This window comes from Pontibacter sp. CAU 1760 (genome assembly GCF_054482735.1).
This window is the reverse complement of sequence record NZ_JBTLRL010000020.1, coordinates 1-57,671: the sequence shown is the minus strand read 5'-3', so window position 1 is coordinate 57,671 and position 57,671 is coordinate 1. Positions and strand designations below refer to the sequence as shown.

Below are 57,671 nucleotides of genomic sequence, written 5' to 3'. Positions count from 1 at the left end.
CCTGCTCGACTTTTTCTACCAGGTGGCAACAGCCAGTCAATTGGCGCGGGTGCACCATGAGAAAAAGGGAGTATACCTGCAGGTAGTGCCGGAGCAATTGGAAAAGTATGATTTGATGACATACACCGAGCGCTACTTCCTGCTGCTGGAGACGCTATGGTGCCGCATGAGTTGGGCGGAACTGACGGGCACGCGGAATTTATACTTTGCAGAAACGGTACTGAAAGTGCTGGAACTGGTGGCGCTGAGCGACCCCGGGCAGGCGCTGGAGGTGCAGGATAGATCTATCCGGTTGCAGGCCGGTAAGCCACCGCTCCACCTCATGAGCCGGAAAGCATACGAAATATTGTGGTTTCTGGGCTTTTTTGAGCTAGTGCCGGATACTACCCTGACGAAAAGGCCGGAGAGCCATGAATTTCCCTATGTGAAGTTCATCGCAAATGAACGAAGCCAGCACTTGGTGCCGGTGCTGCTGGAGCAAAGGCCGCTGGAAGTATGGAACTTGCCGGCAAGCCAGGAAACGGATGCGTTTAAGAAATGGAATATTTACTGAACAAGCTGGCGGGCAAGCCGGAAACGCCTGAACCTACAAAGGCAGATGCAGAAAAGCCCAATGAGCCTTACATCGAAGCATTTAAACCGTTGTTTGCACCAGAAGAACTAGCAGAGGATTTTTATACACAGGAGGCAGCGTTTGTTGGCGGGCGCTATACTATTAAAGTGTCGCTGTCTAAAAAGCTGTACCGGGTTATTGCCATCGGCGCCTCGGCTACTTTAGAAGATTTGCACCTGGTCATACAAGAAGCCTATAAATTCGAAAATGACCATCTTTATGCATTTTTTATGGATGGCAATGCCTGGTCTGACTTTGGGATATATGACCCTGACGGTGAAAGACCGCCTTTCACTGACGAGGCAAAGCTAGGCGAACTGGACCTGTACGAGGGCAAACGCTTTGTATATTTATTCGATTACGGCGACTGCTGGCTGTTTGAGCTGGTGGTGCAGAAGATAGAACCAAAGGTTCCAGAGCCGTCTAAAGGCTTAGTGGTAGAAGAAAAAGGAGAGGCACCGGCACAATATTGGGAAGAAGATGAGGATGATAACTGGTAAGATGGCAAATGGGATCGCTGCTATACTTTGATATTACAATTCATGGCAAATAAGAAAACCCCAGTAATGTGGTTATCCACATCTCAAAAAAATGGAAAGCCAAAGGTTACGGAGGCAGAGAAGCAGCAGGTAGATTCGGCATGCCAGGCCTTCATCGAGGAGAAGAAACCGCAATGGGTACAGCCTCCGAATGAAAGGTGGGGCTACGTGAGCGACATATATGGCAAGTGGTTCCGAAATTACTATTACTTATGCGCCGCTTACCGCTACAATGACCCTAAGGCGATTGTGCCGGAGCGTGAGGTAAAGTTCATACGATTGGAATATGCCGGGCCGAACAGGTTTCATGTGGCTTACTTCCGCCACACGGGGCAATGGTGTCAGGTGTTTGAGAACTTGACGCTGCAGCAGTGTCTGGAACAAGTAGCGCAAAACGAGATTTTTTGGCCGTAACGAAACAACTCTCTGAGAATACTGGGCTGAATGCGGCTTAAGTGAGCATATTGAAGAGAACTCCATTGATTGGTTTGGGTAGAGATCAAGTAGTGGTTTTGCGTCTTCTCCACGAAAACACAAAACCACTACACGATGCACCGGCGCCACCCGCTCCTCCTTCGCCACCAGTAGCCGAGTAGGTACAAATGCCTTTGCCAGCTGCTTTCTATACATGCTGCAATAGCAACTCAAGTATCTTTCCTGCTCCCGCAGTACGCTCAAAGTTTTTTACGGGGGCTAGTCCCACCCACTCACTGCGCACCTGGTTAACTAGCTGCACGTCGAAAGTTGCCGTGTTTTGCCGTTGGCTAGCCATTACCACGGCGATAGCGGTTTTGAGCGCGGCCGCTTTCACCCGAATGGTATAGGCAGCGTACCGGGCCGGGTGGAGGTGCACATACCTATCAGCTAGTACACCCCACTGCAGAACCCAATCGGCCTTGTCGGAAAGCGTGATGCAGCGGTAATGCGGCGCTGTGCCCAAGAGGTACTGCCTGAAGCGCTCGGGCGTGAGCAGTGCCCGCTCCTGTAAATGGGCAATAACTTCCTGGGCCAGTTGCGCCGGGGCCAAAGGGCCAACGTACAGGTCCATTTGGGAGGTGCCAAGGGTGAGCAGGTCTTGCCGGATACAAGGAATCGGGGTTGCACAGTTTGCTTTAATGTAGGCCACAATGTGGCCCAGGTGGTGCTTGAGCGGGTGGAAGAGAATCGGTTTGGGGAGCTCTTGGGAAAACATACCTACTAGCCTGACGTGGTATACCTGCTTTTTATCCTGCTTCGCTTGCTCGCATACTACCCAAAAAGATGCAAACAGGCTGGGTTAGGGTATACTGGTTTCCGGCGCGTGAGGATTAGGCAACAGTGGTATGGCTTAATTTTAGCGCTAGCCGGCCAGAAGCTTTCGTGCAAGCAAATAGTATCCTAACTTTGCCCTTTCTCTTATATCAAGCATCCCATGGCACAGCATTACAACACTCCGTCCGCTATTCAAATCGTAGATTTTAATCCGTTTTACGCCAAGGCGTTTTATGACCTGAATCACGAGTGGATCTCGAAGTATTTTGTGATGGAAGATGCCGATGTCAAATCGCTGAGCGACCCGCAAGGCTATATCATCCACAAGGGCGGTCACATCCTGATCGCGCTTTTTAACGGAGAGCCGGTAGGCGCCTGTGCTTTGCTAAATGATGGTGAAGGTGTGTTTGAGTTGGCTAAAATGGCTGTGGCACCCAAAATGCAGGGAATGAAGATCGGGAAGATGCTCGGCGAGGCTGCTATTGACAGGGCCAAGCGTGCTGGCGCAAAGATGGTATACCTGGTCTCGAACCGCCGCCTTACGACTGCCCTCAGCCTATATACCCGCCTGGGCTTTGTGGAAGTGCCCCTGCCACCTAGTATTTACGAACGGGCCGACATTAAGATGGAACTGGCGCTTGCCTAGCTTGCGGCATAAATACCTGCAGTAGCCATACCGGTAGCCGCTGTTTGACATGCGCTGTGCAAATGGTTTATGTTAGGCTCAAGAGTGCTTCCTGATCCATACTGGCAATGCCTTCTGTCATCCAGCAGTCTTTGTATGTGCCCTTGCGCTGCTTGCAAAGAATGAACATATACACCTCTTCCTGGCCGTCGCGTCCCTCTATCACCACCAGTTGGTAAGCGGTATTGTCTGTTACAACCAACTGGCCTTTTTTGCATTTTCTGAAGTTTAGCATAGACTGGTAGGCCGGGTCCCGGACCAGCACCCGGAGGTGGCTGAGCGGGCCAATGCGGAGCTTGTTCTTGGGCGATGAGAAGTTAAAGACAGTAATCACCCCGCTGTCGCTTTGGTCGTTCTGCTGCAGGGCCTTCAACTGAATCTGCACGACCTGCTGCGGTGTAAGTGCTTTGTTTGGTTTTATATGTGTCCATTTAGAGGAAGCGTGTGCAATGGCATCGGGCATGGCGTAGGTTGTTTGCTGGCGTTCTCCTAAAGAAGGCATCGCCGGAAAACGTAGCCAGAAGAGGTACAGGAGTGTTAGTCCCAATGCCAGCATCACAAAATCGAACACCTTATCTCTCGCTCTCATAGCAATATGTACTTTGTTGAGGCACACATAGTTGTGTAGATGGCTGATTTTGAAGTGTACCTAGATTTAGGAAGGGTGAACCGGATTGTAAGTAAACAAAGCGGACCTGTTGCGTATAGAACCGCTAGTGCAACCGCTATGAGAGATCCCCTTACCCGACATGTAAAACAAGCCATTGGCAAACTAAGGCGTCAGCCCGTGGTGCAGCGGCTGCGGGAACGGCACCCGCGGCTGGTGCAGTTTGCCATCGACCGCTTTGCTACCAGCGAGTTTGTGGGTTTGCCACTCACGCTAATCTTCCTGGCTTTTGTGGGCAACAGTTTGCTGCTGTCTGAACTGACGGAAAGCGTGCTGGATGCGGAATGGATTGTGACACTGGACAAAAAGTTTACTGCCATGCTCTACAAGATGCGCTCTGATGCGCTGAGCCAGTTGCTGTATGGCTTCACGCAGTTAGGCGAGCGAGAGGCGGTATTCTGGATTGGAGGCCTGGTATCGGCACTTTTCCTATACCACCGCAGGTACATCACGCTGTTTTCCTTTTGGTTCATGATGGCGGGCGTTGGCCTCTCTACCCGGTACAGCAAAACCTTTATCAGCAGGGAGCGCCCCGAAGATGTGGCGTATTACGCTGTGGAGCACTTCTCTTTCCCGAGCGGGCACGCCACCACGGTTATCGCGCTTTATGGGCTGCTGGCTTATATTACGTACAGGCACTACCATCAACACCCGTATCGGGAGGTGCTGCTATGGCTGGCTGGAATACTGATCATCCTTGTTGGCTTTAGCCGGATATACCTTGGGGTGCACTACTTGTCAGATGTGCTGGCGGGTTTCCTGCTGGGTGGCCTCTGGCTGTTAGTAGGTATAAGCCTGGTGGAGGTGCTGGCTTACCACAGAAAAAAACGCCGCAACGTAAAATATTAACCACATCCTTTCAGAGGTTTTACGCGTACCTGAACTATATATAAATATATGAAAGATAAAATATATAAGCTTAGCCTATGTCTTGCCCTGCTCTGTGGGGTATGGGCAATCAGTGCACCGCCGGCCTACAGCTATAGCATCCTGACGCACCAGGCCGTGGTAGATGCCGCCTGGGAGAAAAGCCTGCAGCCCTTGCTGAAACACCGCTATCCGGGGGCTACGGCCGATGAATTGCAGCAAGCCCATGCGTACGCCTATGGTGGGGCTATTGTGCAGGACATGGGCTATTTTCCCTTTGGCAGCGTGCTTTTCACAAACCTTACCCATTATGTCCGGAGCGGCGATTTTGTGACTAACCTGATCCGGGCCTCCACCACGCTGGATGAGTATGCCTTTTCGCTGGGTGCCCTGGCCCACTACAATTCCGATATTTACGGTCACCCTATCGCTACCAACAAGGCGGTTGCGCTGGTATACCCTAAATTAAAGCAAGCGCATGGCCAAGAGGTAACGTATGCCGAGGATCCGGTGTCGCATGTCAAAACAGAGTTTGGGTTTGATGTGCTGCAAGTGGCCCGTGGTAACTACGCCTCAGAGGAATACCAGCGTTTCATCGGGTTTAAAGTCGCGGACAAGTCCCTGGAAAAAGCCTTTGTCGAGACCTATGGCCTTGAGTTGAGGGATGTGTTCCTGAGCCTGCCCATGGCCATTGGGAGTTACCGCTATACCATCCGGGGCATCTTCCCGGACCTGACCAAGGCCGCCTGGCAAGCAAAGCAGTCAGAGATACAGGAGGCCAGGCCAACGGTTACCCGGCAGGGCTTTATCTACCGCATGAGCCGCAACAGCTACCACGAAGCGTGGGGGCGCGACTACGAACGGCCGGGCTTGTTTACCCGATTGGTGGCCTGGGTTATTCGGGTGCTGCCCAAGTTAGGACCGCTCAAGCCGCTTGCCTTCACACCTCCCACGCCCGAAGCGGAAGAGCTTTTTTACAAAAGCTTTAACACCACAGTAGACAACTATAGCGCGCACCTAAACCACATGGAGCGGCAGGAACCGAAGCTTCGGAACATGGAGTTAGACACCGGCAAGCCTACCAAGCGGGGCACTTATGCCTTGGCGGACGAGACGTATGCAGAACTGTTGAAGAAACTGGCGAAAAGAGATTTTAAGGACATGTCGCCGGACCTCCGCGAGAACCTGCTGACTTTTTATGCCGGCGCCAAGGCCGCGGTCCCATCCAAAGACAAGAAGGAGGCTGAGAAGGCCGCCAAAGAATGGGAAGAGACAAGCGCTTACCTGCTCAAGTTAAAATCCGTGCAACTTTAACGAGAATGGTGCCATGGTTTCTTGTACTCGTTTTAGACTGTAAGCAGTATCAGGCGACAGGCTGTTTTAACCTGGCTGCAGGCACTCAGCGCTAAAAATTTACGCTTAGGTGTAACTATATTGCGTTATAATCGATAAAATATAGCGGGGCTCCTTCTTGGGCGGAACGCGTGATGGCAGGACCCTAAAATTGTATTTTAACTTAAGCAGAGTAAAACCATGGAAAACAACCTAAATAATAAATCAGCACAATCCAGTTCACAGTCAAGAACCGGTTCTTCACAGAATTCAGCTAATACCAGCAACAGCTCAGCGCAAGGTAGAAGCAGCCAGCAGGCAACATCCGGCAGTGATAGTATGAAGAACATTCAGGATAAGCTGCAGCAGTACTCTGGCCCGATTGCCAAGAAGATAAGCAGCCTGACAACCACCCAAAAAGTTGTGGGAGGTTCTTTGTTGGCGCTAGGTGCGGGCTGGATGGCCATGAGCACAAAAAACAAGAACAAGCTGAAAAGCAAAGCAAATGACTTGACAGCTAATGCGAAGCACAAAATGAGCTCTAAGAAGTCCGATCAACCGTCTTATAGCAGCAACGCCAACAGAAGCGGAAGTTCTTCTATTGACGCTCGTGTAAAATAGAATTGAGCTAGCAAGCTGCTTAGGCAGTAAGCACAGAAACAGCAAAGCCAGGCATGTATGTGTCTGGCTTTGCTGTTTCTGTGCTCTTCTGTTTCATGCTTTTGCCACAAGCATTACTGGCGTAGTTCCGTAGTACAGGTAGATTATACCAGGCTCACCTCTAACTCTAAACTCTATGAATGAAAAAATAAGGCTTCAGTTTGATGAAAAGCAAAGCAGAAACCCTGAGGGGAAGCATGTGCGCAATGGTCTTTCCACGGCTTTGCGCACGGGCAATAGCCTGTGGCTGAGTTGTGATGAGCGCATCACCATCGAACGCCTCACCCTGAACAGCGAAGGGGAATTCGGCAATCACAAATCGTTCGACCTGAGCGATTTTATAGAGTTGCCCGGCGGCAATACCGAAATCGACATTGAGGGTATGGCTTTGGCGGGGCATTATATATGGATCATCGGGTCGCATAGCCTGAAGCGCAAGAAGCCGCACAGCCACGACCCGGTGCCAAAGCAGATCAAGAGCCTGGCAAAGATCAAAAACGACCCTAACCGCTACCTGCTGGCGCGTATTCCGGTAGCCGTAGACGAGGCAACCAATGAGTACACACTCCTGAAAGAGTGCAAACACCCGGACCAGCCAGATAGGATACTGCGGGCGGCACAGCTGCGGGGCACCACTACCAGCAGCCTGCTAACCGATGCCCTGCAAAACGATGAGCACATCGGGCCTTTCCTGGCTATACCCAGCAAAGACAATGGCCTGGACATAGAGGGGCTGACGACCAGTGACGACCGCATATTTATCGGGCTGCGCGGGCCGGTGCTCCGGGGCTGGGCCATTGTGCTGGAGATCGAAACCGAGGAGGATGAACAGGGCACGCTGCACCTGAAGCAGCTCACCAAGCAGCATCCTTACAAAAAGCACTTCCTGCACCTGCAGGGCAAAGGTATCCGGGAACTGCGCATCTTCGGAAACGATATGTACATCCTGGCTGGCCCTACTATGGATCAGGACGGTGTGATTGCGATGTACCGCTGGCCAGGCGCGCTCACTAACACAGCGGAAGAATCAATGGTGCACAAAAAGGATTTGGAGCGCCTTTGCGAAATTCCGCACGGCACAGGAGCGCACTCAGGCAAGGACAAGGCCGAAGGCCTGGCCATACACGACGACAAGCACGTCTTGGTTGTGTTCGACAGCCCAATAGACGAGAGGCTGATAGGGGAAAACGGCGTACTGGCCGATATCATCCAGGTAGTGTCGTAACCTTAGCAGGCTTGGCGGGCTATATAAGTGTAAATCAAAACGGAAGACAAGATGAACAACATACTAACAGCTGTTGCAGGCGGCCTGGCAGGCGCCTGCGTCGTGACGGCGGTGCACGAGGCAATGAGAAGAGTGAACCCGGACGCGCCGCGAATGGATGTGCTGGGCATGCGCTCTATCTCTAAACTAATGCAAAAAGCAGATTTGGAGCCACCGCAGGATCAGGATAAACTCCATACGTGGGCACTGGTAGGCGACGTGGTTTCTAACTCTTTATACTATAGTCTGGCGGGCACAGGCAAAAGCGCCTGGTGGCGCGGAGCCGTATTGGGGGCCGCTGCCGGAGCGGGTGCCGTACTGCTGCCGGGGCCGTTAGGCTTAGGCGAAAAGCCAAGCAACAAGACCACCGAAACGCAGGTAATGGCAATAGGGTACTATCTGCTGGGCGGGCTGGTGGCTGCGGCTGTGGGGTATGCACTCAGCGAAGCAGAAGAAAAATAAAATCTATTTGCAGCAAAACAGCAGCGGGAACCATATCCATGGTTCCCGCTGCTGTTTTTATACTGAATTTGTGTACTATTCTTCGCTGTCTATGGGAGGCGTAGTGGTACTACTGGGCGTTTCATTGGGAGGCATTGCCTGGTTTTCTGCCGTATCCAGAGGGCTTACGTTTTCGTTGGTGCTCGTGCCCGTTCCCATGCCATTCAATTCACCGTCTACTTCGCTGGCGGAAGTTTCGGTGTCTACGCCGGTTGTGGTCTCGCTAGAGCAGCTGGCAAGTCCTCCGCCGGTTAAAATTGCTGCTGTTAGCACTGCTACATATGTTTTTTTCATCAGTTTCTGGGTTTTAGGTTGCTTACAACTTCTCTTGTACGTGCCAGCCAGGCTTTTTGGTTAAAGTAGAGTTGGCGCATGCCAGAATCAGGCCCAGGTGCCGGGTTCGTTCCCGCTCAGGAATTCGAGACAGCCTGGGACAGGTACTCCGTCTTGGCGGCCTCCAGTTCTGTAAAGATTTCCTCACGCTGTGCCCGAAGGTGTAGTACCAGGTTCTGCCGCTTTACAAACTGGCGAAGCAGGAGCCAGTGGGCCTGTGTATGGCGCAACACGCTCCAGTAGTGCAAAACATAAAAACCGCTCAGGGGCAGGCTCAGGAAGTACAGGGTAGCCTCGGGCCAGGGGACGGGTAGGAATTGGCGTACGAGCCATACCTCCAACAGATAAAAGAGCGGAAAAGAAAAGATGCCCACCGTTAGCATGATCGGGGCAAACCACTCCTCTTCTTTCGTAACGGCCCGTGCCACCTTGGAGGGTATGATGTAAGGGATATAGTTGTGCAGCAGCCCAAACAAGTAAACCGGGAAGCCCAGGGTCAGGTAGAACAGCTGCAACAGGCTTTGGCGCAGCACCTTTTTGTGGCGCATACCCATAATCTCGTCTTTTAGGCGCAGGCGCTTGAGTTGCAGCATGTACTCGTTCAGCTTGTGTTTGAACGCTGCCACGCGCTCAGGCTCTTTCTGGCTGAAATAGTAAATGCCGTTGATGATAGCCTTGGTCAGCAAAAATTCGCGCACATGCTGCGGGGCATCCGATGGCACGGTAGCCAGTAGTTGTTCTTTGTAAACATCCTCGATGTGGCGGGCCAGCATGTCCTCTTCATCGGTAGGGGTATGGATGATCAGTTTCTCGAGCCGTTCCCGGATCTCCTCGGTGAGGGCAACTGCTGTCTGGTGCCCGTTCTGCCTGTACTCGTCCACATAGGCTGCTACCTCAATCGGTTCCCCCACGTTTACAAACACATTGCTAAGGAAGCGGCTGGGGGCAGAGTAATTCAGGCCGACAGGCAGTATTTTTATACCCAGTGCGTCGGTTGCCTCGGCACTTAGGGCAATGCGGGCCGTACCTGTTTTTATCTTGCGCAGGCGGCGCTGGTTAAAGCTGTTGCCCTCCGGGAAAATGAGTAAGGTTTTGCGCTGCTGCAACGCCCGAAAGCTTTCGGCAAAGGCCTCTTTGTTGCTGAAGGGCGCCTCCGGGTTGTCCTCGCGGCGGTGAATCGGGATCAGGTGCATTTGGCGGAGCATCCAGCTCTGGAAAGAGGAGCCAAACACAGTGCTCTTGGCGATGAAGAAGACAGGCTGCCGCAGCAAGGATGCGATCACGATCGGGTCCATGAACGTGTTCGGGTGATTGGACACCACCAGCAAGGGCCCCTTTGTTTGCATCGCGGCTCTGTTGCGCACCTCAAACCGGCGGAAGAAGACCCAAAGGCCCACTTGGTAGAGCAGTTTAAGGATGGCGTACAGCATAAGGGCAGCAGGTCTCGAAGAATAGTTAATTACCTATGTTTCTGGAGAGCAATATAGGCATTTTCGCCACAGTGCCTGCGGTTAAGCGCAACGGATATGGTGGAATAACTTTGAGGAGTATAACCTGTGGGTTAAGCCTCCACCGACACCAGCCACTCGTATGCCGAGGTCAGGTCCTCGAAAACCTGCACCTGGAAAGTAGGCGGAAAGCTGGCTTTTTTCAGGAAGGAATACAGTTGCTTCGTGGCTTTCTCGTCGAAACTCCTGATGATGGCAAACCGCTTGAGCGGGAGTTGAGTAAAATCCTCCGCTAGTACCTTCAGCGACCACTCCAGATCCTCGGGGCTGAGTGCAGGCAGCAGGCGCCTGTCTGAAATGGCATACGGGATGTTCATGGCGCGCACATAGTGCATGATCATCTCCACCGCTTCGCGATACTCCTGACTATTGCATCCGCAATACCACTGACTCACCAAAACCCGGTGTGCTGCATAGTATTCTAGATGCAGGTAGGGAGCGTTGAAAAGAACCATAGGGGGTGGTTTTATAGGTATTTACATATACTAATATTAAGAATAAAACTTCAGGTAGCCAACTTTTTTACTCGTTATTACTGCTGTTTGAATCAGAAAATCAGCCTGTTGAGATTATCTTGTGGTGTGAGCTGCCTGTTTTAAAAAGTGACGAAGTGCAAAACCCGCCAGCTTGTGCGCTATTACTAGCATACTAGCTGGCGGGTTTTGCCTGTACTGCGTTGCAGAAAACTTATTTGGTACGGAGCGTATTGGCATTGCTGCCGTCTAGCTTGCGGGTTTCTTCCTCGGTTTTGGCAGCAGCGTTCCCACCTTCCTCCTTGCCCTCAAAGCCCCTTTCGATAATGTCTGTTTCCGCTTTTTTCATGTGCGTGAGCGGCTCCGGGTTCTCGTCGGGCAGGCGCTTGCTCTCATCGGCATTCGTGATGATCTCATCATTCTTAGGTGTTTCCATGTTCTTCAGTTGTTAAGGTATAATGCTGTTTACGCAATCCGGGTACTTTGTGTGCGGAGGCTATGAAAACCGATACGCGGCGTAATGGGGTATAAACTGGATCTTGATAACCCCATTCCGCCGGAGGGGTATAAGAGAAGCGAGTGGCTTATTAATAAAATGGCAAAAAAAGCATCCTTTATTATAGTTATGCGCCTTGCAGGCCACTAATTTTCAAATAGAGCAATTTTCCTTTTGCCTACTTTAACATTTTGCCTTAACTTCGGGCAATTTACACATACCGATCCAAATGCCTAAAGACAACAGTATCAAATCCGTTCTCATTATTGGTTCTGGTCCTATCATTATCGGCCAGGCCTGCGAATTCGACTATTCCGGCTCTCAGGCCGCTCGCTCCCTTAGAGAAGAGGGTATTGAGGTAATACTTATCAACTCCAACCCGGCAACGATCATGACTGACCCTGTCACGGCAGATCATGTGTACTTAAAACCGTTGGAGAAGAAGTATATCATTGAGATTTTAGAGAAGCACCAGATTGACGCAGTGTTGCCTACCATGGGTGGCCAGACGGCGCTTAACCTCGCCATCGACTGCGACAAAGCCGGTATCTGGAAGAAGTATGATGTAAAAATCATCGGCGTGGACATCAAGGCGATTGAGACGACCGAGGACCGTGAGGAGTTCCGCTTGAAAATGCTGGAGCTTGGCGTGAACGTGTGCAAGGGCGAGACGGCCACCTCTTTCCTGGAAGGTAAGGAGATTGCGCAGGAAATCGGCTTCCCGCTGGTTATCCGCCCGTCGTTTACGCTGGGTGGCTATGGCGGTGGCTTCGTGAACACGCCTGAGGAGTTCGACGCGGCCCTGACCCGTGGTCTGCATGCCTCGCCAACGCACGAGGTATTGGTGGAGCAAAGCATTATGGGCTGGAAAGAGTATGAACTGGAACTGCTCCGCGACAACATCGGAAACGTGATCATCATCTGCTCCATCGAGAACTTTGACCCGATGGGCGTGCACACCGGCGACTCGATCACAGTGGCCCCGGCCATGACCCTGCCCGACACGGTATACCAGCAAATGCGCGATTTGGCCATCAGGATGATGAACGGCATCGGGCAGTTTGCAGGCGGCTGTAACGTGCAGTTCTCCGTGAACCCTGAGGACGACACCATCATCGCCATCGAGATTAACCCGCGTGTTTCCCGTTCTTCGGCGCTGGCCTCCAAGGCAACAGGCTACCCGATCGCGAAGATTGCGGCGAAGCTGGCCATCGGGTATAACCTGGACGAGCTGAAAAACGCCATCACCAAAACCACCTCAGCTTATTTCGAGCCTGCGCTGGACTACGTGATCGTGAAGATACCGCGCTGGAACTTCGACAAGTTCCCGGGTGCTGACCGCAAGCTGGGCCTGCAGATGAAGTCGGTGGGTGAGGTGATGGGCATTGGCCGCACCTTCCAGGAGGCGCTGCAGAAGGCCTGCCAGAGCTTGGAGATAAAGCGAAACGGCATCGGCGCGGACGGCAAGGAGAAGACCAACTACGACGAGCTGATTTATAGCCTCGCCAACCCAAGCTGGAACCGTTTATTCAGCATTAAAGATGCCATGCGCATCGGTATACCTACCAGCACCATCCAGAAACTCACAAAAATCGACCCATGGTTCCTGAACCAGATCGAGGAGCTGGACGTGATGGAAAAGGAAATAGAGAAGTATAGCCTGGCCACCATACCGGCAGAGTTGCTGCGCGAGGCCAAGGTGAAAGGCTACGCCGACCGCCAGATTGCGCACCTGCTGCGTTGCAAAGAGAGCGAAGTGCACAGCGTGCGCACGGAACTAGGCATCAAGCGGGTATACAAAATGGTGGATACCTGTGCGGCTGAGTTCGAGGCCAACACGCCATACTACTACAGCACCTTCGACGGGGAAAACGAGAGCATGGTATCTGACCGGAAGAAAGTGGTAGTGCTTGGTTCCGGCCCTAACCGCATCGGGCAGGGCATCGAGTTTGACTACAGCTGCGTGCACGGCGTACTGGCGGCGAAAGAGAGCGGCTACGAAACCATCATGATCAACTGTAACCCTGAGACGGTTTCGACAGACTTCGATATCTCAGATAAGCTGTATTTCGAGCCAGTGTTCTGGGAGCATATCTACGACATTATCCTGCACGAGAAGCCGGAAGGCGTGATTGTGCAGCTAGGTGGCCAGACGGCCCTGAAGCTGGCGGAGAAGCTGGAGCGTTTCGGTATCAAGATCTTCGGAACAAGCTATCAGGCCCTGAACCTGGCGGAAGACCGCGGCTCGTTCTCGGCACTGCTCCGCGACCTGAGCATTCCATACCCGCCGTTTGCGGTAATCGAGACGGCAGAGGAGGCCCTGCAGCTGAGCAAGGAGCTGAGATTCCCGCTGTTGGTGCGCCCAAGCTATGTGTTGGGTGGCCAGAACATGAAGATCGTGATCAACGAGAAAGAGCTGGAGTCGCATGTGATCGACCTGCTGAAGGATCACCCGGGCAACAAGGTGCTGCTCGACCACTTCCTCGACAACGCCATAGAGGCCGAGGCCGACGCGATTTGCGACGGCGAGGACGTATATATCTGCGGTATTATGGAGCACATCGAGCCGGCCGGTATCCACTCCGGAGACTCTTATGCGGTGCTGCCTCCGTTTGACCTGAGTGAGAACGTGCTGAACCAGATCGAGGAGTACACCAAGAAGATTGCAGTGGCCCTGCAAACTGTTGGCGTAATCAACATCCAGTTCGCGATCAAGAACGAAACGGTATACATCATCGAGGCGAACCCGCGTGCCTCACGCACCTTCCCGTTCATTGCCAAGGCCTACCGCGAGCCATACATCAACTACGCGACCAAAATCATGCTGGGCGTGAACAAGGTGAAGGACTTTACCTTTAACCCGTATAAGCACGGGTATGCCATCAAGGTGCCGGTGTTCTCTTACAACAAGTTCCCGGAAGTGAACAAGGAACTGGGGCCAGAGATGAAGTCCACGGGCGAGGCGATTTACTTTATCGATGACTTGCAGGACGATTACTTCACGCAGGTTTACTCAGAGCGTAACCTGTATCTGAGCAAGTAAGCTTCGAGGCATAAATCACAAGCAGCGCCCTTCCCTAAAATGGAGGGCGCTGCTTTTTATAGTGCCCGCCTCTCGTGGTGGAACTAAGCACCTCCGGGCTGCATTTCAAAACTATACTCCCTATCTTTGCAGGAGTCGGCCAATACGGCAGGTAACAATCTTCTGGCAACAGAGTTGTAAAGGAAGGACAGGTACTGTTTTTGCAGTCAGCCACTATGAAATAACGCATTCTTATGATCAAGTATATATTAACCACCATTCTCATCATTTACCTTATTCGCCTGGTCGCGCCTTTTTTGTTCAGGTGGCTGCTGGCGCTGTTCGTGAAGAAAAGCATCCGCAACGGTACATTTTTCAACATGAACCCCCACCAACAGCAGCGGCAGCACAGCAATGGCAGCAGCAGCCAGCATACCCACACCAAGAGCGGCGTAAAGATAGATTACATACCCGAGCAGCCGGAGCGCAAGGATTTCAACGGCGGGGAATACGTGGATTATGAAGAAGTAAAATAAAACTGTTAACTTTCAACCTCTATTGTTCTGAGGTTTTTGAAAGACATGACAACCACTTCCTTTGATTTCAAGCGCGATGTGCTCCCGCACCTGATCGCTGTTCTTATTTTCCTGCTCCTGACGGCGGCTTATTTCTCGCCGGTGCTTTTCCAAGACAAGGGCCTGGCCCAGCACGACATCCTGCAGTTTAAGGGTGGGGCCAAAGAGATACAGGACTACCGCGCCGCCACCGGCGAGGAGGCCCTCTGGACCAACTCCATGTTTGGCGGCATGCCCGCTTACCTTATTCAAACGCACTTCCCCGGCGACTGGGCCGGCTATATCCATGACGTGCTGACGTTTAACCTGCCAGCACTGGCGGGTAACATTTTCATCACGCTGCTCTGTGCCTATATTTTGCTGGCCGCCATGGGCATGAGTGCCTGGTTGGCCATTGTGGGGGCTGTCGCCTTCTCCTTCACCTCCTATAACTTTATTATCCTGGAGGCAGGCCATAACACCAAATCCCTGACGATTGCCTACATTCCGATGGTGCTGGCGGGCTTGATCTATGCGCTGCGCCGCAACCTGTGGGTAGGTGCCGCGCTTTTTGCCGTGGGCCTGGCCATGAACCTGCACTTCAACCACCTGCAGATGACCTACTACATGCTGCTGCTGGTGCTGGTGTTTGCCGTGGTGGAGGTGATCTACGCCATCAAGGAGGGCACTTTTTCCGAGTTACTGAAACGGGGTATGGTGCTGCTAGTGGCAGCGGTGCTGGCTGTTGGCGTAAACTTCGGCCGCCTTTATACCACTGCCGAGTACAGCGAGCACAGCATCCGGGGCAAGTCGGAGCTGACGCAGCCAAACAGCGGGCAGGATGTGGGCAGCGGCCTCGACCGTGAGTATGCCTTCAACTGGAGCTATGGTATTGGCGAAACCATCACCCTGCTGATTCCTGACTTTTATGGCGGGAGCTCCAGCGCCCCGCTCAGCACCGACTCCGAAACGTATAATGCCTTCGTGAAGATGGGCGTGCCGCCTGTGCAGGCCGAGCAGATGATGCAGCAGGGCCTACCCATGTATTGGGGCGCGCAGCCCATGACGAGCGGGCCGGTGTATGTGGGCGCCATCGTGTGCTTCCTGTTTGTGCTGGGCCTCTTTATCGTGAACCGCCGCTGGACAAGCTGGCTGGTGGCCGGCACCATTCTCTCCATTATGCTGGCCTGGGGCAAGAACTTCGAGGCGTTCAACTATTTCATGTTCGATCACTTCCCGCTCTACAACAAGTTCAGGGCAGTGGCCTCGGCGTTGGTGATTGCCCAAATCACGATGCCTTTTCTGGCTATCCTGGCCCTTTGGAAGTTGTTGCGCGAGCGCGATACAATCAAGGACCTGGACAAGAAGCTCCTGATTTCGGGGGGTATCACAGTGGGCATCTGCTTGCTGGTATGGCTTTTTGCGGGCAGCGCCAGCTTTACGTCCGACACAGACCAGCGCCTGATCCAAGCGCAGTTCCCGATTGATGCCATCCGGGCCGACCGCGAGGGTATGATGCGCTCCGACGCCTTCCGCTCGCTGGTGTTTATCCTGCTGGCGGGTGGTGTGCTTTACTTCTATCTGAAAAACAAGCTCTCGGCCACTGTGGCCATTGCAGGGGTTGGGGTGCTGACTCTTGTGGACCAATGGGCTGTAGACAAGCGTTACCTCAACAACAACGACTTCCAGGCGCAGGTAGTGGAAAACTATTTCCAGCCAACGCCTGCCGACCAGCTGATCCTGCAAGACAAAGACCTGAGTTATCGCGTGATCAACCTGCCAAACCCTTTCAACGACGCCCGCACTTCCTACTTCCATAAATCCATTGGAGGCTACCATGGTGCCAAATTGCGCCGTTACCAGGATGTGATCGACCGCCATATCTCTCAGAACAACCTGGAGGTATACCGCATGCTGAACACGCGCTACGCCATCACCGGAGATTCAAAACAACCAGTGCAGCGGGTGCCGGGTGCTTTGGGCAATGCCTGGTTTGTGGAGGAAGTAAAGCCTGTGCAGTCGCCGGATGAAGAGCTGGAGGCACTTACCATGTTTGACGCAGGCGCAACCGCCGTGGTGGACATAACCAAATTCCCGGTAGAGCGGCGCAATTACGTTGCTGAGATTGGCACGATTAACCTGACCGAGTACCAGCCAAACTACCTGAAGTATGAGTACACCGCCAAGGAAGAAGCTTTGGTGGTATTCTCCGAGATTTATTATGCCGACGGCTGGCAGGCTTACCTCGATGGGCAGCCGGTAGACCATTTCCGGGCAAACTATATTCTGAGAGCGATGGAAGTGCCGGAGGGCAAGCACACCATCGAGTTTAAATTCGCGCCGAAGGCCTATACTTTAGGAAACACCGTTTCTTTGGTGTCTTCTATCCTGCTGGTGCTGGTAATTGCGGGCGCTATGGTATATGCAGTGAAGAAAAATCCGGTAGCCGAACCTGTGGCCGAGAAAGTTTAGGGGCTGGCTCTGAGTCTGATTTCAACATTTATACAGAAAGCCCCGGCGCATTGCCGGGGCTTCTTTTTTAGAGCGTATGGAAACACCCCTGCAACAGCTCCAGGATTCCTTATTGGATGAACAGGAGTTAACGCTATATATCAAGCGCGAGGACCTGCTGCACCCGACAATCTCGGGGAATAAGTGGCGCAAGCTGAAGTATAACCTGCAGGAGGCCACGCGACAGGTGCATCATACCCTGCTTACGTTTGGCGGGGCCTATTCCAACCACATTGCGGCCACTGCAGCGGCGGGGCAGGAGTTTGGGTTTGGCACCGTCGGCATTATCCGGGGCGAGGAGCATCTGCCGCTCAACCCGACGCTGCAATTCGCTGTGTCCTGTGGCATGCAGCTGCAGTACATCTCCCGGGAGCAATACCGCCGGAAAGACGAACTGGCTTTTCTACAGAAGTTATCAAAGCAGTACAAACAGCCCTACATCCTACCCGAGGGCGGCACTAACAGCCTGGCAGTTAAAGGCTGCATTGAGATTGTACAGGACATTGCTGTGGACTATGATTACATCTGCTGCGCGGCAGGCACCGGCGGCACGGCGGCAGGCTTTATAGCTGGATTAAAAGGTGAGAAGCAGGTGCTGATTTTTCCGGCCCTGAAAGGCGGTGACTTCCTGAAAAAAGATATTGAGCAGCTTGTTTATACCTACTGCGGTCAGGAGTTTGGCAATTGGAGCCTCATCACCGGCTACCATTTCGGAGGCTATGCGAAGGTAAAACCCGAGTTGCTGGCATTCATGCAAGCCTTCCAGGAGCAGCACGACATCCCGCTGGAGCCCATTTATACTGGTAAAATGCTTTTCGGCCTCTTCGACCTCATTGGGCAGGGCTACTTCCCCAAAGGCAGCCGCATCGTGGCCATCCATACCGGCGGCCTGCAGGGCAACGCCGGCTTTAAGCAGCGGTTGGGTGTGGAGGTATAGTCACTTCACAGGCCTGAATATCCATTTCTTTAACTGCCAGCTAAGGCCAGTAGCTCCGAAGGCAAACACGACAAATAGCACGCTCATCAGGAAACGGCCGGTTTCGTTTTCGCTGGTGATGGTGGTGATAAACGCTTGCTGCAGCACGAGCAACAGCCCAAACACACGCGCCGGAAGCGGTATGCGCTTCTGCAGCAAAGCCCTAGCGCCGAAAAAATACATGGGGTAGAGGAGTGCTACAATCAGCGTATTATGGAAGAAGGAGAAGAATGGCTTCACGTTTCCCCAGAACAGAAAGAAACGCAACGCTGACATCCTGAAAAAGTAGGACGTGTTGTCGCGCACGAACAGATATAGTTTTGTAAGTGGCGAAGCATCGGCAGGAGGCATTATAATAGGGCCATCGGGAGTTACCAGTATTTCTCTATGGAGATAAATCACTTCGCCTCTTTCATAAGTCTCTACCACCGCAAACGACTGTAGCAGGTACTGGTCCACTACAAGTATAGCTGCAAGCGGGACAAGCACAACGGCCAGCATAAGCATAAGGCGGGCTTTCGCGGAGGGAGCCGCCAAGTAGGCTACGGTGATCAGGTAAGCGAAATAGGCAACAACGGCAATAAAGCCATTCGGGCGAACCAATGCCACAAACAGCAGCACCGGCAGTGCCCAAAGCGATTGTTTAACCGACTCTGCCTTCACGATGAGGTAGAACCCATACATCAGCAAACTGATATAAAGCGATTCCGTCATGAGAAAGGCATGGAAAAGCTGCAGGTCAAACCAGATGATCAACAAAAAAGTAGCAAGGACCGGAGCCAGCATGTTACCTGCCAGTAGCTTTACGGTGCGGTAAAAGAAAATTGTTGCAACCCCCGACAAGATGGTTTGCACTACAATAACAGCTTTTAGCCCGAGTCCCAGCTTAAACAGGAAGGCCAGGAAAAGCGGGTAACCCAGGTATTTGATGTAGTAATTATTAGGGAAGTTAAAGTCATTGGCTATGGACTGGGCGTAATTCAGGTACTCCCAGGTATCATCTGTTGTCCGGACGCCATAACGCCAGAAAAAGAATACATGCAGCACGGCCCAGAACAATGCCAGTGCAACCTGCACTCTCCTTTCGTTTGATTCGCTAACCCCGGCAGGAGGGAATACGGATTGTAACTTATTCGGCATGGTTCCTGTTGATATGGCGTAAAGCTAATATAATTAACCACGCTTTCTTAAAATACCGTTATACATGCCCCTACTCCGTTTTGTGTTCAAGCTTCTCCCCTGGATCCTTATCTTGCTGGCTGGCTTTTTTCTGTGGCGCACCTTCGGGAGCTTTTTTGATAAGCCAGAGGAGAAGAAGGAGCCAGAAGTGGTTGTGAACTATAACACCGTGCTGACCTCGGTGGAGGATCTAGGCAAGATGGAACTGGTGCGCTACAATTTTAAGGATGTGGTGGAGTATGAGAAATCTGTCTCCCGGTTTATACCCAATTCCAAACTGGTGTTGATCGTGTCGGGGGAGGCGGTGGGCTGTGTGGATTTTGCTAAAATCACGCAGGCTGATATTCAGTTTCAGGGCGATACGCTGGTGCAGGTGGCTTTGCCTGCCCCCGAGATATGCTATTACAAGGTAGACCACAGCAAATCCAAGGTGTTCAGCAAGGAGAACACATATTTCCAGGATGCGGATTTGGTAGAGGAGGGGTATAAATACGCCGAGCAGAACGTGAAAAGAGCCGCCCTGAACTCCGGCATCCTGCGCCAAACCACCGAAAACGCCGAGCGCATCCTGAAGCCGATGTTGGAGGAGATCACCGGTCGCCGCGTCGTGCTGGTACCGCAGCGCCGGATACAGAACCCGGGGCCAGTTAGGAAGCGGTAGTTAGTTGGTTATTGTTAATTGCTGATTGTTGCAGGGCTTTGCTGAAGGTTTGACTTTTAGCTAGCTGTATCCAACCACTCCCCTCCTTGGCTTTTTCGAGGGCCCCTACCCCCAGGCGGGGAGTCTGCTTTTCCTTTTTGTGAATGCTTGGCTTCGTAGTTTATGAGGAAGCTAATTTCAATCGGAAAGCCTATCTAATAACAGCAACCTAAACGACTACTAAATGCGGTTGAATGAGGTATAAAACTCCCTCTCCTGTTTTTAGGAGAGGGCTGGGGAGAGGTAAAACTCCCCGCCTGGGGGTAGGGGCCCTCGAAAAAGATAAGGAGGGGCAGGGGGTAGTTTGACCCGGTATCTATAATCAACCGCAATTCTTACGCTTCCAGCCCCTTCAGCGCATCCTGCACCAGGTCACCCTCATACCCCTTGCTCATGAGGAAGTAGGTTAGCTTTTGGCGGCGGGCGAAAGGGTTCTTTTCTTTTTCGGTCGCGTTTTTCTTTTCCAGCAGGTGCAGGAGGTTCTCTTCGTATACCTCCGGGTCAATTTCTTTCATGCCTTGCTTGATGCAGTAGTCGGAGATGCCTTTGCTTTTGAGGCCTTGGGCTATCTTGCGGCGACCCCACTTTTTCAGGCCGTACTTGCCACGCACGTAGCTTTGTGCGTAGCGTTCCTCATCCAGTAGCTTCTCCTGGCCCAGGCGCACGATCAGTTCCTCCACATCGTCCGGCTCCAGACCGTAGGAGAACAGTTTTGTGCGTACTTCCTGCTGCGTGCGCTCCTGGTAGGCACAGTATGCTGCCACCTTAATCAAGGCTTCCTTTGGGGTATAAAACCGCTGTTTCTTTTGTCGCTCCAAATCTCTACGCTTTGTTTTTAGCTAAACATGCTGCCACGGCACAAGGTTCTGAGGGGGCTAAGTTAGGCAAAAGCCCTTTGCAACGAAGCCAAATTACTTTTACGAACCGGCAGGCATTCCCGCTATTATACGATCAAAAGTAGCAATCACGGGGCAAAACCACGACCTTCGCAGCTTTAATCAAACTGAAAGCTAAGATGCTGACGAAAGGAGTTAAGTACATGTTGCTGTCTACGCTTTTCTTCTCGCTGATGAATGTCTGCGTGAAGCTGGTGGCGCATATTCCGGCGGCGGAGGTGATCCTGTTCCGGTCTGTTATTTCGCTCGTGATCAGCTATGCGTATTTGCGGCGGGCAAACGTGAGCGTGTGGGGCAACAACAAGGTGTGGCTGGTGGCGCGCGGGGTAGCCGGGGCCTCAGCGCTCATCCTGTTCTTTAACACGCTGCAGCATATTCCGCTGGCTACGGCGGCAACGGTGCAGTACATGTCGCCTATTTTTTCGGCGGTGCTGGGGCTTTTTATCGTGAAGGAGCGGGTGCGGCCCTGGCAATGGTTCTTTTTCCTGCTCTCGTTTGCGGGCGTGCTGGTGATTGAGGGCGTGGAAACCAGTGTGGATACCTTTTACCTGTGGGTCGGGGTGCTGAGTTCTGTGTTTACGGGCCTCGCTTACGCCATCGTGCGCAAACTCAATACGCAGGAGCACCCCCTGGTCATCATCTTTTACTTTCCGCTGGTTGCGCTGCCGGCGGTGGGCCTTTACGCGCTGTTCCATTGGGTGCAGCCCGAGGGCTGGGACTGGGCACTGCTGCTGCTGGTGGGCTTGCTCACGCAGTTGGGGCAGTATTACATGACGATGTCGTACCAATCCGAAGAAATATCCAAAGTGGCCAGCCTCAACTACATCGGAATCATTTATGCCCTGTTCCTGGGGTATGCGCTTTTCGGAGAGCTGTTTCATGCGGGCGCCTATGCTGGTATGGGACTGGTACTGCTCGGTGTAGTGCTGAATATGCGGTATAAAAACCGGTTGGCGAAGCGGGAGGCACTACATCAGCGAGCACACTAACTTTGCCATTTTACAAGAATTTGCTTTGTAGTATATTCGACAATCCTATCACTGTTAGCCGCACAACGGTTGTTAGCTAAACGTAACAAGGCACGCATATCTACAAGTTAGCGGTAATTTCAACTTATAATAGATGTACAGAATAGGTTTAGCAATAATTATCATAAGCTGGATAGTTTGTTTAAATCCATATGCTGTAATTTTTGCTGGCCCTGTTTTATTGGTTGGACTTGCAGTTGTTTGGTTCTCCAAAACAAGTTGGAAGACTAAGATTTTAACCATGGTCATACCTTTTCTACTATGGTATCCAGGGTTTCTTGCTTTCATGTATTTTGGCTCCAAGCGCATGACACCCGAAACATTCTTAGTCCGAGAAAATTTTAGAGGACAAATCACTTTGATATATAATGAATCATGTGGTCAAACCGTACCTGTGGTTAATGGTAGGTTAGTGTACAGAATACCCGATAACGGTGTCATGATATTAAAGAACGAATTTGAAACAGGCCTTATCGACCACGAATATTACTTTGTAAATGAAAGAGGGGAAAAGGTTAAAAGAATTGAGCCACTAATTCAACAGGACTTCAACGAGGATTATACTCTAGAAAAGAACAATAACGAACCACCTAGAAATAAAGTCGGAATGTTCTTATTGGGAACTGGAGGTGGTAGCACTTTAAAGAACGACAATTACGAATTTCATACTATGGCCGTAAATAGTTGGGATAGTTTAAGGGTTGCGAATAATATGGGAGCTGTTGACAAATTAGTAGATAGCCTGTTATATGAATGTAGAACAAAGAAAAACAACCGCTAACATTGTATAAACATCATGCCACGGCCGACGACCTAGCACGTTGTTTATACGAGACCGTTAGGAAAAACTCAATGAATAGAATTGTTTTGCCCCTTCTCGTCTTTATCTTTTGTTTGACTTCATGTAGTCAGCAGAAAGAAGAAGAAGTATGGCCACATGAACTCTACTGGCAAGCTGTAAGGGGTACGCATCAGGAGATATATTATCTGCCATTAACTATAGAACAGAAAACCAATAACAGTACCTCCACTACTACTTATCGAACACTTTTTGACACTACTACCTATTTCATAAACATAAAGAAGCCAGAGATAGCAGCAATAAACTCTACATATGAAGACCAGAAGCTGTTCAATTTTGTGGAAAATCACAGTATTCCTGTTAATGGAAAAGAGATGGAAGTATACCAATTCTCAACAGCTGATGGAAGTATAGATTTTGGCTCTGAGCATTATTGGAGTGAACAACTTGGTTTCTTCTTTGTCAGAGGAACTTCATGGTCAAATTATAGGGTCTTGCAGTACTCAGATGTGGAAAAGAACAAAGAAGTTTGGCAAATTGTGAAGGCACTTCATCCCAGGATCAAAGATAATCTGCGACTTGCTGGCTCTACAGAAGGAATGGAGCATTTACGGCAGAAGCAGTTCAGAACAATAGAGTAAATTCCTAACCTCACCCATAAGCCAGCTACGACGCCTTATGGCTAAGTACGTTTGGCAAAATAGCAAAGTATGAATGACAAGTTGAAGTCAATAAGAACAGTAGGAATAGTGCTTATCGTAGTCTCATCTCTTACTATTATATCCAGCCTTATTGGATTACTTTATCTAGTGGACTTTTTAGTTGAAGGAGCAAGTGAATTTGAAGAAGTACCCTATGAGAGTCATATGCTTTCCTACGCAAAACCTATAGCTGTTGTATCTTTAGCTTTAGGCTTGGGGTTCTTTGTTGCAGGAATTTTCATCATGCTCTATAAAAATTGGGCAAGAGTCTTAGCGCAAGTTTTCGCTTTGCTTTACTTGATAAGCCTCTGGTATCAGGCAATTTTCATTGCTCCCTACAACCCTTTTGACAAAGGAGAGTTTGGTGTAGAACATGCTTTCGGAGCTTTACTGTGGTCTGTTCCTATCATTCTGCTTATTCGGTATTTGAGCAGAGAAAAAGTAAAATACCACTTTGCCTAACCCAGTACATAAGCTAAACTCTGCTTCGCATTGCTCACTTTATGCCCAAAACGTTAATCTCCCCCTCACTTAAACAATCTACCCCATTTCCTGCGTTATAAAATCACTACTGAAACAAGTCTAGTATAAACCCTTTCCCCAGACCCCATGCGTTACGCTTACCTGTTCTTGCTGCTGCTTTTGCTGCCTGCCGCCACGATGGCCGGGGTGCTGCATGGGCGCATCACCAACGAGCAGGGGCAGGGGCTTCCGTTTGCCAGCATCTACATCAAGGAAACTGCCAGCGGCACCGCCTCCAACGACGAGGGGCTTTACCAACTGCAACTAAGCCCCGGCTCCTATACCCTCGAGTTTAAGTATGTCGGCTACCGGGCCCGCTTCGAGACGGTGACGGTGGGCGAGGGCAGCCAGGAACTGAACGTGCAGCTACAGCCCGAAGTCCTGAACCTGAAAGAGGTGGTGGTGCGAGCCGCCGACGAAGACCCGGCCTACGGCATCATGCGCAAGGCCATCCGGCTGCGCAAGTACCACCAAAACGAGGTGAATGCCTGGCGCGCGCGGGTGTACATGAAAGGCGTGTACCGCCTGGACAAAGTGCCGCCCAAGGTGCTGGGTATTAAAGTGGTGGACGTGGACACAGGCATTGTATACCTGTCGGAGTCGGTGTCGGAGCTGAGCTTTAAGAAGCCCAACAAGATAAACGAGCGCATGATCTCGAGCAAGGTGAGCGGCCAGAAAAAAGGCTTCAGCTTTAACCAGGCCTCCGAGATGAGCATCAGCTTTTACGATAACCTGCTGAAGGTGGAGGGCCTGAGCGAGCGCGGCTTCGTGTCGCCGCTGGCCAGCAACGCGCTGTTCTATTACCGCTTCGAGTACCTGGGCACGTTCCAGGAAAGCGGTCGCACCATCAACAAGATAAAAGTTATACCCCGGCGCAAGAACGATCCGGTGTTCTCGGGCAATATCTACATCGTAGACGGCAGCTGGCGCATCCACAGCACCGACCTGATGCTGACCAAAGCATCGGGCATCGAGTTTGTAGACTGGATTCGGGTGCGGCAGGTATACGCCCCGGTGGCGGAGCAGGTATGGATGCCGGTGTCGCAGCGCTTCAGCTTTGAGGCGGCGGGGCTGGGCTTTAAGGGCGGCGGCTACGCGATGGGGGTATACTCGAACTATAAAGTGCAGCCTGCCTATACCCGGCCCCCGAAACTGGAGGAAGTGGAGCCGGAGCTAGCCGAAGAAACAGCCATAGCAGCAGCGCCTCCCCAAAAAGAGAAATTTAGGCTGATCAAACCAAAGGAGGCTAGCCCGGAAGAGCAGCCGCCAATCCTGAACGAGAAGCTGTTTAGCAAGGAGATTATGGTGGTGGACAAGGAAGCCAACGCGCGCGACTCGGCTTATTGGGCCGCCGTGCGCCCGGTGCCGCTCACGAAGGCAGAGGTGTTGGACTACCATAAAAAAGACAGCCTGGAGGTAGTCAAAAAATCCAGGCCTTACCAGGACTCGCTGGATCAGGTGCGCAACAAGCCCTCTATCGGAAACTTCCTGGTGCGCGGCTATACCTACTCCAACTCTTTTCAGCGCCGATACTACGGTATAAATCCGTTGCTGAGCGTGACGGGCGGTCCGAGCATTTTGCAGTATAACACCGTGGAGGGGGTGGTGGCCGATGTACGGCTGGAGTACACCAAACGCTTCGAGGACCGCACCCGCTACGAGATCGCGCCGTCGGTACGTTACGGCTTCTCGAATGAGAAACTAAACGCCAAGCTTCGCCTCACCTACAACTTCAACCCGATTGATAACAGCACGATTTCGGTCGAGGGCGGACGCTACGTAGAGCAAATCAGCAGTGTGGAGCCTATTTCGCCGTTCGTGAACACGCTTTATACCCTGCTGGCCGAACGCAATTACATGAAGCTGTATCAGCGTGATTTCGCGCAGTTGTCGTACAGGGGCGAGCCCTGGAACGGTGTGTTCCTGAACGGGCGTCTGGAGTATGCGCGTCGTATGCCGTTGCAAAACACCACCACATACACCTTGCTTCGGGATGATGACCAGGAGAGCCGCTTTACGCCGAATGTTCCTTTAAACGCCGAACTGGCAGATGCTTCTTTTTCGCCACACGAAGCGCTTGTGCTCAGCCTGAGCGTGAGCTTCCGGCCGGGGCAGGAGTATATCTCCAGGCCGGACAACAAAATAAACCTGGGCTCCGAGTATCCGCTGATCTCCCTCGGCTACCGCACCGGCATCAACGCACTGGGCAGCGACGTTTCCTTCCATACTGCCGCCCTCCGCATCAGCGACGACGTGAGCTTCGGGCTATTAGGGCAAAGCAAATACAGCATAACCGGCGGCACGTTCTGGGGCAAGCAAAGTATGTACCTGATGGACTACAAGCATTTCAACGGCAACCGCACGCTATTTGCAGGCACCTACGAGGGCTTTCAGTTGCTGGACTACTACCGCTACAGCACTAACAACAGCTACCTGGAAGGGCATTACGCGCATCATTTCAACGGCTTTCTGTTCAACAAGATCCCGCTGTTCCGCAAACTCAAGTGGCAGGAAGTGTTTAGCCTGAATTACCTGCAAACCCAGCAATCGCGCAACTACCTGGAGCTCGGCCTCGGCATCGAGCACATCTTCAAAGTCATCCGCATCGATTTCGTCACTTCCTTCCAGGAAGGCAACAAAGCCAGAACCGGTATCATGGTTGGTGTCGGGTTTTAGAGTGGTTGTAGGATGCTAGCGCAAATTGTATCCAACCACCCCCTGCCCCCTCCTTGGCTAAGGAGAGGAGTCTGCTGTTACTACGGAAAGCCAAACATTCTATAGCTGCTGCCAATTTGGAGGAAAAATTACTCAATAATGTAAAATCCGTGCTCCCTCTCCTGTTTTTAGGAGAGGGCTGGGGAGAGGTAAAACTCCCCGCCTGGGGGTAGGGGCCCTCGAAAAAGCCAAGGAGGGGGCAGGGGGTGGTTGGATTACTCAGAACCCGCGACTCAGCACTCCCCATACAACCTATTAGCCTGCAGGCCGTTAAAAATAGCTCGATAACCAATATAACCTGACTATGAAAAAAGCATCAAATATATTTAAAACAGGAGTGGCAGTAGCTTTTGCGGCCGTGGTGGGGGTGGGCTTTGGCTGTAACGGCGAGCGGCCTGCAACCAACCCAACAGACGATACAAGCACTTCGGAAGCGATTGTAGACATGACAGACGCTGAACATCTGAACGAGCCGCGCCCGAGCGCCATCGGGGATACCGCTGAGACTGCTGAGCAGGCCAACCAGTTCGGAGAGATGAACTCTAACGTAGACACCGCCGCACGCCGCTTGCACAAACTGGATATGGAAAGGCAGAAAAGAGCGGATCAGTAATAATCTTCTTTAATGCGCTCTCTGTTGAGAGGGTATGACACGCAACAGCCCCGCCGGCTATAAAACTGGCGGGGCTGTTGCTATTTTACCACGGCGGTAGTGCCCACAGGCGGTATCACCATACCGTCGCCACTCTTTTTGCGGCCTTTCAGGTTGATGTTGTAGATGATAACTGACACGAAGATAAGCAGGTAAGCCAGCAGTCGGGTTGGTGTCGTTTCCTCCCCGAAATAGAGAAAGGCCATCGCGAAGTTGATAATCGGGTTGATGTACATCAGGATGCCGATGGTGCCCGAGGTCAGTTCTTTCAGTGCATACAGGTTCAGGAACAACGGCAGCACCGTGAAAGCGGCACTCAGCAGGGCAATGTTCAGGAAGAAGTGCGTATCGAGGGCAAGGGTGCTTTCGCCCACGAAATAGGTATAAAAAGGCACCAGCAGCGCCAGCGACAGCATCAGTTGCAGCGTGAGCAGCACAATCTTGTCGTAGGCCCGCAGCAGACGCTGCGTAATCAGGTAAAAGGCATAGCTCAGCGCAATCAGGAGGCTAAGCAGCAGGCTTGAAAGCTCGCCGGTGCCAACCAGTACACAACTCAGGGCGCTTAATCCGATAGCCAGCCACTGGTTCGGGCGCAACTCCTCTTTCAACAGCAAAAAGCCCAGCATCGCCGTCAGGATAGGGCAGAGCAGATAAGAGAAAGAGCCCGTTTGGATGTTGATGTGGTTGATAACGTAGATAAACGTGAGCCAGTTAACCGTAAGCAACACGCCGCCGCAGAAGGTATAGAGCCAGAACAAACGCCGCTCGCGTGGCACAGCGCCCTTTACCTGCGCCACGGTTTCCTGTACGTGCCTGCGCCGGAACAACAGCATAATCAGCAGCAGCAACCCCACCGACAGCGCCACCCGGAAAGACAGAATCTGCCCGCTGGGGTAGGCCGCCAACGCCTTGAGCGGAAAAGGAATAAAGCCCCAGATAACGAAGGCCGAGATAGCCGCTGCGTAATAGGGCTTGTTGTTGCTTGTTTCCATGATAAGAAGTGTACGCTGAAAAAGTGCGCAAAAGTAAGGATTTGCTGCCGGTTATCCGTTGTTTAGATAGGGGAGGTGCAGATTATTTCCGTAAAGCAAATCCCTCACTTTTAACTTATCTTTGAAGCAAGCCTCGATACCGCGTTTATGCTCACATTCCAAGACCTCTTTCCCGTACTCAATGCGCAAGTGGTGCAAGTCGCACAGCCCCTGCCCATCATCCACCTGCTCACCGACAGCCGCAAGCTCTCGCAGCCGGCGGGCACGCTGTTCTTTGCCATCCGGGGGAAGTATAATGATGGGCACAAATACCTGCCGCAGCTATACCAGCAGGGTGTGCGACAGTTTGTGGTAGAGCAGGGCGATGCAGCCGAACTGCGGCGGACATACTCGCAGGCGAACATTTTACAGGTGCCCGACAGCCTGGCGGCATTGCAGCAGTTGGCGGCATGGCACCGGTTGAGGTTTCAGGTTCCGGTAGTGGGCGTTACGGGCAGCAACGGCAAAACGATCGTGAAGGAATGGCTCGCGCAACTGCTTAGCCCCGATGAACTCACCGTGAAAAGCCCGCGCAGTTACAACTCGCAGTTGGGCGTGCCGCTGAGCGTGTGGCAGATGGACCAGAACCATACCTTCGCCATTTTTGAGGCCGGTATTTCGCAGCCCAACGAAATGGAGAAGCTGCAGCGCGTCATTCAGCCCACGATGGGCATCTTCACCAATATCGGCAGCGCCCACGACGAAGGCTTTGACACGCACGAGCAGAAAGTAGCCGAGAAGCTGCAACTTTTTAAAAGCGTAGACTTGCTCTTTTACTGCTCCGACCATACCCTGATTCACGAAGCCGTGCAGGCAGCGGGTATAAACAGCTTTACCTGGTCGCGGACGCAAGCGGCTAACGTCACCATATCGGGCACTTCGACGGTCGGGCACAAAACCATTGTGGTGTTTAAGAGGCAAGGCGAGAAAGGGCGTTTGGCCATTCCGTTTACCGATGAGGCCTCTGTGGAGAACGCCCTGCACTGCATGGCCTTCCTGCTATACCGTCAGTTGCCGCTCTCCGAAATTCAGGACCGGCTGGACCGCTTGCACCCCGTGGCCATGCGCCTCGAGATGAAAGAGGCCATCAACAGTTGCTACCTGATAGACGATACCTACAACAACGACCTCGCCGGCCTGGCCATCGCCCTCGACCTGTTGATGAACCAGCCCCAGCGCGGACGCCATACCGTTATCCTGTCTGATCTACTGGAATCGGGCTTGCCCGAGGAGAAGCTATACCGGCAAGTGGCGGAGTTGGTGCAGGCGCGGGGCGTGGAGCGACTCATCGCCATTGGCGAGAAGATCAGCCGTTACAGCGGTTTGTTTTCCATCTCAACCGAGTTTTATACCACCACCGCCGATTTTCTGAAGCAGTTTAACCCAAGCCAGTTCCGGAACGAGTTGATTCTGGTGAAGGGCGCGCGCGTTTTTGAGTTCGAGAAGATTGTGCAGGCCTTTCAGCAGAAGGTGCACGGCACGGTGCTGGAAGTGAACCTGGATGCGCTGGTGCATAACCTGAATTATTACCGCTCTAAACTGGCCCCGGATGTACGCCTGATGGTGATGGTGAAAGCCTTTGCCTATGGCAGCGGCAGCTTCGAGGTGGCCAACCTGCTGCAGTTTCACCGCGTGGACTACCTTGCCGTGGCCTACGCCGACGAAGGCGTGATGCTGCGCGAAAGTGGTATAACGGTGCCCATCATGGTCATGAATCCCTCGCCAGACAGCTTCGCCAAGTTGCGGCAGTATAATCTGGAGCCAGAGATTTATGCAGTGGAGCAACTGGAAGCATTTGTTAATTCATTAGGGGATACCGGAAACGCCAAAATACACCTGAAACTGGATACCGGAATGCACCGGCTTGGCTTTACAGAGGATGATTTTGAAGCGCTGTTTACAATCCTGCAGCGTTACCCGCAGGTGCAAGTGGTGAGCGCCTTCAGTCATTTGGCTGGGGCAGACGAGGCGGTGCACAATGATTTCTCGCAGCAGCAAATCAGCCAGTTCAGGAGTATGGCGTCGGAGGTAGAGGCGCGTTTGGGGTATACCTTCATCAAGCACATCCTCAACTCGGCGGGCATAGTGCGCTTCCCGGAGCACCAATTGGACATGGTGCGCTTGGGTATCGGCATTTATGGCGTGGAAGCCACCGGCACAGCACAGGAGGCCCTGCGCCCAGTCAGCACGCTCAAAACCACGGTGTCGCAGGTCAAGCAGATTAAGAAAGGCGAAACAGTAGGGTATAGCCGCAAGGGAGTGGCTACCTATAATACCACCATCGCCACCATCGCCATCGGTTACGCCGACGGTTACGACCGCCGCTTCAGCAACGGGGTGGGGCATGTGCTGCTGCATGGGCGGCATTGCCCGATCATCGGCAACGTGTGCATGGATATGAGCATGGTGGATGTAACGGGCCTACCCGTGAAAGCCGGCGACGAAGCGATTGTGTTTGGCCCGCAGCTGCCTTTGGTGGTGCTCGCCCAAAGCATCGGCACCATACCCTACGAGTTGCTCACCAATGTCAGCTCCCGCGTAAAGCGGATTTTCTATTCGGAGTAAGCTGTGATTGTTAAATGGTTGATTATTGAATTATTGTTGATTCAATCACGATACTTTGAAAGACCTCACAGTGTGCGCCGTTCCTGTGCGTGTCTGCATCATTAACCATCTATACCCGGATTCTATGATTTCACAGCCAGCAGGATAAGCTCTTTTGAGATTTTCCAGGGCATATTTTCTCGCTTGGCAACTTAGTTTTAAACCACTTTAGTCACACATCCCTTTTTCGGTCGGTTAGCCTGAGCGGCATTAAATTTTCCAATACCAAGACAATTTTAACGTGCTCATTCGCAGATACTCATCGCCGGGAGGCACATTCATGTAATTCTTTTGCTTTAAACCTGAACACCTTGTAACTTGCAGTTGTTTATAAACAGTCTAAATAAAAACAGCTAAAGGTGCGAAAAACGGTAGAAGAGCAGAAGGACCAAAAGAGCGTGCGCGACCTGAAGATTGGGGAGCAGGGCATTATTTGCTGCCTGAAAGACCCTGAAATGGGCCTGAAGCTGCTGGAAATGGGCTGCATACCCGGTACGCCGGTAAAACTCAACAGCCGTGCCCCTTTCGGCGATCCCATCACCATCATCGTCAACGATTATACTCTTTCGCTGCGTTTAGACGAAGCCGAAACCATATTGCTCAAGCAATAGCAAATTTTATTCATGACTGTCGCTACTACCCAACCTGACGTATCACAGGTCGAGAGGCCTCCTGCACAGCCAGCCATTGCAAAAATTGCCCTGGTTGGTAACCCAAACTCAGGAAAGACATCGCTCTTTAACCAGCTTACCGGCCTTAACCAGAAGGTGGGCAACTTCCCGGGTGTAACGGTAGACAAAAAGACAGGCTACAGCCAGCTTACCCCCAAGCTAAAGGCGCAGATCATCGACCTGCCCGGTACCTACAGTTTATATCCCAAGTCGCTGGACGAGCGCGTGATCATCGACCTGCTCTACGACCCGCAGTCCGCCCATTACCCCGACCTTGTTATCGTTACCGCCGACGCCTCGAACCTGAAGCGCAACCTGCTGCTGTTTTCGCAGCTGGCGGACCTGCAGATTCCGGCCGTGCTGGCTCTGAACATGGTGGATGTGGCCGAGCAGGAGGGCGTACAGATCGACATACCTGCCCTGCACAAGGAACTGGGTGTGCCGGTTATACCCATGAATGCCCGAAAAGGACTAGGGGTAGCTGCCCTGAAGATTGTGATGACGCAGCAACTGGAACCCACCAAGACTGCCTTTTTTGAGGTGCCTGCGGAGCTTCAGCCTTTGCTGCAACATATAAAGTCCCGATTCGGGCTGCAGAACGATTACCTCGCGCTGCAATATGCGCACCATTATAAGAGCCTGAAGTTTTTGAGTGAGGAGGATGTGGCGTGGCTGGATGCACAGCTGGAAACAGCCGGTTTCCATTCCAACACGCTGCAGGCCACCGAAACCATCGAGCGCTATACCCGCATCAACGAGATGCTGCTGGATGTGGTGCGCGTGGAGAAGGCCGAAACGAACGAGAAGTTCAGCAACCGCCTCGACCAGGTGCTGACGCACAAGGTGTTTGGCTACCTGATCTTCTTCACCATCCTGTTCCTGATTTTCCAGGCCATTTTTGCCTGGGCCAGCTACCCCATGGACCTCATCGACCTGGGCATTGCCAACCTCAACAGCCTGATCCAGGAAAACTTTGAGGGGCCGCTGATAAACCTGCTCACCGAAGGCGTGATTGCCGGACTGGGCGGCGTGCTGATCTTTGTGCCGCAGATTGCTATCCTGTTTGCTTTCATCGCCATACTCGAGGAAACCGGCTACATGGCCCGCGTGACCTTTATGATGGACAAGATCATGCGCAAGTTCGGTTTGAACGGCAAAAGCGTGGTGCCGCTTATCTCTGGTGTGGCCTGTGCCGTGCCAGCTGTCATGTCGGCGCGTACGATCGAGAACTGGAAAGACCGCATGATCACGATTTTCGTGACGCCGCTTATGAGCTGCTCGGCCCGCATACCGGTTTATACCGTGCTGATCGCGCTGGTGGTGCCCGAGAAATATTACCTCGGCTTCCTGAACCTGCAGGGCCTCGTGCTGATGGGGCTATACCTGATCGGCTTCCTGGCTGCCATTTTCTCGGCCTTGCTGCTCAAAACCATTCTGAAAGCCCGCGAGCGCAGCTACTTCATCATGGAGTTTCCGGTGTATAAGATGCCGCGCTGGAAAAACGTGGGCCTCACCATTCTCGAGAAGTCGAAGGCCTTTGTGTTTGAGGCGGGCAAGGTGATTGTGGCCGTGTCTATCATCCTGTGGGTGCTGGCCTCCTACGGCCCCGGCAATAACTTTGAGCAGGCGCGGGAGCGTGCCCTGGCGGAAGCCCAGGCGCAGAACCTGACGGAGGTGCAGACAGAGAACAAGGTTGCCTCCTATCAATTAGAGTCATCTTACGCAGGCCTGGTGGGTCGCAGCATCGAGCCGGTTATCCGCCCCCTGGGGTATGACTGGAAGATAGGTATCGCGTTGCTGACCTCCTTTGCCGCGCGTGAGGTGTTTGTCGGCACGATGTCCACGATCTATAGTATAGGGGAGGAGGAGAACGTAAGTACCATTAAAACGAAGCTGATGGCGGAACGCGACGCTAACGGCGATCCGTTCTTCACACCCGCCCGCGCATTTTCCCTCATGATCTTCTACCTGTTTGCCATGCAGTGCGTGAGCACGCTGGCCATCGTGCGCCGCGAAACCAAGAGCTGGATGTGGCCACTGGCGCAACTACTCTACATGAGCGGCCTAGCCTACGTGATGGCCTTTATCACCTATCAGATCTTTAGCCAAGCTTAGTAAGGCGCATCGGCTTTCTTCTAATCCGACTAAAAACTTCTTTACTTCTATTTCTTGCTATAACCCATGCATTATCATATTTGGTAGTGCATGGGTTATGGTTCTTTATTAGTTTGCACTATTTTTTATATAAAATGCTTTATCTAGGGCGCTGTTGCAAAACTCATTACCCTAACTAATATTTGTTAGCTATATAGTTTTTTTGTATTAGTAAAATGGCTAAACTATACATGATGGCTTGAGTGTACTTTCTTGAGCTAAAGGGTAAGGCTAGTTTTGTCGTATATTTTCCGATAAATTAATAGGTTGCTATATTTTATATGTAAACTATTGATAATCAGTGTTTTGTGACTTATCGAGGGGCGCTGATTTGTAAATAGAACCTGAGCATCGTGCATTGAGTATTTGTTAATAATAATTAAATTCAATAAACTTGGTTTTAATCTGTTTCTAAAAACCTATATATGAAGAAAAACTTACTCTTAGAATACCCACTATACACTTCATACAATCTTCTCTCAGTGGTAAAATGCCCCTTCTCCTAACTCGTGAATAGGTACAGCATTGGCCGCATATGTATATAGTTTAGGTTAAGTCCTGCTCGATACGCGTATTCTCATACATTTTCTTATTGCTGCGGCTGCTGCTGGTGACGTGCCATACTACTATACTGTAGTTTGTGTGCCTTAGTGCCGGACACCACCGCGTCGTTGGAACCGGCCCAAAAGGTATAACAGCGCCAAAGAAGGATATTGCCCGTATACTCCTCGTTCTGGCTTCCAAAGCCAGCTATACTAAATAGTTTATATGTTAAATTTTTAATTAATACTCACTTAAACTTAATAACGCAATGAAAAAAGCTCTAATGTTGTGCTTCTTTCTGGTCTCCGTCCTGCTGCAGCAGGCGATGGCCCAGAGCAGAACAGTAACGGGTACTGTAACTGACCAGTCAAGTGGGCAGCCGCTACCTGGTGTTGCTGTAATCGTGAAAGGAACCACTGTAGGTACTACAACCGGTGCCAACGGTTCTTACTCTGTCGCTGTGCCAGCTGGAAGCAACACCTTAATGTATCGTTATATCGGTTACAATACCGTAGAACGTGCTATTGGAAACGCAAGTACCATCGATGTAACCTTGGCAACCGACACCAAGCAATTGGAAGAAGTAGTGGTAACGGCCCTTGGTATCGAGAGAACGAAGAATGAACTGCCTTACGCCGCTACTACGGTGCAAGGCGAAACCGTGACAACAACGCGCGATGCCAACTTCGTGAACGCCCTTTCTGGTAAAGTGGCTGGTCTTAACATCACCAGAAACAACAGCTTGGGTGGTTCTACGAACGTAGTAATCCGTGGTGCCAAGTCTCTTTCTGGCTCTAACCAGGCTCTCTTTGTAGTGGATGGTGTGCCGATCGACAACTCCAACACAAGCGGTGCCAACCAGCAGACAGGCCGTGGTGGGTATGATTACGGTAACGCTGCCGCTGACATCAACCCAGAGGATATCGCCTCTATCAACGTGCTGAAAGGTGCTGCTGCAACTGCCCTTTACGGTTCTCGTGCCGCGAATGGTGTGATCATCATCACTACTAAAAAAGGAAGTGCCAAGAAGGGAATCGGTGTAACGCTTAACTCAAGCGTGAACATGGGCTTCATCGACAAGAGCACGTTCGTTGACTTCCAGGACCAGTATGGTGCAGGCTACGGCTCTTACTATGAAGACCCAAGCGGCAAGTTCCTATACAGAGACATCGATGGCGACGGTACCGATGACTTAGTAGTGCCTACCTCTGAAGATGCCTCTTACGGTGCAGCTTTTGATCCGAACCTGATGGTTTACAACTGGAACGCATTTGATGAATCTTCTCCTTTCTTCGGTAAGAAAACACCTTGGGTAGCCGCACAAAACACACCGGTTGATTTCTTTAAGCATTCGCTTGGAACTAACAACAGCGTGTCTATCGACGGTGGTGATGAGAAAGGCTACTTCAAACTGGGTTATACCAATAACTACGACGAAGGTATCCTTCCGAACAGTGAGATCCAGAAAGACTTCGTAAACTTCTCGGCAGGTGCAAACCTGAACGAAAGACTGAAGGCTTCTGCCTCCGTTAACTTCACAAACATTGATGGCCGTGGCCGTTATGGTACTGGTTACGACACCGACAACCTGATGACAAACTTCAGACAGTGGTGGCAGACCAACGTGGATATTCAGGAGCAGGAAGATGCCTTTAACAGAACCGGTAACAACGTTACCTGGAACTGGGCTGACCCAAGTGACCTGGTGCCAATCTACTGGGACAACCCTTACTGGACGCGTTTCAAGAACTTTCAGACAGACAACCGCAAGCGCTACTTCGGTAACGTACGTTTGGACTACAAGATCAATGACTGGTTAGACATCATGGGTCGTGTGTCTTTGGACACTTACAATGAAATCCAGGAAGAGCGTACTGCAGTAGGTTCCTTGAACCCAGCCAAGTATACAAGGTTCAACAGGTCTTTCAGCGAGTATAACTACGATGTGATGGCTAACCTCAACAGAGATCTGACCGAAGATTTCAGCTTGAGAGCTACTATCGGTTCTAACATACGCAGAACAACAAGCAGCTCTATTTTCGCCTCTACAAACGGTGGATTGGTTGTGCCAAACCTATACTCACTGAGCAACTCCCTCAACCAGATCGAAGCTCCTCAGGAAGGTGTTTCTGACTTGCAGGTGAATGGCTACTTTGCGCAGACAACACTTGGTTTCCGCCAGATTGCCTTCTTAGACCTTGCTTACCGTATCGACCAGGCTTCTTCTCTGCCTTTAGAGGACAATGCTTACCCTTACGGATCAGTGTCTACCAGCTTTGTATTCACAGAGTTGATGGAGCCAACCTACTGGTTGACCTTCGGTAAACTGCGCCTGAACTATGCGGAGGTGGGTAACACAGCTGCCCCAGGTGTAATTAACAACGTGTTTGCAAAGCCAACTCCTTTTGGCAGTGTGCCACTGTTCTCACAGCCAAGCACCCTGAACAGAAGAAACCTGGAACCTGAGCGTACAAAGAGTTACGAAGCAGGTCTTGAAATGACGTTTATGGATGGCCGTGCCGGTTTTGACGTGACGTATTACAAAACGAACTCAGTTAACCAGATCCTGCCGGTAGCAGTTTCGCCAACTACGGGTTTCAGCAGAATCTACGTGAACTCCGGTAACATCGAAAACCGTGGTGTTGAGGTGTCTTTGTTCGCAAATCCGATCAGAACGGATGATTTCTCATGGAACATCAATGCCAACTGGACAAGAAACAGAAACGAAGTAGTTGAATTGTTTACGGATGAGTTCGGCAACGAGACAGACAACTTGGTTCTTGGTTCATTCCAGGGTGGTGTGTCGATCAACGCTACATTGGGTGGTGCTTATGGCACTATTCGTGGCAGCAACTTCGTTTACTTAGACGGAGAGAGAGTAGTGGATGCGAATGGTTACTACAAGCGATCAACAACTTCTAACGAAGTGATCGGTGACCTGAACCCGGATTGGATCGGTGGTATCAACAACACCTTGAAGTACAAAGGTGTTTCCATGAGCTTCCTGATCGATATCAAGAAAGGTGGCGACATCTTCTCGCTTGACCAGTACTATGGTCTGGCAACAGGTATAAGCACTGCAACTACTTTCACAAACGACCTGGGCAACCCGGTTCGTAACTCGCTGGCCAACGGTGGTGGTGTTATCCTGCCAGGTGTGAAAGAGGACGGTACTCCAAACGATAAGCGTGCCCCGGCAGATAACTTCGGTACATTTGGTTACAGAAGAAACCCTGCTGCCGGCTTTATCTACGATGCTGGTTTTGTAAAGCTGAGAGAGGTAACCCTGTCTTATGCCCTGCCAACATCTATCGTGGAGAAGCTTGGCCCAATCCAGGGTATCGACATCTCTGCTTATGGCAGAAACCTGTGGATTATCGACAAGAACGTGCCATTTGCTGATCCGGAAGAAGGTCTTGGTGCCGGTAACCTGACAGGTGGCTACCAAGTGGGTGCATACCCAACCACAAGAAACGTTGGTATCAATTTAAGAGCTAGATTTTAAAGAAGATGAAGATGAAGAAAATACTCGCGGCAGCAGTAATCCTGCTGTCAGTAAATGCCTGTACGGATGATTTCGAGGAAATCAACCGTAATCCAAAACTGGCTACTGAAGTACCTGCTCAGACGTTGCTTTCTAATGCTCAGAAAGAGTTCGCTGATGTGCTAACAAGTCCTAACGTAAACACGAACATATTCAGACTGCTGTCGCAGCAGTGGGCGCAGACAACGTATACCGACGAGAGCCGCTACGACCTGAACACCCGTAACATCCCACAGAACATCTGGACCATTATCTACCGTGATGTGCTGAAGGACCTGCGAACGGCACGCGAACTGACTAATGAGGAAGCCACTCTGAACAGCGATGTAAAAGATAACCGATTGGCTATCCTTGAGCTGCAGGAGATTTATGCTTGGTCTGTGTTGGTAAACACGTTCGGTGACATCCCTTACACTGAGGCATTGAACCCGGATAACACTTATCCGAAGTATGACAATGCAAAGGCGATTTACAATGACTTGTTTGACAGACTGAATGCGGCTATCGCTTTGATGAAACCTAGTGCAGGCAGCTTCGGCAGCGCTGACTTAGTGTACGACGGAAATGTAGCCCAGTGGATGAAGTTTGCGAACTCCCTGAAGCTGAAACTGGCCATGACTGTTGTAGAGGCTGAGCCGGCTCGCGCCAAGCAGTTGGTAGAAGAAGCGGCTGATAAAGTGTTTGAGTCTAACGCTGATAATGCAGTGTTCCAGTACTTATCCGCGCCTCCTAACACAAACCCAGTTTGGGTGGACTTAGTACAAAGCGGGCGCAAGGACTTTGTGGTTGCCAATACGCTGGTAGACAGAATGAAGGCTTTGAATGACCCTCGTATGGGCTCATACTTTGCGCAGACTGTGATTGTTGGAGACGACCCTACCACTCCGAATGTAAATGAGGAAGTAAAAGGCTATTTAGGTGGTGTTTATGGGGCAAGTAACAACTACGCTACTTACTCTAAACCAGCTAGTGCGCTTTTGAGCCCGGATTATCCGTCTGTAATGCTTAGCTACTCAGAGGTAGAATTCTACCTGGCCGAAGCTGCCGCCAGAGGATTTAACGTGCCAGGCACTGCACAGGAAAACTACCGACAGGCAATCACGGCTTCTATGAACTTCTGGGGTGTAACGGATAACGCCGCCATCGAGAGCTACCTGAGCCAGCCGGAAGTAGCATTTGACGCAGCGCAGTACAAGCAGAAAATCGGTGTGCAGAAGTGGATATCGCTTTACAACAGAGGCTACGATGCGTGGGTAGAGTGGAGAAGACTTGACTATCCGCAACTGGCCGTGCCAGCTGATGCCATACTCAACTACATTCCGGTGCGTTACCCTTACCCAGTGGTAGAGCAAAACCTGAACACGGCCAACTACAAAGCAGCCGCAGCTGCAGTTGGTGGTGACCAGGCAAGCACGAAAATTTTCTGGGATGTTAACTAGCATCACCTAGATTACAATAATAATTGCTATAAACAGAAAAAGGCTCCCGGATTCCGGGAGCCTTTTTCTGTTTATAGCGGTGTATAAAAAAAACTGCTTCTTTTAAGGAAGCAGCGGGAAAGGGTGGTATAAGTTTAGCTACTTATAAATCAAGAACACGGCTGGCTGCTTGTGTATATCGGGGAGCTTGCCGCGCCACTGCTGTATGGTTTTGGTTTGGATAAACTCGTGCTCTGGCGAGGTGATGTTGGCCGCGATGCAAAGCCTGGTTTCGGGGTGCAACGTCTGTAGCAGGTCCTCCAGGAGCTTGTTGTTGCGGTATGGGGTCTCCATAAAAATCTGCGTCTGGTCGCGTTGCTGCATCTCCTTCTCCAGTGTGCGGAGTGTCTGCAGGCGCTCGCGTTTTTCGATAGGAAGGTAACCATGGAAAGCGAACTGCTGACCGCTGAAGCCACTGGCCATCAGGCTGAGCAGGATGGCAGACGGCCCTGCAAAGGGTATAACCTTAATGTTTTTCTGATGCGCAAATTTCACAACTTCCGCACCAGGGTCGGCCACGCCGGGGCAGCCTGCCTCTGAGATGATGCCGGCGTCTTCGCCCGCTTCTACCAATGGTTTGAGCGAAGCCTGGACCTGTGCCGGGGTGGCATCCTTGTCTATCTGCACGAAGGTAAGCTGCTCAATTACCAGTTCCGGGCATATGCTTTTCACGTAGCGGCGGGCTGTGCGCAGGTTCTCTACGATAAAGTACTGCAGGTGACGTACGGTTTCCACTACCTGCGGAGAGATAACCTTGTCGGCAGTGTGATCGGCCAGGACAGTGGGAATAAGGTATAAAGTGCCGGTTTTTTTCATAAGGCAAAGGTAGTGCTTTAGAAAGGATTACAGAGAATGCCTGCTGGCAAGCGTAGAAACAAAAACTGCCACAGCTGATGGCCATGGCAGTTTTGTGTCTGACCGTTATACATCAGTCCGTGCGCAGGAAGGTTGTCACCAAATCATACACCTGGTCTGGTGCCTGGGCGTGTACCCAATGGCCCGCGTCCGGTATGGTTTCTACTTCCACAAGGGTAAACAGGTGCTCAATGCTGCTGTATATATCTTCTGGTTTGATATAGCCGGACTTGCCGCCTTTGATGAACAGCGTGTGCTTTTTGAAGGGTATATCGGCGGTAATGGCTGTGCTGATCTTATCGTAATTGTTGGCCAGGGCATCGATGTTCATGCGCCAGGCAAAGCTGTTCTGCTCAGTGCGGTATAGGTTTTTCATCAGAAACAGGCGCACATCATTCTCTTTGATGTGCTGTGCCATCTGCTTATCAATCTCACTGCGGCTCGTTACGCCATCCAGCTTCACCGATTTCAGTGCTTCAATAATCTCGTCGTGGTGCGGCGGGTATGCTTTGGGGGCAATGTCTACTACAATAAGCTTAGTGATGCGGGTGGGGTATTTCAGGGCATACTTCATCGCCACTTTCCCGCCCATCGAATGGCCAATGATGGCAGGCGTCGGAATCCCGAGCTCATCCACCAGTTCCAGCACGTCATCCGCCATCAAATCGTAGCTGTGTTCATCCGAGTGCGGGGAGCGACCGTGGTTGCGCAGGTCTACCAGAAATACGTTGTAGTGCTCGGCAAAGCGGTTCGCCAGCGTCTGCCAGTTATCTAAGGTGCCAAACAAACCGTGCAGAATCAGCAGCGGTTGGCCGTGGCCCATTTCCTTATAGTGTAATTTCATGCTTTCAGTGATCAATTATCAGTTAACATTTATCAGGCTGTAGATGGGAGTCTATACCCCGGATCTTCAGTCGCCGTGTTTATACCAGCTAGCCCTACAGCACCCGAATAAGTTTATCGCCCTCACGCTCCTTTAGTATACCCAGCGGCTCCAGGTGCAAGCCGTGTTTCTCAAAAACAGCCAATACTTCGTCGCGGCCAGCCGGGTCAACAGCAACCAAAAGGCCGCCACTGGTTTGTGGGTCGCAGAGCAGGTGCTTCTGGTCTGGGGTAAGCTCGGCTATCTTATGGCCGTAGCTGTCGAAATTACGGTGCGTGCCGCCCGGAATGGCGTTCTGGGCCATATACTCCAGTGCCTCGGGTAGCGCTGGCACTTTGTCGAGGTATACTTCTGCCGCCAGGTTACTGCCTTCGCACATTTCCGAGAGGTGCCCGAGCAAGCCAAAGCCTGTTACGTCCGTCATGGCTTTCACCTGTGAAAGTTGCCCTAACTCAGCCCCGATCTTGTTCAGCTGCATCATCTGCTGTGGGGCCACCTGCTCATGCTCCGGCTTCAGGATGCCTTTTTTCTGTGCCGTGGTCAGCATCCCCACGCCAAGTGGTTTGGTCAGGTATAACTCGCAGCCGGCGGTGGCGGTGTCGTTGCGCTTCAGGTTTTTGATATCCACCATACCCGTTACGGCCAAACCAAAGATAGGCTCGGGGCTGTCGATACTGTGGCCACCGGCTAACGGGATACCTGCCTCGTGGCAAATGCTGCGGCTGCCCTCAATCACGCGCTTGGCTACTTCAGGAGCTAGTTTATCGATAGGCCATCCCAAAACGGCAATCGCCATCATGGGCGTGCCCCCCATGGCGTACACATCCGAAATGGCGTTAGCAGAGGCGATGCGGCCAAAGTCATAGGCATCATCCACGATCGGCATAAAGAAGTCGGTGGTGCTGATGGTGGCGCGGCCATTGCCAATGTCAAAGACAGCGGCATCGTCGCGGGAGCTGTTGCCGACCAACAGGTTTTCGTTTTCGGGGTAGCTGATGTCGGAATGCAGGATGGCATCGAGCACTTTAGGGGCGATTTTGCAACCGCATCCGGCACCGTGGCTGTATTGGGTTAATCGTATTTGTTCTATTGAGGTATCTTTCATGGGATTAAATTAAACGGTGTTGTTTGGCAAACGCCAGAACGCGCTCGGCATTCTCGGCCTGGTCCAGGCTGTCGAGCTGGATCGGGTGCATGCGCTGCTTCCGGTCCAGCTCGTAGGAGTAGGCTTTATCGTAATAAGTGAGGGCGATTTCCACCATCTTCTCCATGTCACCGGTATCAATGGCTTCCAGTGCTTCTTTGGTGGCAAGGCCCCCTAATCTCTTTTTTATTTTCAGTATGGAATTCTCTAACAGTTGCTTGTCTGTGCGGCAGTATTCCTCGGCCAGCTTTTGCACCCGCAGCTGTTTGGGCAGCTCCAGCACTATGGTTGGAGCCTCCTGAATTTGGTCATAAAAGGGCTTTGGTAAAACAACTCGACCAATGGTGATGCTTTCGTCCTCAACCCACACGGGTCGCTGTGAATCAATGGCCAGTAATGCTGTACCCAACAGGTTCTCGAAATGTTCGGTGCTTGGCTGTTCCGGCATCCCGATGCTCCCGAAAGCAGAGCCTTTGTGGTTAGCCAAACCTTCCAGATCTACTGTTTGCTCACCGATCCGGTGCAGTTGCAGCAGCAGGTCTGTTTTTCCGCTGCCCGTTAGGCCCCCAATCACCAGTAATGGCTGTGGCTTCTGGAACTGCTCTCGCATCAGGTGACGGTACTTCTTATAGCCCCCCTCCAACAAGTGCACTTTATACCCCGAAAAGCCGAGCAGCCAGGCCATGGCCCCGCTGCGCATCCCCCCGCGCCAGCAATGCACCAAGAGCTCTTTGTCTTTAGCCAGCTTGTCCGCCTTTTTCACAAACGTCGACATCCTGGGCCCAAACAGGTCAAGGCCCATCAGCACGGCCGGGTCGTGGCCCTGCTTTTTATAGGCCGTCCCGATTACAGCGCGTTGTGCATCGTCAAAAATAGGGAAGGAGTGTGCCTGCGGGATATGGCCGACGGCATACTCTTTTGGGGCGCGCACATCCAACACTGGCAACTGCTTTGCCTTTTGGATAAATTCTTCAATGGGTATGGTATGGAACATTGGCTATTTTAACTGGCGCAGGTATAACTGGATGGTGTTCTCCAGCCCAAAGTAAAGCGCGTCGCAAATCAGGGCGTGGCCAATGCTCACCTCATCCAACGCCGGCAGGTTTTGGTGCAGGTACTGCAGGTTGTCCAGGTCCAGGTCGTGGCCGGCATTGATGCCTAAGCCCAGTTGCTGTGCTTTTTGGGCGGCTTTGATGTAGGGTGCCAAGGCCTGTGCTGCGTTTTGGCGGTAGCTGGTAGCGTAGGCTTCGGTATACAACTCAATGCGGTCAGTCTGTACCTGGGCAGCGCCCTCTACCATGCGTTCGTCTGGGTCTACGAAGATAGAGACCCGTGTGCCGTGCTCTTTTAGTTCCTGTATGGTCTGGGCCAGAAAATCCTTATGTTTGATAGTGTCCCAGCCGGCATTGGAGGTAATGGCGTCTGGTGCGTCTGGTACCAGCGTCACCTGCTCCGGCTTCACAGCCTTCACCAGCTTAATAAAGTCTGGGGTGGGGTTGCCTTCGATGTTGAACTCCGTTGTCACGATCTCTTTCAGGTCATAAACGTCCTGGTAGCGGATATGGCGCTCGTCGGGCCGCGGGTGCACCGTGATGCCCTGTGCCCCGAATCGCTCGCAGTCTTTGGCAACCTGCACAACATTTGGCCTGTCTCCACCACGGGCGTTCCGTAGCGTGGCTATTTTGTTTATATTTACACTCAGTTTCGTCATGGTTATAGCATTGTGTACGGCAGCGCTGTTGTCTGCCGCTGTATACGAATGACTAAATTAATGGAATTTTGTTTAAGATACTTGCCTATAGCCGCAGGCGAGGCAGCGTATACACAATGGCTGGCGCCTAAGGCACAGCGGATCAAATCATAAAACACATCAACTTAAAACTATGAATTTAAAACAACGCATCGACGCTGATATCAAACAAGCCATGCTGGCCAAGGAGAAAGGACGCCTGCAGGCGCTGAGGAGTATCAAGTCGCAGATACTGCTGGCCGAAACGGAAAAAGGCGGTACAGAGGGAATCTCTGCCGACACCGAAATGAAGTTGCTGACGAAAGCGGCCAAGCAGCGCCGCGAATCTGCGGCCTTGTATGCGCAGCAAGGCCGCACCGATTTGGAAGAAGTTGAACTGGCTGAACTGGCCGTGATAGAAGAATACTTGCCGAAGCAACTGGATGAAGGCGACCTGCGCGCGCGTCTGCTGGAGATCATTCAGCGCGTGGGCGCAACCGGTCCGTCAGATATGGGCAAGGTCATGGGCATTGCCTCGAAAGAACTGGCAGGCCAGGCCGATGGCCGCGCGATCTCTTCGGCAGTGGGCAGCCTATTAAATAACACCGATTTTTAATTTGAAAACGTTATACTGGCGCATCATGTTAGCGTCGGTATAGCGTTTGTTTTTGCGCCGGGCCATAAGACTTGGGGTCTAGTTGCCTGGTGTTTACCGTCTAATGTCTTCTGTTCATGAGTACATTCGATATGTTTTTGGCCGTGCCGATTGCCTACGGAGCTTTTCAGGGGTATAGAAAAGGGCTGCTGCTGGAACTGGTGTCGTTGGTGGCGCTGGTGCTGGCTATACTGGGCGGTCTGAAACTCCTGGATACGGCCCTGCCGGTGATGGAGGGATTTGTGGGTGACGCGCATGGGTTGCTGCCATACGTTACCTTCCTGATCGTGTTTGTGGGGATTATCCTGCTGATACACCTGGGCGGCCTGCTGCTCAAAAAAGTTATCGACTTCACGCCCTTTGGCTTCTTCGACAATTTCCTGGGAGGCATCTTGGGGGCGCTTAAATGGTGTGTGGCGTTGAGCCTGTTGCTGTATGTGTCGGATATGGCCGGTATCCGCATATCGGCAGAAACAGCTACAGACTCAGTGGTATACCCCGTGGTGCTGAAGACCACCCCTTACGCGCTAGATATCCTGAGTTATGTCCTGCCTTTTGTCAAAGCCCTTGTCAGCTCGCTTAAGCATCATTTTTAATGTTAAGAGTTTAAATAAGTTAAAGAGTTTGAGAGTTCAAAGATTTGGAATTCGATGCTCACATTGATGACTTTCAACTCATCCCCCTAAAACTCTCAAACTTTCTAACTCCTCAACTTTCCAAACTTTAATGCTTCTGCTGCTCGACAACTTCGATTCCTTCACTTACAACCTCGTGGATTATTTCGGGCAATTAGGTGTAGAGGCAAAGGTGGTTCGGAATGATGTGCCACTGGAGGAGATCAAGCGGCTGCCGGTAAATGCCGTGGTGCTATCGCCCGGGCCCGGAACCCCGAAAGCGGCAGGTTCTTTGTTTGAAGTAATAGCGTATTACCACACCAAATTACCGATGTTGGGTATATGCCTGGGGCATCAGGCGCTAGGGGAGTTCTTCGGGGCTACTTTAGCAAAAGGCTTAAAACCCATGCACGGGAAACTCTCTGAGATTATCTGCGAACCGGACCCTATTTTTGCCGGCCTGCCGGCCCGGACGCAGGTGGTGCGCTACCACTCGCTGGTGCTGCACCATACCCCGGAAAGCATTGTTCCGCTGGCACATACACAGGAGGGGGAACTGATGGCGTTTCGGCACAATCAGTTACCGCTATACGCGTTACAGTTTCACCCAGAAGCAGCATTGACTACATATGGGTTGCATATGCTCCGAAATTGGCTTACAATTGCTAATATTGCATCATAAGTTAACCATACACCACAAGAAATACGTTTCTTTCAAAAAGTTTTGACGCTACATGGATTTACAAATCAGGCAAGAAGGCGATTTTAAATATATAGACGAAGGAGAAGGCGAGGTGCTATTGTTACTGCACGGGCTATTTGGCGCGCTGAGTAACTGGAACGGCGTTGTAGATCATTTCTCTAAAAATTACCGGGTAGTTATCCCGTTGATGCCTATATATGAAATGGCGCTGCACAAGGCAGGGGTGCCGGGCCTGGTGTCGTTTGTAGAGGATTTCGTGAAGCTGAAGAAACTGAAAGACCTGACCTTGCTTGGTAACTCTTTGGGAGGGCATGTTGGCTTGGTTTATACCCTGAAGAACGCGGATATGGTGAAGCGACTGGTCTTGACCGGCAGTTCTGGCCTTTTCGAGGATTCGATGGGAGGGTCTTTCCCGAAGCGCGGCAACTACCAGTATGTGGAGGAGCGTGTGGGGTATACCTTCTACGATCCGAAAACAGCCTCTAAGGAGCTGGTAGACGAGGTGTTCTCTATCACCAACAGTAATGCCAAGTGTCTGCGTATTATTGCCATTGCCAAGTCAGCGCAACGCCACAACATGGCTAAGGATATCACCAACCTAAAAGTGCCGACCTTGTTGATTTGGGGCTTGAACGATACCATCACGCCGCCGCTGGTAGGGCATGAGTTCAACCGGTTGATCGAGAATTCGGAGCTTTATTTTATTGATAAGTGCGGGCATGCCCCTATGATGGAACATCCGGAGAAGTTTAACAGTATCCTAGAAAAGTATTTAGCTAAAACATCTATAACCACAGACGCCACATGATCGCAGAAGAACTCATCAACCAAATGATTCCACCGCTGAAGCTCTACGACACCGTAGACAAGGCTTTGCGCTGGATGGATGAGTTCCGGGTGAATGAGTTGCCCGTGGTAAGTAACCGCAAGTACATGGGCCTGGCCACCGAGCTGCGCCTGATAGAGCTGACTGACCGTAGCCAGGCCCTGAAAGAGCTTGAACTGGAGCATCAGGAGGTGCACGTAATGCAGCATCAGCACTTTTACGATGTGATGGAGGCAGCCATCAAAAACAAGATACAAGTGGTGCCTGTGCTGGACGAGGAGCAGGAGTACATCGGCATCATCACGATCAACGATACCCTGGCAGCTTTCGGGCAAATGTCTGCGCTGCAGGGCCAGGGTAGTATACTGGTGCTGTCGATGCCCGAGCGCGATTACTCGCTAAGCCAGATCAGCCGGCTGATAGAGGAGGAAAGCGTGAAAATCCTGAGTGCTTATGTGTCTCCGGACGAAATGGACCCTTACAAGATCAAGCTTACCCTGAAGCTAAATACTACCGATCCTTCACGTATCATTGCCACGCTCGAGCGCTTTGAATACCGTATCACGGCCCAGTTCAACGACAACAATGACAACGACATGGGGCGCGACCGCCTCGATATGCTCCTCAAGTATCTTGATATTTAATCTGGCGCGGTGATGCAACTGCGTGTCTTGCTGATTCTTCTCTTTTCCTGGCTTTTTGGTACCGTGCAGGCGCAAACCTGCGAGGGGCCTCTGGTAATGCTTGGCACCGTTTCATTCTCAGGCAATGAGATTACCAAGGGGCAGGTGCTGCAACAGGAGCTTACCTTTAACAGGGGCGATACCGTTTCGGCGGAAGCATTGCCCGTGTTGCTGGAGGAAAACCGCAAGCGCCTGCTTAACCTACGCCTTTTCCATCAGGTACGCCATACCTCCACCTGTGCAAACGGGGTGGTACACGTGCAGTACGCCGTACAGGAGCGCTTTTACCTATACCCCGTCCCGATCCTGGATTTTGCCGACCGTAACTTCAATGCCTGGCTGGAGAAAAAAGACTGGAGCCGCATTGACTATGGAGCAGGACTGTCGCGGCGCAACTTCAGGGGCCGTAACGAGGAAGTGCGGGTGCGGGTGCAGCGCGGTTTCAACAAGCGGCTGGAGTTTTCGTACCGCGTACCCTACTTAAGCCGCCGGCACAAAATAGGGGCAGAGGTGGGCGTGGCCGATTACCGCAGCCGCGTAACCAGTTATGACAACTTCAACAACCGCCAGCTTTTCCTGGAACAGGAAAGTGAACTGCCCATCCGGCGCACCGCTGTTACGGCGGGGATGACGCATCGGCAGGACGTGCAGCGGCAGGAGGGTGTGCGGCTTACCTACCAGCGCGATCGCATTTCTGACTCAGTGGCGCTACTCAACCCGCGTTACTTTAACAACGGGGTAACCGACCGGCAACTGCTTCGCCCTGAAATATACAAAGTCATCAACCTGCGCAACAATTTCGCCTATCCGCTTTCGGGTAGCTATTTTGAGGTAGCGGCGGCCCAAACCTTCTTTCTGCAGCACTCGGGCAGCACCTATACTACCCTGAGGGCCAAGTATGTGCAGTACAACCGGCTTTCGGAGAAGTACTCCTACATGATCGGGGGAGAAGCGCAGACACGGCTAGCCCAAACCTATGCCTTCTCTGACAATATCGGGTTGGGGTTCCGGTCTTTGGTGCGGGGGTATGAGCTCTATGTGATCGGGGGGCAGCACTACGGGTTATTTAAACAAGGATTAACGCGCGAATTGCTGGATTTACAGCGTTTTAAGCTTAAATTTATCCGTAACCCTAAATTTAATACGATACCTTTGTCTATATACCTCAATGCGTTTACGGATGCCGGGTATGTGGTAGACAAAACGTTTGAAGACAGCAACCCGCTGGCTAACAGCTTGCTGCTTGGAGGCGGGGTAGGAGTGCATGCCGTTACGTTTTATGATATTGTGCTGCGGCTGGAGTACTCCCTGAACAAAGACGGAAACAGAGGGTTCTATTTCAGCACCAGATTCCCTTTTTAAAACAAGCACTATGAAAATAGCTATACTCGGAAAGCCCTTTAACGATACCATAGCCCCATTTATCCAGATGCTCTTTGATGAGCTGCAGCGACGGCAGGCGGATTTGCTGCTGCTGGAGCAATTTCAGCTTTTTCTGAAAAACACCATTAACCTGCCCACCGGCATCCCAACCTTTAGCCGCGGCGATACACTCAAAGACATTGATGTGGTCCTGAGCATTGGCGGCGACGGCACCCTGCTTGATACGGTAACTTATGTGGGGGCCCAGCAAATTCCGATTCTGGGCATTAACACCGGGCGCCTGGGCTTTCTGGCCACTATCCCTTACGATAGCATCAACGTAGCCATTGATGCGCTGTACAAAGGCCACTATACCCTCGACGACCGTGCGCTCATACGGGTGGATTCTGACCAGGAGGTGTTCGGCGGCATCAATTTCGGCCTAAACGAGTTCAGCTTATTGAAGCGCGATACCTCAGCCATGATTGTGGTGCATACGTATATAGATGGGGAATATCTAAATTCCTATTGGGCAGACGGTTTGGTGGTTGCCACGCCTACAGGCTCTACTGGCTACTCGCTTAGCTGCGGTGGCCCATTAGTGCTTCCACAGACTAACAATTTCATCATCTCCCCCGTATGTCCGCATAACCTCAATGTCAGGCCCATGATTGTGTCTGACAAGAGCGTGATATCATTTGAGGTAGAAGGCCGCAGCAGCACCTACCTCTCCACCCTCGATTCCCGCTCTACTGCTGTTGACATGAATGTGCAACTGGCTGTGCGGCGTGAGAATTTCTCGGCCCGCCTCATCAAGCTGCATCATGTTAACTTCTTGTCTACATTGCGTAGTAAACTTAATTGGGGACTGGATAAGCGGAACGAGATTATAAAGTAATATTTTTTATTTAAAATATGATTTCCGGTATTCGGGAATATCATTATTTTTGTATCAGCGTAGATTGGGTATATTGTACTCAGTTACAAGGCCTATTTAGATACCTGCCATTATGAAGAAATTTTTTACACTTGTCCTGTTACTGGTTGCTGTCATCGCGTTTTCCATTACGGAAGCGAATGCACAGCGCTTTACACAGCGAAGGCACTATGCCACTTTCGGCCTCTCATTAGGTGCCGCGAACTACTTCGGAGACATTGTTCCGGAACCTGATTTTACCAGTTTTCGGGTTAAATCTACACGCCCTAATATAGGGCTAAACTATTCTTATCGCTTTCATCCGCGCGTATCCATTCGGGGAGCAGTGAACTGGATGCGTATTATGGGCGATGATGAGCTGAGTGCCTCCCTGAATGAGGCAGAGAACTCCGGCCGCTTTATGCGAAACCTTTCTTTCCGCAACGACATCAAAGAGCTAAGCGCGGTTGCCGTGATAGACCTTTTCGAGAACCGCAGCACCTACCAACGCCGTCCGGATTTTGTGCCATACGGTTTCATTGGCGTGGCTGCTTTCCATCATAACCCCAAGGCATATTACGAGAACGGCTCCCGCCAAGGCCTTGATCCTGCTAACGACATCCCGACAGGCTGGTATGAATTGCAGCCGCTGGGCACAGAAGGGCAGTATGCCTCCATCGGCGACTACCCGGACCCATACAAGAAGGTGCAGATCGCGATTCCTTTCGGTTTGGGCGTGCGCTACAAACTTGACAGAAACTTAGACCTTAGTTTGGAAGTGGGCTGGAGAAAAACTTTCACGGATTACCTGGATGACGCCAGCTCTGCTTTTGCTTCGAAGGCTGATATCCTGAACGGTGGTGGAGAGAACCCAACGGCGGCTGCCATCCTATCAGACAGAAGTGGTGAGACCGATTTTAACACAGTAGCAGACCCAAGCGGCACAGTCTATGACATCGTTCCCGGGTTTGGTACATCAGCCAATAAAAAGCGTGGAAATAACTCAGACGATGATTGGTATATAAATACTAATATTTCCATCAACTATATTTTGGGTGGGCGCGTTAGAAGTCCTAAATTTAGATAATAGAACTACTAACGCTGCGTTGTTCATCTGAACACCGCTTTTACTTACATGACTTTACAAAATCTTAAGAGCACACTCCTTATTTGTCTTGCATTACAAATAGGGAGTGTTTTTTTTGGCAGCGCCTTGTTCGCGCAGCAGAGCAGGCCGGTTTCCACGTCAGAGATTGGTGTTGGTATAGGAGGCGCCAATTACAAAGGGGAAATAGCACCGAATTACCGTTTCCTCAACAACCAGGCAGCATTAACCGTGTTCTACCGCCACGACATGTCCGACGCGATTACGTTGCGCGGCGGGCTGATGGGAAGCCACCGTATCATAAACGACAATACCTTCAGTGATGAGGCGTATGCTGACAACCGCCCACTACACGCTTACCGACAGGCAGAGTCGAAGTTTAGTTTGCTGGAGGCTTCAGCCGTTATGGAGTATAACTTCCTTGATTATTACGACCTAAGCCAGAAAGTGCGTGTTTCGCCCTACGTATTTGTTGGTGTGGCGGGGCTCCTGTATAACATCAAGCTCCAGTCTGATAACCCTGAATTGGGCGGGCCCGGGGGCATGCTCGATAGGCCTTTTGATACCAACATTGCGGTAGCCGTGCCGTTTGGGGTTGGGGTGAAGTATGCGTTGAGCAAGCACTGGAACCTCGGCCTGGAGTTCGGTGCCCGCAAGGTATTGACCGACCAACTAGACTACCTCTTTGAGGAAGACCCTAAAAACCTGGCCAACCCCTACGATAAAGACTGGTATTATTACAACGGTATCAGCATTTCCTATACCCTCTACCGCACAAACTGCCCTCCTGTTTATAAGAATAAGCCCGGCATACTAGATTAAGTGGCAATGCTTCACGAATTTGTGAAGCTTTTTGTAACTTGCGGGGAAATTCTGTTTTAATGAATCTTAGGGAAAACGTAAACTTAAGCAATTTACCCAAGCATATAGCCGTTATCATGGACGGCAACGGGCGTTGGGCAAAGCAAAGAGGAGGGCTGCGGATCTTCGGTCATCAGAGTGCTGTGAAAGCAGTGCGCGATACCGTGGAATGCGCCGCAGAACTGGGGGTGGAGTACCTGACGCTTTATGCTTTCTCCACCGAAAATTGGTCGAGGCCAAGGGCGGAGGTCGATGCTTTGATGACGCTGTTGGTTTCTACCATCCGCAAAGAGGTCGCCACGCTCACCAAAAACGACATTAGGCTGCAGACCATCGGTGAGACAAACAATTTACCAAAAGCCTGCCAGCGCGAACTATTGGAAGCGATAGAGCTGACGAAAGACAATACGCGCATGACGCTGGTGCTGGCGCTGAGTTATAGCGGCCGCTGGGACTTGACGCAGGCCATGCGACAGATAGCCACGAAGGTGGAACAAGGCCAGTTGCAGGCCGCTAGTGTAAGCGAAGCGGTTGTTGCTTCGCACCTTTCCACTGCCGGTATGCCAGACCCTGAACTGCTGATCCGTACCAGTGGCGAGCAGCGTATCAGCAACTTCCTGCTGTGGCAATTAGCTTATACTGAACTTTACATCACAGAGTTGCTCTGGCCTGATTTTAGGAAGGAGCACCTGTATGAGGCAATAATTGCTTACCAAAGCCGCGAGCGGCGATTTGGCAAGACAAGTGAACAAATAACAAAGTGATAGATTCCCGAATGACAAGATGTATCTGGGTGCTTGTGCTGCTGCTGTTTTCAGCTGGTGCAGCCTCTTCGCAAGTGCTGAATAACCCTTCACAGACTTCTCCGATAGATTACGCGCAGCCCAAGCAGTATCGCATTGGTGGTATAAATGTAAGCGGAGCTAAATTTCTGGAGCCCATCGCACTGATTTCAGTGATTGGCCTGAAGGAGGGAGATGAGATTACAGTGCCCGGAGAGGATATCAGCCGAGCCATACAAAAGCTGTGGCAGCAGGGCATCCTGGGTGATGTGGAGGTACTGGCCCGAACAGAAGGGGACAAGATTTTCCTGACATTCGACTTGAAAGAGCGACCGCGCCTGGCTGATTTCCGCTTTTCCGGCATCAACAAGACCCAGTCGGATGCTTTGCGCGAGAAAGTTCCCTTGCAGCGTGGCCGCATTGTAACGGACGCCGTGCTAAACAGCACCCGCAATGTAATCCGCAACTACTACCTGGATAAAAGCTACCTCAACGCCAAGATCAATATCACGCAACGCCCGGACTCTACGCTACCTAACAGCGTGGTACTGAACGTGCATGTGGACAAGGGGAACAAAGTAAAGATCGAGGAAATTGAGTTTGTCGGAAACGAGGCTTTTGCAGATAACAAGCTGAAGAAGCAGTTGAAGAAGACGAAGGAAAAGAAATTCTACAAAATCTTCACCTCCTCTAAATTCAGTGAAACAGAGTATGAGGCCGACAAGCAGCACCTGCTGGATTTCTATAGCAACGAAGGTTACCGCGATGCCACCATCGTGTCTGATACGGTATACCGCATCAGCGACGACAGGCTGGGGATCCGGATCACAGTGGATGAAGGTCAGCGGTATTATTTCCGAAACATTACCTGGGAGGGCAATTACCTTTATGAAGACGAGTACCTCTCACGGGTACTAGGTATAGGCAAAGGCGATGTATATAACCAGCAGGAACTGGACAAGCGCCTGAACTATAACCCAACAGGAGGGATAGACGTGTCGGCCTTGTATCAAAACGACGGTTATCTGTTCTCGCGCATCGAACCAGTGGAAGTGCGTGTAGAAAACGACTCTATTGACTTGGTGATGCGCGTAACGGAAGGGCCGCAGGCAACCATCAATAAAATCACCATCACAGGGAACGACAAGACGAGTGACCATGTGATTCTACGGGAGATACGCACGCTTCCGGGACAGAAATACAGCCGCGACGACTTAATCAGAACCCGAAACGAACTGGCTGCCCTGGGGTATTTCGACCCGGAGACGATTGGCTTGAACCCAATTCCGAACGAAGCCGATGGGACAGTGGATATTAACTATAGCGTGGTAGAGCGACCGAACGACCAGATCAGCCTTTCGGGTGGTTGGGGCGGTGTGCTAGGCCCGGTAGGAACCGTAGGGCTTACGCTCAACAACTTCTCTACCCGCAAAATGCTTGACTTGTCTAAGTGGCGCCCGGTACCGACAGGCGACGGACAGCGACTGTCACTGAACATACAGGCAAACGGTAGGCTATACCAGTCTTACTCCTTGTCCTTCACTGAGCCGTGGCTGGGAGGGCGCAAGGCAAACTCGCTTACGGTTAGCTTATTTAAAACTGTTAGAAGGTTCTCTTTGGTAGAAGACGCCAACGCAAGCAGCCTGAATGTAGACGGAGCTTCTATGAGCCTTGGTCGAAGACTGAACTGGCCGGACAACTTCTTCTTCATGAACCACTCACTGTCTTACAACCGCTATAACCTGAACGAATACAGGTTGGCAGAAGGGTTCTCTGACGGGGTATCAAACAGTATCTCACTCACCAATACATTAGGCCGTTCCAGTATTGATAACCCAACTTTCCCACGAAGAGGGTCGTCGTTCACGTTCAGCGTTAACCTGACACCGCCCTACTCGCTGCTCTCCGAAAGAAGAGATAAGTTCGAGTACATCGAGTTTAACAAATGGATGTTCGATGCCTCTTATTTCTTAAACTTGGCAGGGAATTTGGTACTAAACACCCGAGCGCACTTTGGTTTCCTCGGAACTTACAGTGATGATGCCGTTGGGCCATTCGAGCGCTTCAAACTAGGTGGTACAGGCCTGGGAGGTGGTAACTTCTTCGTCGGTACAGAATTTATCGGATTAAGAGGGTATGACGAGGGCGATGTGGTGAACAACAACAACTCTTTCCTGACCTCTGCCGGTGGTGTAGCTTACAATAAATTTGTACTGGAGGCGCGTCAGTTGATCTCGCCTAACCCGGCGGCTACCATCTATGGTCTGGCTTTCCTGGAGGCTGGTAACAACTTCGGATCTTACGACCAGTACAATCCGTTCAAGCTTTATCGCTCTGCAGGTGTGGGCGCCCGAATTTTTATGGCTGCCTTCGGTTTGTTAGGATTTGATTATGCTTGGCGACTGGATACACTGCCAGGTCCGGCTGGTTTGGATGCTAAGCGCGGCATGTTCCACTTTGTGATAGGCCAGCAGATACGTTAATCTGAAAGGAATTTGTATGAGGAAGTTTTTGTTTGTCTTTGTAGCGTGCGTTTTTTTAGCACCTGTTTTGCATGCTCAGAAGATTGGCTATATTGACTCAAATTTTATCCTGAGCAAGATGCCGGACTTTAACAAAGTACAGCAGGAGATGGATAAATACGCAACAGCCTGGCAGAAGGAGATCGAACAGTTGCAGCAGGAGTCTGATAAGCTAAAGCAAGACTTTAGAGCAGAAGAAGTACTGCTGACCGAGCAGATGAAGAAAAAGCGCCAGTCTGAGATAGCTAAAAAGGACGCTGAGCTGCGTGATTATCAACAGAAGGTGTTCGGTTATGAGGGCATGATGTTCAAGCGCCGCCAAGAGTTGATGCGACCCGTTCAGGATGAAGTTTTCGAGGCAGTCGAAAAGGTGTCAAAATCCAAGGGAGTGCAGATCATGTTCGACAAGTCAGGTGACCTGGTGATGATTTATACCAACCCGGTGCATGACTACACAGAATATGTGTTAGAGGCCTTAGGGCTTGCCTCAGAGCGGCAGAACCAGCAAGGTAAGACACCAGCCAGCGCTGTTGTAGATGACCCGGGCAACCTGCCTGATGTAGGAGCAGAGGAACAGCCTGAACAACAACAGCCAGCTAAGCAGCCTTCTAAATCAACAAAGAAGAAGTCTAACAACTAAACCTAACTATATTATTAATTAAGCAACCAATGATGAACAAGATTAAAACATTAGTAGCAGCGTTCTTACTGATCAGCTTTGCATCTTTTGCACAGAGCAATGACCAGCCGCTTAAAATTGGTTATACAAACGTAGAGTACATTCTGCTTCAAATGCCAGAAAGTAAGCAAATAGAGTCTGAGCTTAAAACACATAGCACACAGTTGGAGAACCAGCTAAAAGGCAAGTATGCAGAGTACGAAAGCAAATTACAGGCTTACGAGAAAGGCGCTGCAACCATGGACAAAGTGGTTCGCGATGACAAGGAGAAAGAGTTGATGAATATGAACAACTCTATCCAGGAGTTCCAGCGTAGTGCGCAGGCTTCTTTACAGCAAAAAGAGAAGTCTTTGGTTGATCCGGTTATCTCTAAGATTGACAAAGCTATTAAAGATGTGCGTGTTGAGAACAATTATACCTACATCATCAGCAACCAGGCATTGCTTGCTGGTCCGGAAGACGGGGATATTTCTCCGCTTGTGCTGAAGAAGCTTGGTGTAGACCCAGCTAAAGCCCAGCAAACCCCAGAGCCGGCTGCTACAAAGCCAGCAGCAACTACAACGCCTTCTAAGTCATCTAGCACAAAGAAGAAAAGCAACAAGTAATACCCGCTTTTAACAATACAGGAAAGCCGACGTGTATACATCGGCTTTTTTTTTATACCCTAATTTAAGATTTACATTGGCCTATTACATTGATCAGCAAGAAAATGCAGTTGATTCTGATGAACTGTATGAGCACCACCGGATTGTGGTGGACAAAGGGCAGGCATTGCTGCGGCTAGACAAGTTCCTGATGGACCGCTTGCCCAATGTAACGCGTAACAAGCTGCAGAGTGCTATTCGTTCAGAGTCGGTGCAGGTGAACCAGAAGCCCGCGAAAGTGAGCTATAAGGTGAAGCCACTGGACCTCATTACCATTACCCTGGCAGAGCCGCCGCGCGATACGGATGTGGTAGCGGAAGACATTCCGCTGAACATTGTGTATGAAGACGACGAGTTGCTGCTGGTGAACAAGGAAGCTGGGATGGTAGTGCACCCTGCTTACAGCAACTGGACGGGCACCTTGGTAAATGCCCTGACATACTATCTGCAGAACCTGCCTACTGGCCGTAACGGCGAGGGACGCCCAGGCCTGGTACACCGCATCGACAAGGACACATCAGGGTTGCTGGTGATTGCCAAGACGGATTACAGTATGGCTTACCTGGCAAAGCAGTTCTTCGACCACACGATCGAGCGCACCTACTATGCCCTGGTATGGGGCGTTCCGAAGGAGCAGGAGGGCACGGTGACAGGCCATATAGGACGCAGTGTGAAAGACAGGAAGGTGATGGCAGTGTATCCTGATGGATCTTATGGCAAGCACGCTGTAACGCACTATAAAGTGTTGCGAAGCTTTAAGTATGTATCGTTAGTGAAGTGCAACTTAGAAACTGGCCGCACACACCAGATCCGTGCGCATATGAAGCACATTGGGCATCCGCTTTTCTCGGATGCAATGTATGGAGGAGATAAGATCGTGAGCGGTATGCCGAATGGGTCGTATAAATCGTTTGTCGAGAATGCCTTCAAGCTAATACCCCGGCAGGCGCTCCATGCCAAGTCACTGGGTTTTACACACCCTATCACCAAACAGGCTATCTTTTTTGAGTCAGACCTGCCCGAAGACTTTGCCTCGGTATTAGCAAAATGGGAACTGTACGAAGAACCACTAACGTAACCAGCCACTTCTTTATCGCAGTGATAAGCACATAAAGGGAGTGTAATTTAAACTGTGTCATTTCCATGTTTTACATTACTGGCCCTGTTGGTGTACTGGTGTGAATCCTTACAGCAACAGGGCCAAACTTTTGAAGTGCGTCTCACTTCAAGTCCAGC

General features: G+C 51.3%; 53 protein-coding genes (1 of these 53 running past the window's edge). 39 read left to right on the top strand and 14 right to left on the bottom strand.

Going from position 1 to position 57,671, the window contains the following annotated elements; translation table 11 throughout:
* The 3 genes from ACXYMU_RS19885 to ACXYMU_RS19875 all read left to right on the top strand — a co-directional run.
* On the top strand, positions 1-553 hold the 3' portion of the coding sequence (locus ACXYMU_RS19885; RefSeq protein WP_458988176.1) for a hypothetical protein. It extends 197 nt beyond the left edge of the window; the window shows 553 of its 750 coding nt (coding positions 198-750); its start codon lies off the left edge, out of view; its stop codon occupies positions 551-553.
* Positions 538-1,113 carry a plasmid pRiA4b ORF-3 family protein gene (locus ACXYMU_RS19880; RefSeq protein ID WP_458988175.1) on the top strand — a complete coding sequence of 192 codons (576 nt, stop codon included), beginning with the start codon at positions 538-540 and terminating at the stop codon, positions 1,111-1,113. The genes ACXYMU_RS19885 and ACXYMU_RS19880 overlap by 16 nt, the downstream gene beginning before the upstream one ends.
* Before the next feature lie 66 nt (positions 1,114-1,179).
* Positions 1,180-1,566 (top strand): DUF3024 domain-containing protein, encoded by a 387-nt coding sequence (locus ACXYMU_RS19875; RefSeq protein WP_458988174.1) that lies wholly within the window; start codon positions 1,180-1,182, stop codon positions 1,564-1,566.
* Positions 1,567-1,774: 208 nt separating this feature from the next.
* Here the strand turns inward: ACXYMU_RS19875 and ACXYMU_RS19870 are convergent, their stop codons facing one another.
* The gene (locus ACXYMU_RS19870; RefSeq protein ID WP_458988173.1) at positions 1,775-2,344 is read right to left on the bottom strand and encodes a hypothetical protein; all 570 of its coding nucleotides are present in this window, start codon (positions 2,342-2,344) and stop codon (positions 1,775-1,777) included.
* 219 nt (positions 2,345-2,563) lie between these two features.
* Between ACXYMU_RS19870 and ACXYMU_RS19865 the strand changes: the two genes are divergently transcribed.
* Positions 2,564-3,049, top strand: a complete 486-nt coding sequence (locus ACXYMU_RS19865) for a GNAT family N-acetyltransferase (RefSeq protein ID WP_458988172.1) — start codon at positions 2,564-2,566, stop codon at positions 3,047-3,049.
* A 67-nt stretch (positions 3,050-3,116) separates the two neighbouring features.
* On the opposite strand, the gene ACXYMU_RS19860 is transcribed toward ACXYMU_RS19865, so the two are convergent.
* Entirely contained in the window at positions 3,117-3,677 is a 561-nt protein-coding gene (locus ACXYMU_RS19860; protein ID WP_458988171.1) for a DUF4864 domain-containing protein, read from the bottom strand.
* Positions 3,678-3,815: 138 nt separating this feature from the next.
* Between ACXYMU_RS19860 and ACXYMU_RS19855 the strand changes: the two genes are divergently transcribed.
* From ACXYMU_RS19855 to ACXYMU_RS19835, 5 genes are all read left to right on the top strand, one after another.
* Positions 3,816-4,604 carry a phosphatase PAP2 family protein gene (locus ACXYMU_RS19855; RefSeq protein WP_458988170.1) on the top strand — a complete coding sequence of 263 codons (789 nt, stop codon included), beginning with the start codon at positions 3,816-3,818 and terminating at the stop codon, positions 4,602-4,604.
* Positions 4,605-4,652: 48 nt separating this feature from the next.
* The gene (locus ACXYMU_RS19850; protein ID WP_458988169.1) at positions 4,653-5,936 is read left to right on the top strand and encodes a zinc dependent phospholipase C family protein; all 1,284 of its coding nucleotides are present in this window, start codon (positions 4,653-4,655) and stop codon (positions 5,934-5,936) included.
* 357 nt (positions 5,937-6,293) lie between these two features.
* The gene (locus ACXYMU_RS19845) at positions 6,294-6,575 is read left to right on the top strand and encodes a hypothetical protein (protein WP_458988168.1); all 282 of its coding nucleotides are present in this window, start codon (positions 6,294-6,296) and stop codon (positions 6,573-6,575) included.
* A gap of 175 nt (positions 6,576-6,750) precedes the next feature.
* The gene (locus ACXYMU_RS19840; RefSeq protein WP_458988167.1) at positions 6,751-7,839 is read left to right on the top strand and encodes a DUF3616 domain-containing protein; all 1,089 of its coding nucleotides are present in this window, start codon (positions 6,751-6,753) and stop codon (positions 7,837-7,839) included.
* Positions 7,840-7,890: 51 nt separating this feature from the next.
* Positions 7,891-8,340, top strand: a complete 450-nt coding sequence (locus ACXYMU_RS19835; protein WP_458988166.1) for a hypothetical protein — start codon at positions 7,891-7,893, stop codon at positions 8,338-8,340.
* A gap of 75 nt (positions 8,341-8,415) precedes the next feature.
* Here the strand turns inward: ACXYMU_RS19835 and ACXYMU_RS19830 are convergent, their stop codons facing one another.
* The 4 genes from ACXYMU_RS19830 to ACXYMU_RS19815 form a co-directional block, all read right to left on the bottom strand.
* Entirely contained in the window at positions 8,416-8,673 is a 258-nt protein-coding gene (locus tag ACXYMU_RS19830) for a hypothetical protein (RefSeq protein ID WP_458988165.1), read from the bottom strand.
* Between the two features lie 116 nt (positions 8,674-8,789).
* Positions 8,790-10,142, bottom strand: coding sequence for a lysophospholipid acyltransferase family protein (locus tag ACXYMU_RS19825; protein WP_458988164.1), 1,353 nt, complete (start codon positions 10,140-10,142; stop codon positions 8,790-8,792).
* Positions 10,143-10,273: 131 nt separating this feature from the next.
* Positions 10,274-10,675: a hypothetical protein gene (locus tag ACXYMU_RS19820; protein WP_458988163.1), complete on the bottom strand. Its 402-nt coding sequence runs from the start codon at positions 10,673-10,675 to the stop codon at positions 10,274-10,276.
* Between the two features lie 232 nt (positions 10,676-10,907).
* Positions 10,908-11,129: a hypothetical protein gene (locus ACXYMU_RS19815; protein WP_458988162.1), complete on the bottom strand. Its 222-nt coding sequence runs from the start codon at positions 11,127-11,129 to the stop codon at positions 10,908-10,910.
* Between the two features lie 289 nt (positions 11,130-11,418).
* On the opposite strand from ACXYMU_RS19815, the gene carB reads away from it, so the two are divergent.
* The 4 genes from carB (at position 11,419) to ACXYMU_RS19795 (ending at position 18,213) form a co-directional block, all read left to right on the top strand.
* Complete coding sequence (gene carB / locus ACXYMU_RS19810; protein ID WP_458988161.1) at positions 11,419-14,232, top strand: carbamoyl-phosphate synthase large subunit; 2,814 nt, start codon at positions 11,419-11,421, stop codon at positions 14,230-14,232.
* Between the two features lie 233 nt (positions 14,233-14,465).
* Positions 14,466-14,747, top strand: coding sequence for a DUF4834 family protein (locus tag ACXYMU_RS19805; RefSeq protein ID WP_458988160.1), 282 nt, complete (start codon positions 14,466-14,468; stop codon positions 14,745-14,747).
* A gap of 45 nt (positions 14,748-14,792) precedes the next feature.
* On the top strand, positions 14,793-17,237 hold the full coding sequence (locus ACXYMU_RS19800; RefSeq protein WP_458988159.1) for a YfhO family protein: 2,445 nt from the start codon (positions 14,793-14,795) through the stop codon (positions 17,235-17,237).
* Positions 17,238-17,313: 76 nt separating this feature from the next.
* Positions 17,314-18,213: a 1-aminocyclopropane-1-carboxylate deaminase/D-cysteine desulfhydrase gene (locus ACXYMU_RS19795; protein WP_458988158.1), complete on the top strand. Its 900-nt coding sequence runs from the start codon at positions 17,314-17,316 to the stop codon at positions 18,211-18,213.
* Here ACXYMU_RS19795 and ACXYMU_RS19790 read toward each other — a convergent pair whose 3' ends face one another.
* Positions 18,214-19,392, bottom strand: a complete 1,179-nt coding sequence (locus tag ACXYMU_RS19790) for a hypothetical protein (protein WP_458988157.1) — start codon at positions 19,390-19,392, stop codon at positions 18,214-18,216.
* A gap of 64 nt (positions 19,393-19,456) precedes the next feature.
* On the opposite strand from ACXYMU_RS19790, the gene ACXYMU_RS19785 reads away from it, so the two are divergent.
* On the top strand, positions 19,457-20,092 hold the full coding sequence (locus ACXYMU_RS19785; protein WP_458988156.1) for a DUF4230 domain-containing protein: 636 nt from the start codon (positions 19,457-19,459) through the stop codon (positions 20,090-20,092).
* Between the two features lie 374 nt (positions 20,093-20,466).
* Here ACXYMU_RS19785 and ACXYMU_RS19780 read toward each other — a convergent pair whose 3' ends face one another.
* Positions 20,467-20,949, bottom strand: a complete 483-nt coding sequence (locus ACXYMU_RS19780) for a regulatory protein RecX (protein WP_458988155.1) — start codon at positions 20,947-20,949, stop codon at positions 20,467-20,469.
* A 197-nt stretch (positions 20,950-21,146) separates the two neighbouring features.
* Between ACXYMU_RS19780 and ACXYMU_RS19775 the strand changes: the two genes are divergently transcribed.
* The 6 genes from ACXYMU_RS19775 (at position 21,147) to ACXYMU_RS19750 (ending at position 27,408) form a co-directional block, all read left to right on the top strand.
* Complete coding sequence (locus ACXYMU_RS19775; protein ID WP_458988154.1) at positions 21,147-22,016, top strand: DMT family transporter; 870 nt, start codon at positions 21,147-21,149, stop codon at positions 22,014-22,016.
* 133 nt (positions 22,017-22,149) lie between these two features.
* Positions 22,150-22,836: a DUF6843 domain-containing protein gene (locus ACXYMU_RS19770; protein WP_458988153.1), complete on the top strand. Its 687-nt coding sequence runs from the start codon at positions 22,150-22,152 to the stop codon at positions 22,834-22,836.
* Positions 22,837-22,907: 71 nt separating this feature from the next.
* Complete coding sequence (locus tag ACXYMU_RS19765; protein ID WP_458988152.1) at positions 22,908-23,498, top strand: hypothetical protein; 591 nt, start codon at positions 22,908-22,910, stop codon at positions 23,496-23,498.
* A 69-nt stretch (positions 23,499-23,567) separates the two neighbouring features.
* Positions 23,568-24,020 (top strand): hypothetical protein, encoded by a 453-nt coding sequence (locus ACXYMU_RS19760; RefSeq protein WP_458988151.1) that lies wholly within the window; start codon positions 23,568-23,570, stop codon positions 24,018-24,020.
* Between the two features lie 147 nt (positions 24,021-24,167).
* Positions 24,168-26,756 carry a DUF5686 and carboxypeptidase regulatory-like domain-containing protein gene (locus ACXYMU_RS19755; protein ID WP_458988150.1) on the top strand — a complete coding sequence of 863 codons (2,589 nt, stop codon included), beginning with the start codon at positions 24,168-24,170 and terminating at the stop codon, positions 26,754-26,756.
* 343 nt (positions 26,757-27,099) lie between these two features.
* The gene (locus tag ACXYMU_RS19750; protein ID WP_458988149.1) at positions 27,100-27,408 is read left to right on the top strand and encodes a hypothetical protein; all 309 of its coding nucleotides are present in this window, start codon (positions 27,100-27,102) and stop codon (positions 27,406-27,408) included.
* 80 nt (positions 27,409-27,488) lie between these two features.
* On the opposite strand, the gene ACXYMU_RS19745 is transcribed toward ACXYMU_RS19750, so the two are convergent.
* The gene (locus tag ACXYMU_RS19745; protein WP_458988148.1) at positions 27,489-28,439 is read right to left on the bottom strand and encodes an EamA family transporter; all 951 of its coding nucleotides are present in this window, start codon (positions 28,437-28,439) and stop codon (positions 27,489-27,491) included.
* Positions 28,440-28,586: 147 nt separating this feature from the next.
* Between ACXYMU_RS19745 and ACXYMU_RS19740 the strand changes: the two genes are divergently transcribed.
* The 5 genes from ACXYMU_RS19740 (at position 28,587) to ACXYMU_RS19720 (ending at position 39,433) form a co-directional block, all read left to right on the top strand.
* On the top strand, positions 28,587-31,043 hold the full coding sequence (locus tag ACXYMU_RS19740; RefSeq protein ID WP_458988147.1) for a bifunctional UDP-N-acetylmuramoyl-tripeptide:D-alanyl-D-alanine ligase/alanine racemase: 2,457 nt from the start codon (positions 28,587-28,589) through the stop codon (positions 31,041-31,043).
* Between the two features lie 398 nt (positions 31,044-31,441).
* The gene (locus ACXYMU_RS19735) at positions 31,442-31,693 is read left to right on the top strand and encodes a FeoA family protein (protein WP_458988146.1); all 252 of its coding nucleotides are present in this window, start codon (positions 31,442-31,444) and stop codon (positions 31,691-31,693) included.
* A gap of 12 nt (positions 31,694-31,705) precedes the next feature.
* Positions 31,706-33,868: a ferrous iron transport protein B gene (gene feoB, locus ACXYMU_RS19730; protein WP_458988145.1), complete on the top strand. Its 2,163-nt coding sequence runs from the start codon at positions 31,706-31,708 to the stop codon at positions 33,866-33,868.
* Positions 33,869-34,718: 850 nt separating this feature from the next.
* The gene (locus tag ACXYMU_RS19725) at positions 34,719-37,955 is read left to right on the top strand and encodes a SusC/RagA family TonB-linked outer membrane protein (protein ID WP_458988144.1); all 3,237 of its coding nucleotides are present in this window, start codon (positions 34,719-34,721) and stop codon (positions 37,953-37,955) included.
* 11 nt (positions 37,956-37,966) lie between these two features.
* Positions 37,967-39,433, top strand: a complete 1,467-nt coding sequence (locus ACXYMU_RS19720) for a SusD/RagB family nutrient-binding outer membrane lipoprotein (RefSeq protein WP_458988143.1) — start codon at positions 37,967-37,969, stop codon at positions 39,431-39,433.
* A gap of 138 nt (positions 39,434-39,571) precedes the next feature.
* Here ACXYMU_RS19720 and ACXYMU_RS19715 read toward each other — a convergent pair whose 3' ends face one another.
* The 5 genes from ACXYMU_RS19715 to ACXYMU_RS19695 form a co-directional block, all read right to left on the bottom strand.
* A complete protein-coding gene (locus ACXYMU_RS19715; protein ID WP_458988142.1) occupies positions 39,572-40,288 on the bottom strand; it encodes an SAM-dependent methyltransferase in 717 nt (238 codons plus the stop codon).
* Between the two features lie 112 nt (positions 40,289-40,400).
* On the bottom strand, positions 40,401-41,171 hold the full coding sequence (locus tag ACXYMU_RS19710) for an alpha/beta fold hydrolase (protein WP_458988141.1): 771 nt from the start codon (positions 41,169-41,171) through the stop codon (positions 40,401-40,403).
* Positions 41,172-41,265: 94 nt separating this feature from the next.
* Positions 41,266-42,315, bottom strand: coding sequence for a selenide, water dikinase SelD (gene selD, locus ACXYMU_RS19705; RefSeq protein ID WP_458988140.1), 1,050 nt, complete (start codon positions 42,313-42,315; stop codon positions 41,266-41,268).
* Between the two features lie 4 nt (positions 42,316-42,319).
* Positions 42,320-43,348 (bottom strand): tRNA 2-selenouridine(34) synthase MnmH, encoded by a 1,029-nt coding sequence (gene mnmH / locus ACXYMU_RS19700; protein ID WP_458988139.1) that lies wholly within the window; start codon positions 43,346-43,348, stop codon positions 42,320-42,322.
* 3 nt (positions 43,349-43,351) lie between these two features.
* A complete protein-coding gene (locus ACXYMU_RS19695) occupies positions 43,352-44,065 on the bottom strand; it encodes a pyridoxine 5'-phosphate synthase (RefSeq protein ID WP_458988138.1) in 714 nt (237 codons plus the stop codon).
* Positions 44,066-44,237: 172 nt separating this feature from the next.
* On the opposite strand from ACXYMU_RS19695, the gene ACXYMU_RS19690 reads away from it, so the two are divergent.
* The 14 genes from ACXYMU_RS19690 to ACXYMU_RS19625 all read left to right on the top strand — a co-directional run bounded on the left by ACXYMU_RS19690 (position 44,238) and on the right by ACXYMU_RS19625 (position 57,513).
* A complete protein-coding gene (locus tag ACXYMU_RS19690; RefSeq protein WP_458988137.1) occupies positions 44,238-44,699 on the top strand; it encodes a GatB/YqeY domain-containing protein in 462 nt (153 codons plus the stop codon).
* Positions 44,700-44,815: 116 nt separating this feature from the next.
* The gene (locus ACXYMU_RS19685; protein WP_458988136.1) at positions 44,816-45,334 is read left to right on the top strand and encodes a CvpA family protein; all 519 of its coding nucleotides are present in this window, start codon (positions 44,816-44,818) and stop codon (positions 45,332-45,334) included.
* A 130-nt stretch (positions 45,335-45,464) separates the two neighbouring features.
* On the top strand, positions 45,465-46,034 hold the full coding sequence (locus tag ACXYMU_RS19680; protein WP_458988135.1) for an anthranilate synthase component II: 570 nt from the start codon (positions 45,465-45,467) through the stop codon (positions 46,032-46,034).
* 52 nt (positions 46,035-46,086) lie between these two features.
* Complete coding sequence (locus ACXYMU_RS19675) at positions 46,087-46,863, top strand: alpha/beta fold hydrolase (RefSeq protein WP_458988134.1); 777 nt, start codon at positions 46,087-46,089, stop codon at positions 46,861-46,863.
* Positions 46,860-47,525: a CBS domain-containing protein gene (locus ACXYMU_RS19670; protein WP_458988133.1), complete on the top strand. Its 666-nt coding sequence runs from the start codon at positions 46,860-46,862 to the stop codon at positions 47,523-47,525. The genes ACXYMU_RS19675 and ACXYMU_RS19670 overlap by 4 nt, the downstream gene beginning before the upstream one ends.
* Positions 47,526-47,537: 12 nt before the next feature.
* Positions 47,538-48,926, top strand: a complete 1,389-nt coding sequence (locus ACXYMU_RS19665) for a BamA/TamA family outer membrane protein (protein ID WP_458988132.1) — start codon at positions 47,538-47,540, stop codon at positions 48,924-48,926.
* A 10-nt stretch (positions 48,927-48,936) separates the two neighbouring features.
* Entirely contained in the window at positions 48,937-49,824 is an 888-nt protein-coding gene (locus tag ACXYMU_RS19660) for an NAD kinase (RefSeq protein WP_458988131.1), read from the top strand.
* 112 nt (positions 49,825-49,936) lie between these two features.
* Positions 49,937-50,929 (top strand): DUF6089 family protein, encoded by a 993-nt coding sequence (locus tag ACXYMU_RS19655; protein WP_458988130.1) that lies wholly within the window; start codon positions 49,937-49,939, stop codon positions 50,927-50,929.
* Between the two features lie 48 nt (positions 50,930-50,977).
* A complete protein-coding gene (gene porG / locus ACXYMU_RS19650; protein WP_458988129.1) occupies positions 50,978-51,769 on the top strand; it encodes a type IX secretion system protein PorG in 792 nt (263 codons plus the stop codon).
* A gap of 59 nt (positions 51,770-51,828) precedes the next feature.
* The gene (locus tag ACXYMU_RS19645) at positions 51,829-52,572 is read left to right on the top strand and encodes an isoprenyl transferase (RefSeq protein ID WP_458988128.1); all 744 of its coding nucleotides are present in this window, start codon (positions 51,829-51,831) and stop codon (positions 52,570-52,572) included.
* 11 nt (positions 52,573-52,583) lie between these two features.
* Positions 52,584-55,073 (top strand): outer membrane protein assembly factor BamA, encoded by a 2,490-nt coding sequence (gene bamA / locus ACXYMU_RS19640; RefSeq protein ID WP_458988127.1) that lies wholly within the window; start codon positions 52,584-52,586, stop codon positions 55,071-55,073.
* A gap of 16 nt (positions 55,074-55,089) precedes the next feature.
* Positions 55,090-55,752 (top strand): OmpH/Skp family outer membrane protein, encoded by a 663-nt coding sequence (locus ACXYMU_RS19635; RefSeq protein WP_458988126.1) that lies wholly within the window; start codon positions 55,090-55,092, stop codon positions 55,750-55,752.
* 29 nt (positions 55,753-55,781) lie between these two features.
* Positions 55,782-56,396, top strand: a complete 615-nt coding sequence (locus ACXYMU_RS19630; RefSeq protein ID WP_458988125.1) for an OmpH/Skp family outer membrane protein — start codon at positions 55,782-55,784, stop codon at positions 56,394-56,396.
* Positions 56,397-56,472: 76 nt separating this feature from the next.
* Positions 56,473-57,513, top strand: a complete 1,041-nt coding sequence (locus tag ACXYMU_RS19625; RefSeq protein WP_458988124.1) for an RluA family pseudouridine synthase — start codon at positions 56,473-56,475, stop codon at positions 57,511-57,513.
* The last annotated feature ends 158 nt before the right edge of the window (positions 57,514-57,671 follow it).

Excerpts from the sequence above, each read along its gene's own strand:
- ACXYMU_RS19880 (WP_458988175.1), top strand. The coding sequence starts at position 538 with ATGGAATATTTACTGAACAAGCTGGCGGGCAAGCCGGAAACGCCTGAA.
- ACXYMU_RS19875 (WP_458988174.1), top strand. The coding sequence starts at position 1,180 with ATGTGGTTATCCACATCTCAAAAAAATGGAAAGCCAAAGGTTACGGAG.
- ACXYMU_RS19870 (WP_458988173.1), bottom strand. The coding sequence starts at position 2,344 with ATGTTTTCCCAAGAGCTCCCCAAACCGATTCTCTTCCACCCGCTCAAG.
- ACXYMU_RS19865 (WP_458988172.1), top strand. The coding sequence starts at position 2,564 with ATGGCACAGCATTACAACACTCCGTCCGCTATTCAAATCGTAGATTTT.
- ACXYMU_RS19860 (WP_458988171.1), bottom strand. The coding sequence starts at position 3,677 with ATGAGAGCGAGAGATAAGGTGTTCGATTTTGTGATGCTGGCATTGGGA.
- ACXYMU_RS19855 (WP_458988170.1), top strand. The coding sequence starts at position 3,816 with ATGAGAGATCCCCTTACCCGACATGTAAAACAAGCCATTGGCAAACTA.
- ACXYMU_RS19850 (WP_458988169.1), top strand. The coding sequence starts at position 4,653 with ATGAAAGATAAAATATATAAGCTTAGCCTATGTCTTGCCCTGCTCTGT.
- ACXYMU_RS19845 (WP_458988168.1), top strand. The coding sequence starts at position 6,294 with ATGAAGAACATTCAGGATAAGCTGCAGCAGTACTCTGGCCCGATTGCC.
- ACXYMU_RS19840 (WP_458988167.1), top strand. The coding sequence starts at position 6,751 with ATGAATGAAAAAATAAGGCTTCAGTTTGATGAAAAGCAAAGCAGAAAC.
- ACXYMU_RS19835 (WP_458988166.1), top strand. The coding sequence starts at position 7,891 with ATGAACAACATACTAACAGCTGTTGCAGGCGGCCTGGCAGGCGCCTGC.
- ACXYMU_RS19830 (WP_458988165.1), bottom strand. The coding sequence starts at position 8,673 with ATGAAAAAAACATATGTAGCAGTGCTAACAGCAGCAATTTTAACCGGC.
- ACXYMU_RS19825 (WP_458988164.1), bottom strand. The coding sequence starts at position 10,142 with ATGCTGTACGCCATCCTTAAACTGCTCTACCAAGTGGGCCTTTGGGTC.
- ACXYMU_RS19820 (WP_458988163.1), bottom strand. The coding sequence starts at position 10,675 with ATGGTTCTTTTCAACGCTCCCTACCTGCATCTAGAATACTATGCAGCA.
- ACXYMU_RS19815 (WP_458988162.1), bottom strand. The coding sequence starts at position 11,129 with ATGGAAACACCTAAGAATGATGAGATCATCACGAATGCCGATGAGAGC.
- carB (WP_458988161.1), top strand. The coding sequence starts at position 11,419 with ATGCCTAAAGACAACAGTATCAAATCCGTTCTCATTATTGGTTCTGGT.
- ACXYMU_RS19805 (WP_458988160.1), top strand. The coding sequence starts at position 14,466 with ATGATCAAGTATATATTAACCACCATTCTCATCATTTACCTTATTCGC.
- ACXYMU_RS19800 (WP_458988159.1), top strand. The coding sequence starts at position 14,793 with ATGACAACCACTTCCTTTGATTTCAAGCGCGATGTGCTCCCGCACCTG.
- ACXYMU_RS19795 (WP_458988158.1), top strand. The coding sequence starts at position 17,314 with ATGGAAACACCCCTGCAACAGCTCCAGGATTCCTTATTGGATGAACAG.
- ACXYMU_RS19790 (WP_458988157.1), bottom strand. The coding sequence starts at position 19,392 with ATGCCGAATAAGTTACAATCCGTATTCCCTCCTGCCGGGGTTAGCGAA.
- ACXYMU_RS19785 (WP_458988156.1), top strand. The coding sequence starts at position 19,457 with ATGCCCCTACTCCGTTTTGTGTTCAAGCTTCTCCCCTGGATCCTTATC.
- ACXYMU_RS19775 (WP_458988154.1), top strand. The coding sequence starts at position 21,147 with ATGCTGACGAAAGGAGTTAAGTACATGTTGCTGTCTACGCTTTTCTTC.
- ACXYMU_RS19770 (WP_458988153.1), top strand. The coding sequence starts at position 22,150 with ATGTACAGAATAGGTTTAGCAATAATTATCATAAGCTGGATAGTTTGT.
- ACXYMU_RS19765 (WP_458988152.1), top strand. The coding sequence starts at position 22,908 with ATGAATAGAATTGTTTTGCCCCTTCTCGTCTTTATCTTTTGTTTGACT.
- ACXYMU_RS19760 (WP_458988151.1), top strand. The coding sequence starts at position 23,568 with ATGAATGACAAGTTGAAGTCAATAAGAACAGTAGGAATAGTGCTTATC.
- ACXYMU_RS19755 (WP_458988150.1), top strand. The coding sequence starts at position 24,168 with ATGCGTTACGCTTACCTGTTCTTGCTGCTGCTTTTGCTGCCTGCCGCC.
- ACXYMU_RS19750 (WP_458988149.1), top strand. The coding sequence starts at position 27,100 with ATGAAAAAAGCATCAAATATATTTAAAACAGGAGTGGCAGTAGCTTTT.
- ACXYMU_RS19745 (WP_458988148.1), bottom strand. The coding sequence starts at position 28,439 with ATGGAAACAAGCAACAACAAGCCCTATTACGCAGCGGCTATCTCGGCC.
- ACXYMU_RS19740 (WP_458988147.1), top strand. The coding sequence starts at position 28,587 with ATGCTCACATTCCAAGACCTCTTTCCCGTACTCAATGCGCAAGTGGTG.
- feoB (WP_458988145.1), top strand. The coding sequence starts at position 31,706 with ATGACTGTCGCTACTACCCAACCTGACGTATCACAGGTCGAGAGGCCT.
- ACXYMU_RS19725 (WP_458988144.1), top strand. The coding sequence starts at position 34,719 with ATGAAAAAAGCTCTAATGTTGTGCTTCTTTCTGGTCTCCGTCCTGCTG.
- ACXYMU_RS19720 (WP_458988143.1), top strand. The coding sequence starts at position 37,967 with ATGAAGAAAATACTCGCGGCAGCAGTAATCCTGCTGTCAGTAAATGCC.
- ACXYMU_RS19715 (WP_458988142.1), bottom strand. The coding sequence starts at position 40,288 with ATGAAAAAAACCGGCACTTTATACCTTATTCCCACTGTCCTGGCCGAT.
- ACXYMU_RS19710 (WP_458988141.1), bottom strand. The coding sequence starts at position 41,171 with ATGAAATTACACTATAAGGAAATGGGCCACGGCCAACCGCTGCTGATT.
- selD (WP_458988140.1), bottom strand. The coding sequence starts at position 42,315 with ATGAAAGATACCTCAATAGAACAAATACGATTAACCCAATACAGCCAC.
- mnmH (WP_458988139.1), bottom strand. The coding sequence starts at position 43,348 with ATGTTCCATACCATACCCATTGAAGAATTTATCCAAAAGGCAAAGCAG.
- ACXYMU_RS19695 (WP_458988138.1), bottom strand. The coding sequence starts at position 44,065 with ATGACGAAACTGAGTGTAAATATAAACAAAATAGCCACGCTACGGAAC.
- ACXYMU_RS19690 (WP_458988137.1), top strand. The coding sequence starts at position 44,238 with ATGAATTTAAAACAACGCATCGACGCTGATATCAAACAAGCCATGCTG.
- ACXYMU_RS19685 (WP_458988136.1), top strand. The coding sequence starts at position 44,816 with ATGAGTACATTCGATATGTTTTTGGCCGTGCCGATTGCCTACGGAGCT.
- ACXYMU_RS19680 (WP_458988135.1), top strand. The coding sequence starts at position 45,465 with ATGCTTCTGCTGCTCGACAACTTCGATTCCTTCACTTACAACCTCGTG.
- ACXYMU_RS19675 (WP_458988134.1), top strand. The coding sequence starts at position 46,087 with ATGGATTTACAAATCAGGCAAGAAGGCGATTTTAAATATATAGACGAA.
- ACXYMU_RS19670 (WP_458988133.1), top strand. The coding sequence starts at position 46,860 with ATGATCGCAGAAGAACTCATCAACCAAATGATTCCACCGCTGAAGCTC.
- ACXYMU_RS19665 (WP_458988132.1), top strand. The coding sequence starts at position 47,538 with ATGCAACTGCGTGTCTTGCTGATTCTTCTCTTTTCCTGGCTTTTTGGT.
- ACXYMU_RS19660 (WP_458988131.1), top strand. The coding sequence starts at position 48,937 with ATGAAAATAGCTATACTCGGAAAGCCCTTTAACGATACCATAGCCCCA.
- ACXYMU_RS19655 (WP_458988130.1), top strand. The coding sequence starts at position 49,937 with ATGAAGAAATTTTTTACACTTGTCCTGTTACTGGTTGCTGTCATCGCG.
- porG (WP_458988129.1), top strand. The coding sequence starts at position 50,978 with ATGACTTTACAAAATCTTAAGAGCACACTCCTTATTTGTCTTGCATTA.
- ACXYMU_RS19645 (WP_458988128.1), top strand. The coding sequence starts at position 51,829 with ATGAATCTTAGGGAAAACGTAAACTTAAGCAATTTACCCAAGCATATA.
- bamA (WP_458988127.1), top strand. The coding sequence starts at position 52,584 with ATGACAAGATGTATCTGGGTGCTTGTGCTGCTGCTGTTTTCAGCTGGT.
- ACXYMU_RS19635 (WP_458988126.1), top strand. The coding sequence starts at position 55,090 with ATGAGGAAGTTTTTGTTTGTCTTTGTAGCGTGCGTTTTTTTAGCACCT.
- ACXYMU_RS19630 (WP_458988125.1), top strand. The coding sequence starts at position 55,782 with ATGATGAACAAGATTAAAACATTAGTAGCAGCGTTCTTACTGATCAGC.